Consider the following 57,671-nt stretch of genomic DNA (forward strand, 5'->3'; position numbering starts at 1 on the left):
CAGCGGAGCGACGAGGATCTCGTCTTCCTGTAACTCGCTGATGTCTTTCGAGTCGGTAACGACGCGGGCTCTACCTTCGACCTGTCCGGACGAGGAGCCGAAGCCGTCGAGTTGGTCGCTCGATCCGTCCTCGGATTCGACATCGAGCCAGTTGTTGACCTTTTCGGTCGTGATGCCCCACAGCATCTGCATGAGCGGATCGGTCACGGTCTCGGGCGGCTCCCCGAGCGCGGGTGACGGATCCCAGTCGCGAGCCGCTTCGAACATCGCGCGGCGCTCGTCAGCCTTGTCGTGCCACCGTTCCGTAACGAAGGCGTCGCGGCCGAGCGCCCACGTGTTACACGTCTCCTCGAGGAGCTGTGCGACTTCGAAGCGGTCGAAGAGGAAGATGTCTTCGGGATCGTCGAGCAGGCCGTGGTTGACGACGAGCTGGCCGAACTCGCGCATCTTGTTGAAGACGATCGTGTGGAGCCAGTTTTCGATCCAGAACTGGTGGTTCTCGGCGTACTCGTAGATCTCCATGCAGGTCTCGTAGGCGTGGTCGAACTGCTCGCGTTCGCCTTCGTCGAGGTACCGGCGGTACTCGTCGACGATCTCGTCGCGCTCCGCCTGCAGTTTGTCGAAGTCGCGGCCGAGCGACTCCCCGGACTCGAGGCGGTCGACCTTCGTCTCGAGGTGGTTAAACGGCGCCTCGAGGTCGTCGATCCAGGAGCCCTTGTAGCTGTGGAAGCCGTCGCCGTAGGTCATGTAGAACCAGGGGTCTTTGGCGTCCTCGAAGTGGTCCATGAACGTCCGTCCCGCCTCGCTCTCCCGGAGGCGTTCGATCTTCTCGTCGGGATCGCCGCTCGATTTGAGGATTTCGGGAACCTCGCCGCCGAGGTCGACCGCCGTTCGGGCGAGATCGTCGAGTTCCTGATCGGGGCGGAAGACGTCGGCCTCGACCGCAGAAACCATCTTCCCGATGGCGTCGTCGGAGATGTCGGGGAAGAGTTCCCGGCTCGTCTCCGTAAACTGCATGTACGCCAGGTACGCGAGGTAGAGGAACTCGAAGTGTCGCTGCCAGCCTTCGAGTGCGAGCTCGGTGAGTCGGTTGTAGTTCTGGAGGACCTGCAGGGTCTGGGTGCTCTGTCCTTTCGCCTCGGTGATCACGTCCTCGGGGACGTACTCGGGCAGCGTTTCGGGCACCTCGAGCGACTGGATTCCGTTCCCGATGTCTTTGACCGCCGGGAGCCACGTCCCGTTGTAGAGCGCCTCGTAGTTCTCGTAGTAGTACTCGCTTCGTTCCGCGAAGACTTCGGCCCGTTCCTGCAGGAGTTCCTCGTCGTCGACCTGCAGGCCCGTGAAGTAGACGTAGCCGGCGACCACGCGGATGTCGACCGCCATCGACGGCGGAATCGCGAACACGCGACTCGTGTTCTGTGCCATCGCGATCTGCCACGCCTGCGCGCTGATCGTCATGTCCCACGGCCGTATCGGCTCCGTCGAGTCCTTCTTGTCCCAGAACCAGAACCGACCGCGCTCGTAGTCCGTCCGGTCGTCGGTCAGTTCGAAGCGGAAGTACTCCGGGTACATCTCCTCCCAGCCGTCCAGTGCGGCCGGTAACTCGAGTTCGCCCGCGTGTGGAAATCGCTCGCGCGTGCTGCGTGAACCGGTTAGCTGACCAGTGTCGTCTGTTGACGAGGCGCTATCATCCGTGCCCATGGTAACACCCTTCGTACTACGGGTTATTATAACTACCGGTGTGTAGAGTTATTCGTAAGAATTTGCAGCCACTTCATAGTATAGTGTAGCCTCGAGTCAGCAATCCATAGTACAAAATACTATGTCGAGAGTAACCTTGAAAACGGTACACGTCGAACGAAGCGTATGAGAGTCGGACTCATCAGTGACGTACACGGTAACATGCCAGCGCTCGCGGCCGTTCTCGAGGAGATACCAGACGTCGACGAGTACGTCCACGCGGGGGACCTCGTCGGTTACGGGCCGGACCCCGAAGCGGTCATCGAGACCTTCCGCGACCGCGATATTACGTCGATCCAGGGGAATCACGATCGAGCGGTCCTCGGCGACTTCCACGAGAACTTCCACGACATTCCGAAGAGCGCCGCGCAGTGGACGACCGAGCGACTCGACGACGAGGACCTGGCCTACCTCGAGGAGTTGCCGGTCGAACTCGAGTTGTACGACGGACGCGTCCGCGTCGCACACGGCGCCCCGGAGAAACCGAATACGTACACGTACCCGGAGGACTTCTCGGAATCGCTCCTCTCGGACGAATCGATCCTGGTGCTCGGCCACACACACATGCAGGCGAAGTCGAAGTTCGACGACGGCGTCGTCGTCAATCCGGGCAGCGTCGGCCTCCCGCGGGACGGCGACTGGCGGGCCGGCTACGCCGTCCTCGATCTGGACGCCGAGCGCGTCGACTGTCACCGCGTCGAGTATCCCAGAGCGGAGGTACAGGCTCGCATCGAGGAGTACGGTCTTCCATCAGAACTCGTCGGCGGGCTCGAGCACGGGGAACTGGTCTTCGGCCGAACGAAACGGTCCATGCAGGACTCGGTCGAGTAACGAGCGACACTCGAGCGGCCGCTTTTCGTACTCCCAGACGTCGATTACTGCACCGTCGGTCGCGAATTCTCGATCTCGGCCGTCAGGGAGGACGGTCGAAGCGGAACGATCGACCGTCGAATCGTTCCGTCGGCGGCGTCAGAACGAGTACTCTCTGGGCTCGTGCTGGATCGAAGTCCACTTCGGTTCGGTGAACTCGTCGATGATCCACTCGCCGTTGTACCGCCCCATGCCGGAGGCTTTGGTCCCGCCGAACGGAACGTGGGGCTCGTTGTTGATCGGCTGATCGTTGATGTGGACCATGCCGGCTTCGATCTCGTCGGCGACGTCCCGCGCTCGCGCGACGTCGCTCGAGTGGACCGAGCCCGCCAGCCCGTACTCGGTCGCATTCGCCAGTTCGACGGCTTCGGCGTCGGTTTCGAACGGGATGATCGGCGCGACCGGGCCGAAGTGCTCGTTACACGCCGCGGCCATGTCGTTTCGCATGTCCGAGAGTACGGTCGGCTCGACGAGCAGGCCCTCGGCGGTGCCGCCGTGCTCGAGCGTGGCGCCCTCCGCGACCGACTGGTCGACGTACTCGAGGATCGTATCCCGCTCCGATTCGCTGATGATCGGTCCGACGACCGTCTCCTCCTCGAGCGGATCGCCGACCGGGAGTTGCGCGGCTCGCTCGACGAATCGGTCGACGTACTCGTCGTAGATCGACTCGTGGACGAGGTGGCGGTTGATCGAGATGCAGATTTGGCCCTGGTGCATGAACGAGCCGAAGATGCCGGCGTCGACGGCCGCCTCGACGTCGGCGTCGTCCAGGACGACGTGGGGGTTGTTGCCGCCGAGTTCCATCGCCGGCAACGCGAGTTGTTCGGCCGCGTTCTTCGCGACGCGCTGTCCGACGTGCGTCGACCCGGTGAACGCGACGGCCGACAGGTCGGAATGCGAGGCGACGTGATCGCCGATCTCCGACCCGTGGCCGGTGACGACGTTCAGAACGCCGTCGGGCAGGCCGGCCTTCTCGAACAGGCGCGCGATGAGCAGGCCGCCGCTGATCGGCGTCTCGCTCGCGGGCTTGAGCACGACCGCGTTACCGAGCGCGATCGCCGGCGCGACCGCGCGCAGGGAGAGCTGGAACGGGAAGTTCCACGGCGAGATGACGGTCACCACGCCGATCGGCTCGCGCTTGACGATGTTTTCTTTGTGCGCGATCTTCGACTGACTGTGATCGCCCGTCATCCGAAACGGGTAGGTCACGACGTCGCGCATCATCTCGCCCGTCGACGTGAACTCGCGGGACGCCTTCGGACGGGCGCTGCCGGACTCGATCGCCAGCAACTCCGTTAGCTCCTCGTGGTTGTCCTCGATGAGTCGCTGGACGGTCTCGATGACGTCGCCGCGTTCCTGTGGCAGTTCCTCCTGCCAGTTCTCCTGGGCGGCGACCGCCGCCGCGTACGCGTCGTCGACGTCGTCGACGGTCGCGGCCGGCACCTCGCTGACGACGTCTCGAGTGGCCGGATTCGTCACCTCGATGGTCTCGCTGTCGCTCGAGGCGCGCCAGTCGCCGTCGATGTACAGGCCGTTCCAGTCCGCGTCGATCGTGAACTCGGGCTCCGATTCGGTACGGGCGTCGGTGTCAGGGTCGTGTTCTAGACTCATGTGTGCTGTCGTCTGATCTGTGTTGATCGTGGGAAACGTGGGTCTCTCGTCGCGCTGTTCGTGTTCAGTGTGCGTGTCCGTCCGGACCGTGTGGCGTCTCCAGAAACGCCGAGAAGATGGTGCTGTCTTGCTCGGCCAGCGCGTCGAGACACGTCGGGTCCGCCTGGAGACTGTACTGTTTCTTGGGCGCCTCGAGGACGAGTCGATCGCCCTCGGCCGTCTCGAGAACGCGGACGGCGACGTCGGCGTACTCGTTGCTGATGACGAACTCGGTGATGGTCTCGGTCGCCGCGTCGCTCTCGGAAGCGATCGGAAACTCGTACTCGCGATCGAGGAACTCGCCGAACACGTCCTGGTCCTGCCAGGAGAGGCTCTCGAGTCCCATCGCGTCGATTCGGATGGCGTCGGTCGCCGAACGGACCTCGAGCCGTTCGCCTTTCGGCGTTTTGACGTGTCGAACGAGGACGTCCGTTTCGCCGTCGCTCAGCGTCGTCTCGTCGGCGATCTCGACGTACTGGCTGTCTTCGGTGGGGTCGCTCATAGGAAGATCGAGACGTTGTCCGTGCTGAGGATCGTCTGGTTGAGCAGGATCGTTCTGTCGGCGATCTCGAAAGAGTCGCCGTCGCGCCGAAGCGTGTCCTCGCGTTTGGCCGAGTAGAAGTCGTGGTCCTCGCTGTCGGCGCGACTCAGGTAGACGAGGAGGTTGCTTTCGACGTCGACTTCCTCGTCGTCGTACTCCGTGACGACGACGTTCGTCACGTAGCGCTCGGTCCGCGTCGGCGGGCGCTCCGCCCAGGCGTACTCCGAGTCGAACCGCATGACGCGGGCCTTCAGCGAGCCGTAGCTCTCGTCGAAGTAGTAGCTCTCGTCGCTGAAGACCCCCGCCGTGTTCTCGCGCATCAGCCGGCGCGGCATGTAGTAGGAGATGTCCTCGGCGATGAGGTCGAACCAGTCGTGGAGCTCCCTGGCGTCGAGGAGCTCCGCCTCGTGGTTCAGGAACTGGCGCACCTCACGTTCGACGAGGAGTTCCTCGAGTTCGTCCTCCCGATCGCTGAGTTTCATTGGTTCACCTCCAGGTCCACGTTCATCGGTGTCCCGAGTGCGTCCTCCCGGTCGTTACCGGCAACCATCTCGTACCACTGCTCGTGGAACAGGCGCATGCCGCCTTCCTCCAGATTCTCCGAGTAGGCGAAGCCGGGGCCCGCCCACTCCTCGTCGAGTTCCATCTCGCTCATCCACTCCATACCCATCTGGTAGTTCAACTGGAGATCCTGGGTCCTGGCGAACTCGCCGCCGGCCGCCTCGGTGATGCTCTTCCAGATCGGGACGTCGTCCTGTTCGAAGTTCCCGGTCGGGCCGAAGTTCGACGTGTACATCTTGTACATGCGCTCTTTGAACGACTCCGGCGCGTTTTTCGGCACCAGCCCCCAGCTCCAGAGCTCCATCTGGTCGGGGCTGATCGGCCGCCACTTGCGGATCGTGAAAAACGGCGCAACGTCCTTGTTCGGGTCGTCGGTCGTGTCTCCGAAGTGCAGGAACCCGAAGTTGGGGAAGATCGCGCCGGTGAACGAGAGCGCCTGTCGGGCGACCTGCCACTGCTCCTCGGAGAGGTCGTCGCCGGAGAACAGTTCGTCGACGATTTCGTCCGGGTACGTCAGGAAGACGTCCTCGTCTTCGAAGCCCCGAATGCTCGTCGTGTGGCCGTCGCAGTGGATGTGGTGGTCGATGCTCTCCCCGGTTCCGGCGTGGCCGACGGTCTCTTCGCCGCCGAGTTCGAGGTCGACGACCGAGCCGTGGGCCCACGCGGTGTGGTAGCTGTCGCCGTTGAAGTTGTCCGCGATGGTCTTCCAGTTGGCGTCGATGACCCAGCGGTGGGGTTCGCCGACGACCTCCATGCCGCCATCTGGAAGCTTCAACTGGATGTCGAGGTACCACTTGTACTCGCCCAGCCACTCCTCGAGCGACGGGACGTCCTCGTTGATCGACGCGAACACGAGCCCCTCGTAGGACTCGAGTCGCGGGACGTGGGCCAGCCCGTATTCCTCACGGTCGAGTTCCTGGAAGGCTTTCGTCTTCTGTGGGATGCCGGCGGCCTCGCCGTCGTTCTTGTAGGTCCAGCCGTGGTACGGACACCTGAAGTGTGACGTGTTCCCCTGTTCGGCTCGACAGACCTGCGTCCCGCGGTGGCGACAGCTGTCGAACAGGAGGTTGATCTCGCCGCTCTCATCGCGAACGAAGATGAACGGATCGTCGCCGATGTACCGGCGAGCGTAGTCACCCGGCTCCGGGATTTCGGATTCGTGACCGATGAACACCCACGACTGGCCGAAGAGTCGCTGCACTTCGAGCTCGTGGAGGTCGTCGTCCTGGAACAACTGTAGCGGGAAGAGGCCCTCGTCCAGCGCCTCTCTGGCCTCCTGGAGGACCTGCTCCGTCCCCGTCGTCGTGTTGTCTGTCACCATATACCCCGTTATTCGGGGGGGAGCTATTTAACTGTAGGGGGTTCTAAACACATTTGTAATCTATTCCATCAGAATTTAGTCCGGTGTACTATCTATAGCCAAGATATATTACACCAGGCCTGCAACCAACGATCATGAAGCACGGTACCAGTCCGAAATCGATCGCTCACGAACGCCGGCGCAACGGGTGGTAGTATATGCGCGAGATAACCGCCGCAGTGGCCCGCGAACCGGAGTCACACGCAGTCGAACGCGTTACGCTCGAGGATCCGGAGCCGGACGAAGTCCTGGTCGACGTCCGCGCGACCGGCGTCTGTCACACTGACTATCACGCGTACACGAGCGAGCGGACGTCGTTCCCCGTCGTCCTCGGCCACGAAGGCGCCGGCGTCGTCGAAGCCGTCGGAGACGCCGTGACGACGGTCGAGCCGGGCGACCACGTCGTGCTCTGGGTGCTCCCGTCGTGTGGCGACTGTCAGTACTGCCGGCGCGGCGAACCGTACCTCTGCCAGGCGCGCAAGGAGACTCGCGGCCGAATGCCGGACGGCAGCCGTCGACTGAGCCGGGCGGACGAACCGATCGACCACTTCTACGCGCAGTCGTCGTTCGCGAGCATGTCCGTCGTCCCCGAGCGACAGGTCGTCCCGGTCGACGAGAAGCTCCCGTTCGAGATCGGCGCCCTGCTCGGCTGTGGCGTCCCGACGGGGCTCGGCGCGGTCACGAACATCGCGGACGTCGAACACGGCGAAACCGTCGCCGTCTTCGGCTGCGGCGGCGTCGGCGCCGGCGCGATCCTCGCGGCGAACGCGGTGAGCGCGGGCGAGATTATCGCCGTCGACCTGGACGCCGAAACGCTGGCGACGATGGACGCGATCGGCGCGACGAAGACGATCGACGCCTCCGCGACCGATCCCGTCGCCGCGATCGACGACTCCGTCGGCGCCGTCGACTACGCGTTCGAGTGTATCGGCGCCCCGCCGACCGTGACGCAAGCGATCGAAGTACTCGGCCCCGGCGGCACGGCCGTCATCACCGGAACGAGCGACTCCGACCCGGTCGACCTCGATCTCGGCCTGTTCACCAGCGGTATCGAGGTGGTCGGAAACATCGTCGGCTTCACCCGGCCCCACGTCGATATTCCGCGATACGTGACGATGTACCAGAACGGCGATCTGGACCTCGACACGATACTCACCGGCCGATACGAACTCGAGGAACTCGACGAGGCGTTCGACGCGCTCGAGACGGGCGAGGGCATTCGAAGCGTCGTCCGATTCGATCCCGGGCCGTGACCTGCTAGCGGGACAGTAGGGAACAGTAGTCGGCCGAGAACGGCGGTCACCGCTCGTCGACGAACGCCGCGTAATACAGCACCGCGACCGCCGTCTTCATATCGGTGATCGTCCCGTCGCGCACCTGCGAGCGAAGCGACTCGAGCGACGCCGTTCGGATGCGAATGCGTTCGTCCGCGTCGGGTTCCGGCTCGCCGGCCCGCCGACAGTCCGGTGCGACGAAGAAGTGAATCGTCGAATCGAGAAGGCTGGTGAGCGGATCGAACGACTGCATCGGAACCAGTCGATCCGCCTCGTACCCCGTCTCCTCGCGGAGTTCGCGACGAGCGGCCGCCGCCGACGACTCGTCGGTCGGCTCGAGTTGGCCACCCGGGAGGCCGATATCGAATCGACCGACGCTCTGGCGCCACTCCTCGACGACGAGGATGCGATCGTCCGGCGTCGTCGCGACGACGACGACGGCATCGGCGGTCTCGAGGTACTCGACCTCGTGTCGTTCGTGATCTCCGGAGACGGTGTCTCGGCGGACGTCGAACTGCGCCCCCGCGTACGCGATCTCCGTCTCCTGGCGTTCCGGGGGTGAAATCTCGTCGCTCATATCGTGTGTCCGTTCACCGCGAGCGTACGTCGAAACCGAACAAAAGTCCTCGGTCCCGAGACGATTAGATTCCCGTCAAGAGGGGACGGTATACTAGCGACGTTTTTACCTTCCGGGCAACTACATCGAGAATAAGTATGGCCGAGAACTCCGACGACATCAAACCGCGCGATATCGCGCTCTTGCAGGCTCGCGTTGCGAACCCCACGGCGTCCAGCCGAGAACTCAGTACGCTCCTCAACGAGGAGTACGACATTCACCTCTCTCACAACCACGTCAACACGCTCCTCCGGGAGATGCAGTCCGAGGACCTGTTCCGGAAGACGGTCCTCCCGCGTCGAACGCTCTTCAACCACTACATCTTCCGCATCGGCTTTCACTACCCGAATTTCAAGGACAACTGGGAAGAGTGTCGCGAGATGCTGATCGAGGACCCACACGTGCTCATGTTCTTCAACGCCGACAGCAAGTACCGCTGGCAGCTGATCGCGCAGTTCCGGACGAACGACCAGATGGACGAGTGGGTGACGGCGTTTTTCGAAGAACACGGCGAGATGATCGACGAGTTCGAGACGACGTCCGTCCACAACCTCCACAAGTTCAATACCGACGCCGAGATCTTCGACGACATGCTCGTCGAGAGCGAAGAGGGGCGAGGATACCTCGCGAATCGGAACGATCTCGAGGTGGACGACTGATCGGCCGCGAGCGGAACGTGGCCGGTCTCGAGGCGCGAATACAGAACGGAGAGACGGTTGATCGACAGACGCGTCTCGAGAAAGCGAATCCCACGGTCCGGCCAAAAACGAGACGCCAGAGCGCCCGGACCGGAGACGGTCGCAACGGACACGGAAATACGGCAACTGCGCTACAGGCCGGTGACGAATCCGACGCCGTAGTAGACGCCCGCGGTAAGCAGGACCGTCCACAGGGCGATCGCGCCGGTCATCCAGACCGCGACGGAACGTTTCTCTGATCCGATAGCGAGGGCGAGCGCGGCGGCCAGATGGACGCCCGTCGCGACCGGCGAAACGAGCGCTAACCCGGGCAGACCGTAGCGGTTCCAGATCGCCCGTGCGCGCTCTTTTCGCTTCGAGGGCTCGGTCGTCGTCTCGGTCCGGTTCTGCCACCACGTCTTCAGTCGGTCGTAAAAGAGGATGATCCCGTAGATCGGGAGGACGTTCCCGATAAACGCGAACGCCGCTACGGCAACGGGGTTCAGTCCGATCCCGACCCCGATCGGAACGACGACGAGGATCTCGACCACCGGAATCGCCGCCAGTACGAGGATTACGGCGTACTGTACGATCCCGTCGGCTTGGCGAACGAGTTCGTTCGCATCACCGATCTCGAGCGCAGAGAGAAGGGCAAACAGATCCGTGTGTACGGCGATACCGAGACCGACGAGCAGACCGATCAAAGTCGCGAGTCCACGGGGAGACACCAACAGCGCGACGAGCCGCTCCCAAAGAGCGGTGCGTTCCTTTCGAACCATACTCTCGTCTGATAGAACACGGCCTACGCATATGTCTTCAGCCAAATACGGTCCAACTTATCCTTTGTTTATTTACTATACTTATCCCACATCTTTGAAGCGGTGTAGGCTAACAAAGCGGTTTCTACGTCGGCCATGAAACGGGTGGAAAACGAGATCTATATTTATTCGGCCACCGTTCCGTCAGTCGACATGGCGTCGTTTCGAGATCTCGGCTTATCGAGTTACGAGGAGAAGGTCTATCGGACGCTACTCGAGCGAGGGGCGGCGACGGCCGAAGAACTCTCCGCGGAGAGCGACGTCCCGATGGGCCGGATATACGACGTACTGAACGGACTCGAGTCGCGCGATCTCGTCCGGTGTAACCGGGAAAGTCACCCGCGCGTCTACGCGCCGATCGATTCCGAGACGGCGATCGATCGCCTGCTGCGCGAGCGAAAGCGGGATCTCGAGGTCGAACGAACTCGGTACGAAAACGCCGCGGCAGAACTTCGATCGCAGGTCGGCGGCCAACAACCGGTCGACGGACGGTTCTGGGAGACCAGAACGCGCGATACTGAGACGGCGTTCATCCACGGCCAGATCGAGCGATTCGCCGGCGCGACTGACGAAGTGTTGATCGTCGGCGATACGGCACTGGCGAATCAGTTCCGAAACGCGGCACCCGCAGTCCGAAACTGGATCGAATCGATCCGCGAGAGTACGGTACGCGTTCGGATCCTCCTGTCGGACGAGCTCTCGGGCGGGAGAGACCGGCTGGTCGAGTTGGTACACGGCGACGAAAAACCGACGCCGATCGAAACGCGAGTGCATCCATCCGTCGCGGCGAACTTCGATCTGATCGATCGGGACGAGTTGTATCTGTACGTCACTGATCCGTTTACGCAGCGAGGGCCGCTAGGAACGGTTCGAATAACCGAAAGCAACCTTATCGAAGCGTTAGAAGACGAATTCGACGAGCGCTGGCAGGAAGCGGAGACGATTCAGGACGGCGCGTGACTCCGGTCGACAGGCGGTTCGCGTCGAAGGCTACGACCCGACCGGCTACTCCCGCTCAGCGGCCGCTATCGTCGAGTCGCGAGCTCAGTTCGCGAACGTCGTCACGGACCGAACGAACGCTTTCCGCCTGCGCCTCGTTCGTTTCCGCGAGCGTATCGATCTCGTCGACGACATTGTGCATTTGATCGATCGCGGAGTTGAGCGTCGCGGCCACCTCTTCGGCCGTCGCAGCCTGATCGTCCGTCGCGGCCGCGATCTGGTTGATCCCGGTCGACGCCTCGTCGACGGCCTCCTCGATGTCGGACTGGTTCTCGTCGACGAGGTGTGCTTGCTCGATCGTGTCGTCGACGTGGTCGAGCGTCGTTTCGATGCTGTCGACCGTTTCGCTCGTGTTCGTCTTGACCTCGTCGACGATTTCTTCGATCGTCTCGACCTCGGCTTTCGACTCGTCGGCGAGCTCTTTCACCTCGTTGGCGACGACGTTGAACCCGTCAGCCTCGGCGCCGAATTCGGCGGCCTGGATGTTCGCGTTGACCGCGAGGATGTTCGTCTGGTCGGCGATGTTGTCGATCACGTCGACGATACGGTTGATCTCCTCGATGCGCTCCTCGAGGAGGCGACTGTTCTCGGCGACCGCTTCGGCCGATTCGCGGACGTCCACGGCCAGGGAGACGATCTGCTCGGTGGCGTCTTTTGACTCGACGGCCAACTCGGCGGCGGCGTCGCTCTGGCTGCTTACCTCCTCGGCGCTGGCGGCCACTTCTTCGACGGTCGCAGACAGCGATTCCATCTCGTTGCCGACTGACTGGAGGTTTTCGACCTGCTCGTCCGTCAGCGCCTCGAGTTCGGCGTTCGCTTCAGCGTTCGTCTCGGTCGCCTCGAGGAGGTCCTCGACGGCGCCGTTGACGGTCTCGCTGATCTCCGCCTGTACGCGCTGGAGTTCCTGGCGCTGCTCGACGAGTTCCGTAACGATAGTGATGTACTCGAACGCGCCGACGACTTCGCCGTCGGGGGCGCGCAGCGGCGTCCCGCCCGCCCGGATGTGCCATGCGTCGTCGTCGCTGCCACCGGATCGAATCTGGTCTTCACGCATGGCGGTCCCGGTTCTGGCGATTTCCTCGGCGAGCGTCTCGTCGACGCCCTCGGTTCCGATCACGTCGATCGCCTGGTTGCCGATCGCCTCGTCGTGAGAGATGCCGGAGAGATCGACGTGTGGGTCGTTCCAGTGCGTGATCGTCCCGCCGTCGTTGACGACCAGCGCGGGTTCGGGGAACTCCGCGACGAGTTGCCCGAAGAGGTGTTTCCAGAAGTCGCGTTCGGCTCGCAGCTGTGCTACCTCGTCGTTCTCGGCGCGGCCGTCGCCGTCAGCAGGAGTAGTCGCACCCTCGAACAGCCCGTTAGACATTAGCTGTTCAGTTTTAAGACGACCGTCATATAGCTACTGGCCCACACACCGACGAAGGGGGCGTTCATCGATCGATACGGGCCGTTTCGACCGTTCGCAGGGTTTCGGGACGAGTCGTCGCAGCAGTGATGAGCGAGGGCGAACGGTACTCTCGGATTAGCGACTGCTTTTCGAAGTAACCAAATTTCAGTACTATCTAGCAGCGAAGAGTGCCACTCGATACCGTCGTCAGTTACCGCTGAAAGACATCGTTGCGGCCGTATGTGGGACTCGAGTCAGATACACACAACTGGAGAATCGAATCGGAATTAGAGCTGTACGGATCGAACACTCGCTATACAGATGGTATCAACGGCATAACGGCAACAGTGGTCACTCAAAAACCATAATTTTTAGCTGTATGACGGATTTTAGATACTTATACAGATGGTACGGAGTCGCCTATCAATTGATCGTCGAGGGAATGTCTCGAGTGAGACACCAGATACTAGTGACCTGTGTGAACGACGGTCCAGTCACTGGTGCTTTACATGCATACTATCGTATATGCCGACAACCGGACCGTGATAATCACTGTGTATAATTTCGGTCTCTCCACCGTTCTCGTCGAATGTCGGGTGGAGCATTCGATTTTAGTATGGTACAAACGCCGGTCCACAGAACGTGTACCCATGTGCATAAATTATATAAGGAATAATATCGTCAATCGTGCCATGGTGACACAAAACAAGGGAATCAAAACGGCACAGAACAGTTTCGCTATTGTCGAAGCGATCGTGGAGGGGGATCAGCCAACCTGTACGGAACTTTCCGAGGAAGTCGACCTGTCCGTTAGCTCCGTTTACAACTACCTCAAAACGCTGAAAGAGGAAGGATATGTCGTCGAAAACGATGGTAGATATCGCCTCAGTTTGAAATTCCTCAAGTACGGGCGGATGATCCGGAACTCGTATCCGCTCATGCACGCGGCGATCAAACCGATCGACCTGCTGGCGAAAGCGATCGACGAGTATCTCTCCCTCTTCGTCAGGGAGAATTACAGCGCCGTCATGATTCACGAGGCGAACAGCCGCTTCGCCGTGGAGGTGCCGACGCGGTTTCTCGGCGAACCGTTTCACCTGACGAGGTCGCCACAGGGGAAAGTCATCCTAGCCCATATGCCGGACGAATTTCGGCGGGACGTCTTCGAGGCGGAGGAGTTGGGTTCCCGGCGGCGAGACGAACTCGAGGCGGAACTCGAGACGATCGCGAATCAGCGCCACCTCGTCGACGACGGACAGACACACGAGAACATCTGGGCGATTGCGGCACCCGTCCGGACCGGCGACGAACTGTACGGTTCGCTGATGATCAGTACGATCCGGCATCGGCTGGACGACCGGCGAGCGCGGACGGAACTTCCGGACCTGCTCGATCGGACCGTCCAGGAGGTCGAACACCGACTGGCGAAGTACGACTTCGACGACCTCTACTCGACGTGGTAGTCGGGGCGTCGGAGCGGCCGTTTCCCGCCGACGCGAAGATTCGATCCCACCAGTAGTTTTATCGCACAGTACGTTGACAGATGCTCTTGGACACCCATGAGTGAGAAAAACACGCATGATTCGACAGTAACGACGGAGTCAGCGACGGCGGATTACGACGCGATCGTCGTCGGCGCCGGCTTCTCCGGACTGTACCTGCTCCACCGCTTACGAGACGAGTTCGACCTCTCGGTGAAGGTGATCGAGAAGGCGGACGACGTCGGCGGCACCTGGTACTGGAACCGGTATCCCGGCGCGCGTTGTGACAGCGAGAGCCACGTCTACTGTTACTCCTTCAACGACGAGATTCTGGAGGAGTGGGACTGGAGCGAGCGCTATCCCGAACAGCCCGAGGTGCTCGAGTATCTCCGCTTCGTCGCGGACCACCTCGACCTGCGGCGGGATATCGACTTCGAGCGAGAGGTGACGTCGGCGGTCTTCGACGAAGCCGGCGGGCGCTGGGAGATCACGACCGACGACGGAACGCAGGAGACCGCCCGGTACTTCGTGTCCGCGGTCGGCTGTCTCTCCAAGCCGTTCATCCCCAACTTCGACGGCGTCGATTCCTTCGAGGGCGACTGGTATCACACCGGGAAGTGGCCCCACGAGCCGGTCGACTTCAGCGACAAGCGGGTCGCGGTGATCGGAACGGGTGCAACCGGAATCCAGGTCATCCCCGAGGTCGCGCCGGAGGCGGGCGAATTGACGGTGTTCCAGCGAACGCCGAACTACGCCGTTCCGGCACGGAATCGGCCGCTCGACGACGACGACCGCGCGGAGATCAAGCGAAACTACGACGAAATCCTCGAGCGAGCCCACAACTCCGGCTTCGGACACCCCTTCGAGGCCGCACACGAAACGGCGGACGGACTCTCGAGGGAGGAGGTCGAAGAAGTGTTGCAGCCGCGCTGGGCAGAGGGCGGCTTCCGGTACATGCTCACGTTCGAAGATCTCATCGAGAATCCGGAGACCAACGAGTACGTTTCCGAGTTCATTCGCGACAAGATCCGCGAGACGGTCGACGATCCGGCGGTCGCCGAGAAGCTGGTCCCGACGGACCACTACTACGCGACCAAACGCCCGCCGCTGCATACGAACTACTACGAGACGTTCAACCGCGACAACGTAACCCTGGTCGACGTCCGCGAAACCCCGATCGAACGGATCACGCCGGACGGCGTCCGAACGACCGACGCCGACTACGAGTTCGATCTGATCATCTACGCGACCGGGTTCGACGCGATGACCGGAACGCTGCTACAGATGGATATCCGTGGCCGGGACGGATTGACCCTAGAAGAGAAGTGGGATGACGGACCGAAAACCTACCTCGGACTGTCGGTGCACGGCTTTCCCAACATGTTCACGATCACCGGCCCGCAGAGTCCGTCGGTGCTGAGCAACATGCCGGTCTCGATCGAACACCACGTCGAGTGGGTCTCCGAGACGATCAAATCGCTCGTCGACCGGGACGTCCAGCTCATCGAGCCGACGAAACGCGCAGAAGACGCCTGGACCGAACACAACCGACAGGTCGGCGAAGCGACGTTGTACACCGAAGCCGATTCGTGGTACATGGGCGACAACGTTCCCGGTAAGCCGCGCGTCTTCACCCCGTACGTCGGTGGTGTCGACGTCTATCACGAGACGATCCTCGAGGCCGCCGAGAAGGACTACGAGGGCTTCGAGCTGACCGAGTCCGTTCAGAACCTCGGTCGGCAGGGCGAACAACCGCGGTTGAGCGTGATGGAAGGCGACTAGCCGATACCCGTCCCTTCTCCGTTTCCGTGAGCGGATCTCGACCGACGTACCGGTTCGACCCCTGATCGCCGGCGCTGTAGCTGGTACTGGCACCGATCACCGGCGTCAATGAGGCCATTCGCGTGACTGTGAACCGAACACCTAGCCACGGCAGCGTCGACAGTGGTCGGAACTCCTCGCGATGCCGAGGGACTTACACCCGGCGCAAGTTACTTCACCACAATCCGCGCATTCGAAGCCGTCGGTGGTCTCCGTAACCGAACCACCGTTTTTGAGAACGGTACTGCTACAGAGGTGGCACGATACTGCCATACATTGACATCATCGTCGCTCCACATATACCTTGTCCCGACCCGCGAGGCAGTCGGCGTCCGAACGACCATCGTAGCCGCCACACCGCCCCGCACCACCCACACGCTCGTAGTCGGCACCAGCGTCGATCGACGAGAGGAAACGAATACCGATCCTAGTTGATAGATCATCACGTTTATTGTGTGGGACGTTGACACTCGACAGTGATGTCCTCGAAGACACCGACAGACGTGACGGCTGCCGACGAACCGCATCAGGAGATTTCGGGCCTCCTCGAGCAGATGGGCGCCGCTCCGGCGCCGACGTTCCACTCGCTTTCGCCGGAAGGAGCGAGAGAGATGATCAACGCCATGTTCCCGACGCCGGAGGAACCAGAACCAGTCGCGGAGACGATGGATCTGTCGATCGGCGACGACGGAATTCCGATCCGCGTATACGTTCCGGAGGGCGAGGGCCCCTACCCGACGCTGCTGTATCTCCACGGCGGCGGCTGGGTCGTCGGCGATATCGACCTGTACGATGCGACCTGTCGGGCGATCACCAACGAGGCCGACTGCATGGTCGTCTCGGTCGGCTACCGACTCGCCCCCGAATACGAGTTCCCGACGCCGCTGGAAGACTGTTACACCGCCGCCGAGTGGGTGTTCGATACCGCCGACGCGATGCAGATCGACACGGATAACGTCGCGATCGGCGGCGATAGCGCCGGCGGAAATCTGGCGACGGCCGTCACGCTGCTCGCCCGCGAGCGCGACGGACCGACGTTCGACCACCAGGTGCTCCTCTACCCCGTTACCGACCACGAGTTCGATACCACGTCCTACGAGGAGAACGCGGAGGGATACCTCCTCACGAAAGCCGACATGGAGTGGTTCTGGGACCACTACCTCAGGGACGACCTCGACGCGATGAGCCCGTACGCGTCGCCCCTGAAAGCCGAGCGCCTCGAGGGACTTCCCTCCGCGACCGTCGCCACCTGCGGGTTCGATCCCCTCTGTGACGAAGGCGCCGCCTACGCCGCCCGCCTCGAAGACGCCGGCGTCGACGTCACTCACCACCACTACGACGACGCGATTCACGGGATCGCCCAGATGCTGGTCGAACCGATGGATCTGACTCGAGGGCGTGACCTCATCGACGACGTCGCAACTGATCTGCAGCGAGTGTTCGACTGAGCGATATAACTACAAAATGTCACTGCACACATGGTCGCGGGATGACGTCGTGATCAGTGTGTAACTCATTTCAGTAGCTCCAATCGAACGGGAAAGCGGTACGGCAGATCATACGAGCATCGTCGACAGCAGATAGATTCCGGCTGTTCGATAGTTCCGATAACTGAACAATTGGTACGAATCGAACTGGGTACTCTCGAAAATCTGAACCAGGTTGTTTTGCACCAGTCACACAATACCTGGTAGAAAATGGCAGTTTTAGAGGTGAGAAGCCACACATTCCAGAGTTATTTCCACTGGTGTTTTTGTTATTTAGGCTTCAGAGTTAGAGTTGGGAATTATAGGTGGATGTGTGCCAAAACTACCCAATAGCTACATTCCCATGAATTTCTGCAATATTGTATATTGGATACATAAGATCAACTGCAACGGAGACAGTGAAAGCGATAGTATTCACGGATTGGAATCCTCGAGTCGCCGGTACATCGATCGCTTTACCACGAGCGGTGGGACTTATCGAAACGATGCTTTCGGTCTCCCTCGAGTTGCTGGTCGTCCTGATCGTGATCTCGTTCGTTTCCGGCGTCGGCTGTACGGCTATCGGCGCCGGCGGAATCTTCGTCACCATCGCGCTCTACGCGTTGACGCCGCTCTCGTCCGCCGAGGTCGCCGGCACCGCACACGTCATCTTCATCCTCGTCGGCGCGATCGGCGCCGTCGGCTACGCGCGTTCGGGAGAGTTACTCGACACCGCGGGACGGACGCTGGCGGTCATCTTGAGCGCGACGAGTATCGTCGGTGCGGTCGTCGGAGCGTACCTGAACGCGTTCGTGTCGCGCGAACTGTTCAGCATCCTGCTCGGCGTGCTGGTCGCACTGACCGGCGTGTTGCTCCTGTACGGCCAGTTGCGCGGGCTCTCGTCGTACGTGACGCTCGACGCTGAGACGACCGGCGGACGGGTCGCGTTCGCGGTCGTCGGGTTCGCCCTCGGCGCGACTTCCGGGCTGGTCGGGATCGGCGGCCCCGTCATCGGCGTTCCGGCGCTGGTCATGCTCGGCGTCCCGATGTTGCTCTCGCTGGGCGTCGCGCAGGTCCAGGCGATCTTCATCTCCGGGTTCGCGGCCGGCAGCTACGCGTACCAGGACGCGATTTCGCTCGAGTTCGCGTCGATTATCGGTCTCCCGCTCGTTCTCGGCGCCGCTGGCGGGTGGGCTATCGCCCACCGAATCGATCCGACGCGACTGGAGATGCTGTTGGGGCTGCTCCTGATTCCGACGGGGTTCTACCTCATCGTGTAGCCACCAGCGGGCGATCCTCGCCGTTTCCCAAGAGCGAAACTGACCGGTAAATTTCTCGTCCGATAGGCAGGTAATGCGACGGAATACTTTATACCGCCGCCACAAACGTACGGAGTATGGAAACAGAAGGTAACGGCGGACGATCGGTCAAGTCGAACGAGACGCTGTTCTCTATCATCGAATCACTGAAAGAGCGGGACGTCGCGGGCGTCACCGAACTCGCGGATCAACTCGGACTGGCCAAGAGCACCGTCCACAAACACCTCGTAAGCCTCGAGCAACACCGATACGTCGTCAACGAGGGAGGGCAGTACCGACTCGGCCTCGAGTTCTTCAACACGGGCATTCACGTCCGCAACCAGTACGAGGTCTACCACGCCGCGAAAGAGCGCATCGACAGGCTGGCCAGAGAAACCGACGAGGCGGCGTGGCTCATCGTCCACGAAAACGGACTCGGAATGTTCGTCTACGGCGTCCCGCGAAACGAGTCGTTCTCGTTCGACTCGACGATCGGGACCTGGGTCTACCTGCACGCGAACTCCGCCGGAAAGGCGATCCTGGCCCACCTCCCCGACGAGGAGGTCGCCGCCGTCCTGGACCGCCACGGACTGCCGGCACAGACGGAGAACACGATCACCGACGAGGACGAACTGTTCGACGAACTCGAGGCGACGCGCGAGCGCGGGTACGCGATGAACTTTCAGGAGGACCTGCGCGGTCTCCACGCCATCGCGACGCCGATTATCAGGGACGGCCGGCCCGTCGCGGCCGTCACGGTCGCCGGCGCCGCGAACCGACTCACCGAAGAGCGCATCGAATCGGACGTGTACGAATCGCTGCTCGAGGCCGTCGACGACATCGAACTGCGACTCGTCTACGGGTGACCGTCGCTCCGTTGACGCCGACGGGAGACGGGCGGTCGGCTCTCGAGGCGTCGGCGGAAGAGCGACGTCTCGGCCGGTGATCTCTCAGCGCCGTGGGCGGGAGGCGCCGCAGCGAGAGCCGGTGGCCGCGTTCGATCGGTTCCCGGACGACCGAACGCCGAAGCGACGGGCAGCGTCGCCCCAAAGCGACTCGCGGTCGAAGCTCCGGGCGCCGTTCACAGGAGGCCCGCGAACGACACGAGATGCGTCAGCGCCGCGCCGATGGGGATCAACACGAGCGTTCGAACGACGAAGATCGCCGTGATATCCCGGAGCCGCACCGGAATGTCGTCGAACATGTCCATCATCATCGGACCGGAGGCGGCGAGGAACAGAATCTGGCCGCTCACGACCAGGATCACGAAGAACTGCGCCGCGGGCGCGATGCCGACCGCCGCGAGGGCGCCGATGAACACGTCGGCGAAGCCGAGGATCAGCGCCGCCGCCACGACGTCGGCGTCCGGGATCCCGAGCAGTTCGATCACCGGAACGAGCGGGGCGGAGATGAGCTGGAACAGTTGCGTGTTCTCGTAGGTGACGAGCACGAGCGTCCCGATAGCGACGACGGTCCCGATGAGACTCGCGGTGAGGACGATGCCGTCGACGAGCCCCTTCCAGCCCGCGCGCACGGACGACGTTCCTTTCGACTCCTCCATCGCTTCGCTGAGTCCGAGTCGAACGTAGTCGCCGACCGAGCCGGTGAGCTTCGGCTCGACGTTCGGTTCGGCGATGTACTCTTCGGGCACTCGAGAGAGCGGCGGGATCCGGATCGTCACGATCGCCGTGGCGACGATCGCGACGAGGTAGGCGAGCAAGATGACGGGGAAGAGATAGAGCAGTTCGAACGCGGCGGCGAAGACGCCGATCGTCCCGATACTCGCCGTCCCGAAGCACGAGCAGATGATGAAGACCTCGCGTTTGTTGTAGCCGCCTCGATCGAACACCGTTCGCGTGACGTAGAAACCGATCGCGAACGAACCAGCCCACGATGCGGCGCTGTCGAGCGCGGAGCGTCCGGGAAGCCCGAACAGCGGCTGCATGACGGGCCGAGCGAGCGTCCCGACGAACTCGAGGGCGCCGCACTCGATGAGCATGTTGACGAAGACCGAGCCGAGGGGAATGATGATGACGACGCTGAGGATCAGCGTCTCCCAGATCACGCCGGAGACGCCGGGGTTCTGGATCAGCGTCGGGCCGACGTCGAACAGGTAGGCGGTCGCGAGCACCGTCCCGACGAGACGGAGGACCCAGAACGCCGCGTTCGTCTCCCAGACCTGGAAGGTAAACCGGTCCGCGGTCTTCTCGTCGAGGCGGACGATATCGCGACGGTGGACCTCCGCGAGCGTCGTCATCACGGCTGCGCCGAGGATCATGAGCCACGCCATGCCCAGCACGTACTGCGCGGCGTTGTTCTCGATGAACGTAACGAAGATATCGAACGGGACCGTCAGAGCACCTTCCCACGGGACCGGAAGCACGAAGAAGGCGACCCCGATGATGAACACGGCGGCGAACCGTGCGAACGGAATCCGCTCGGTCTCGGTCAACGTTTCGTCGGCGATCGTTTTCCTCTCGGGTTCGACCCCTTCCCACGTCTCCTCGTCGCTGCGCCACTCGTCTTGTCGAAGCATATCACGTTATGTACTCACAACCCACCATAACTGTGTTGGTATAGATCGTTATAATATTGGAGTTCTGTATTGTAATATATGATCATTGCGTGTGTGTATCGCGCTGCTGGGCCAGGGCCTGCTCGAGATGGTTACCTGATCGAGGATGAAGGCTAACCACTGGACCCTCGACGAGTGGATCGGCTCCGCAAACGGCCAGTGGTAACGCCCGTTCGCCATAGAACGTCCAAAGATATATGTGATGGAATCACAGAGAACTTCGTGATGACAGTCGACAGCGTACAGCGTGTAGCAGTCCTCGGAGCCGGAAGTATGGGCCACGGTATCGCGGAGGTCGCCGCGATCGGTGGCTACGACGTGACGATGCGCGACATCGAGGAGGAGTTCGTCCAGGACGGCTACGACGACATCGAATGGAGCGTCGAAAAACTCGCTGAAAAAGGCCAGATCGACGAGTCCGCGGAAGCCGTTCTCGAGCGAGTCGAGACGACGACGGATCTCGCCGAGGCCGTCTCCGACGCGGACCTGGTTATCGAGGCCGTCCCGGAACAGATCGAGATCAAGGAAGACACCTTCAGCACGGTCGACGAGCACGCCCCCGACCACGCCATTTTGGCGTCGAACACCTCGAGTCTCTCGATTTCGGACATCGCGTCGGCGACCGATCGACCGGACCAGGTCGTCGGCCTGCACTTTTTCAACCCGCCGGTGAAGATGGACCTCGTCGAGGTCACCTACGGCGAGGCGACGAGTGACGAGACGGCCGAAACCGCCTACGAGTGGGTCCAGTCCGTCGATAAAACGCCGATCTACGTCCGCAAGGACGTTCACGGCTTCGTCGTCAACACCGTCCTCGTTCCGTTCATGGAGGAAGCGGCGTGGATGCTCTCGAACGACGAGACCACCGTTCAGGAAGCCGACGCGTCGATGGTCTACGAACGAGGCTACCCGATGGGGCCGTTCGAACTCAACGACTTCGGCGGCATCGACATCGGCTATCACTTCCGTGCCGAGTCCAACCAGCCGGTCCCACCGGTCGTCGAGGAGAAGGTCGAAAACGACAACCTCGGCAAGAAAAGCGGCAAGGGCTTCTACGACTACGAGGACGGAGACGGCGTCGACTACGAACCCGAAGACGCCGGCAACTACGATGCCCTCCGTACGGAAGCGGTGATGATCAACAAGGCCGCCTGGCTCGTCGGCAACGACGTCGCCACGCCCGAGGAGATCGACATCGGACTCCGTCTCGGCGGCAGCTTCCCCGAAGGGATGTGCCGGCGCGGCGACCGCCTCGGCCTCGATATCGTCCTCGAGAAACTCGAGTCGCTGTACGAGGAGTACGACGCGGAACGATACGAGCCAGCCGACTACCTCGTCGAACTCGTCGAGGAGGGCTGGACCGGCGAAGACGCCGGCAAGGGGTTCTACGACTACCGCGTCGACCCGCCCTACCATTACATCAACTGGGAGATCGACGACGACAGCGTCCTCGAGATCGAACTCGACCGACAGGAGCGGATGAACTCGATGTCCGACGATATGTTCATGGAGATCGACCGACTCCTGACGGACGTCGACGTCGACGAGGTCGCCTGCGTCGTCTTCACCGGCGCCGGCGACAAAGCGTTCAGTTCCGGCGCGGACATCACCGGCTTCACCGCCAACGATCCCGCCGAGATCGCGGACGTCGACGAGATGTTCCAGACCGTCTACGAGTTCCCACGACCGACGGTCGCGAAGATCGACGGCTTCTGTCTCGGCGCCGGCATCGAACTCGCCCTGGCCTGCGACATCCGCGTCGCCACCGAGAACTCCACGATCGGCACCCCCGAGACCAACCTCGGCGTGATCCCCGGCGGCGGCGCCACCCAGCGTCTCGTCCGTCTCGTCGGCGAGGCCAAGACCAAGGAGATGGTCTACCGCGGCCTCCAGTTCGACGCGAACAAGGCTGAGGAGTGGGGCATCGTCAACCACGCCGTCCCCGACGACGAGTTCGAGGACCTCGTCGGCGACATCGTCGACGACCTCGTCTCCGGCCCGCCGGTCGCACTCAAGGCCGCCAAACAGGTCATCCAGGACGGCCAGGANGACCTCGTCGGCGACATCGTCGACGACCTCGTCTCCGGCCCGCCGGTCGCACTCAAGGCCGCCAAACAGGTCATCCAGGACGGCCAGGAAGCCAGCCTCGAGGCCGCTCTCGGGATGGAGAAACAGGCTTTCGCCGTGCTCGCGACCACCGACGACATGCTCGAGGGCGTCACGGCGTTCAGACAGAACCGCGAACCCGACTTTCAGGGTGAGTAATCGTGCCAGCTACGACGCGTAACGTCGCCATCGTCGGCGGCGGCACCTCGGAGTGGGGCGAGCGGGATGCAACCTGGAAGGACCTTGCACAAGAGGGCGGGAAGGCAACGTTCGACGCCGTCCCCGGCGTCGGGCCCGACGATATCGAAGGGCTGTTCGTCGGCGCAGTTCAGCCGGAACGCTTCTCCTACCAGTCACACGTCGCCCCGATGGTCGCGGAGCTACTCGGTATCGAAGTCACCGAAATGACCGCCCGGACCGAACTGGCCTGCGCCAGCGGCCAGGCCGCGCTGCGATACGCCTGGCTGGCCATCGCCGCCGGACAGCTCGACACCGCGCTCGTCCTCGGTGTCGAGAAGATGAACCTCGGGCGCGAACACATGCCCGAGATGCAGTCCTCGATGGCGAACGTCTTGGACCGCGAGTTCGACGGTGTCAACGGCCTCTCCGCGCCACCCTTCTTCGCGTGGTACGCCCAGCGACACATGCACGAACACGGTACGACCCGCGAACAGCTCTCGCTGGTCGCCGCCAAAAACAAGAGTCACGCCGCGAAAACCGACTTCGCGCAGTACCGCTCGGAGATCGACCCCGAGGACGTCACGGAGTCGCCGAAGATCGCCCCGCCGCTCCATCTCTACGACTGCAGCGGGATCACCGACGGCGCGACGGGCGTGATCCTCATGAGCGAGGAGAAAGCCCGCGAGGTCACCGACACCGCCGCCTGGATCACCGGCAGCGGCCAGTCCTCGATGGCGGGCAACTCGATCAACAACCTGCCGTCGTTCTCGGGCTGGCCGCAGGCGCGGAAAGCATCACAGAACGCCTACGAGCAGGCCGGCATCGAGGACCCCCTCGAGGAGATCGATATCGCCGAGACCCACGACTGTTTCTCGATCAGCGAGATCATCGAGTACGAAGAGCTCGGATTCTGCGAACGCGGCGAAGGCGGTCAGTTCATCGAGGACGGTCGCAGCCACATCGACGGCGACGTCGCCGTCAACACCCGCGGCGGTCTGTTGGGCTGTGGCCACCCGCTCGGCGCCACCGGCGTCTCCCAGGCCCTCGAGGTCACCCGCCAGTTCCAGGGCGACGTCGAGCGCGATCGGCAGGGAGACGACCCCACGACCGGCCTCATCCACAATTTGAGCGGCAGCGGCTCGGTCCACAGCGTGATGGTCTTAGACCGTGATCCACNGACGACCCCACGACCGGCCTCATCCACAATTTGAGCGGCAGCGGCTCGGTCCACAGCGTGATGGTCTTAGACCGTGATCCACAATGACTGATTCAGACACTAACGACGGCGACGCCGAACGCGAGCGCGTCTCGGTGCCCAACGAGGTCGAGTTCCCCCGAATGCTCGACTTCTACGAACTCCAGACCGAAGACCAGACCCAGATCCACGAGTTCTACGACAACCTTCGGGACGGACAGTTGACGACGACACAGTGTCGGGACTGCGACGAGATCCACTTCCCGCCGCGGATCGTCTGTCCCGAGTGTACCGGCGACGACCTCGAGTACGTCGACCTCCCCCACGAGGGCGAACTGTTCGCCTTCTCTGAAGTCCGGGGCGGACTGCCCATCGGCCTCAGCGAACACGAAGTACCGTACGTCGTCGCCGTCGTCGACCTCGGCCCCGTGCGACTGTCGGGCCGGGTCGACGGTGCGGCCTACAGCGACCTCGAGATCGGCGATTCCGTCTCGCTGAAGATCGTCGAGATCGACGGCCCGACCGACGAGGAACGCGTCTTCTACCGATTCGAAGCGACCGACACTACGACCGACGGTGATTCCCAATGAAAGATTACGAACTCACGCTACAGATCATGCTCGAGCGGGCCACTGATCTGTTCGGACACAAGGAGATCGTCTCGGAACTGCCCGACGGAACGACCCACCGGTACACCTACGACGAGGCGTACGACCGCATCTGCCAGCTGGCCAACGCCTTAGACGAGCTCGGCGTCGACGACGGCTCGCGCGTGTCGGTGATGGCGATCAACCACTACCGCCACTACGAGCTGTACTTCGGCCCCTCGTGCAGCGGCCGGAGCATCCACATGACGAACCACATGCTCCCCGAGGAGCACCTCATCGAGATCGTCAACGAGGCCGAGGACGAGGTCGTCTTCGTCGATCCGCAGTTCGTCGACACCGTCGAGAGCGTCGCCGACGAGTTCGAGACGGTCGAACACTACGTCGTCCTCGACGACGAGGTGCCCGAGACGGACCTCGAGCCGGTCGTCGCCTACGAGGACCTCCTCGAGGGCCAGGACACCGACTACGACTGGCCGACGCTCGACGAGGACGACGAGGCGGGGATCTGTTACACCTCCGGGACGACCGGGCTGCCGAAAGGGGCCGCCTACACCCACCGGGATCTCTACCTCCACACCCTCACCCACGGCCACGTCGACGTCTTCGAGATCGGCGAGAACGACGCCGTGATGCCCGTCGTGCCGATGTACCACGTCAACGGCTGGGGACTCCCCTACTCGGCGACGCTCTCGGGGTCGAAGCTCGTCCTGCCCGGCGAGAACACCCACGCCGAGGGGATCGCCCACCTCATCGACCGCGAGGAGGTGACCGTCACCGCCGCCGTGACGACGGTCTGGCTGGACATGGCCCAGTACTACGACGAGAACGAGGAGATCGAACTCGAGTCGCTCGACCGCGTCCTCATCGGCGGCACCTCGCCGCCGGAGTGGCTCATGGAGAAGTTCGACAAGGAAATCGACGCGCCGATCCACCAGGGCTACGGGATGACCGAGGCGGCGCCCCACCTCGTCAACACGATGACGACCACGGAGGTCGCGGAACTCCCCGAGAGCGAGCGCTACCAACAGCAGATGAAACCCGGGATCCCCGCTCCCGGCGTGCAGATTCGACTGCGGACCCCCGACGGCGAGCCGGTCCCTCACGACGGCGAGTCGACCGGCGAGATCCAGGCCCGGTCCCCGTGGCTCATCGACGAGTACTTCGCCCGCCCCGAGGAGACCGAGGCCTCCTTTACCGAGGACAACTGGTTCAAGACCGGCGACGTCGGCGTCATCGACGAGTACGGCTACCTCGAGGTCGTCGACCGGCTGGACGACGTGATCAAAAGCGGCGGGGAGTGGATCTCCTCGCTCGAACTCGAAAACGAACTGATGTCCCACGACGCCGTCGAGGAGGCGACGGTGATCAACATGGAACACGAGAAGTGGGACGAACGGCCGGTCGCCTACGTCGTCAAACGCGGCGACACGACCGAGGACGAACTGAAAGCCCTCCTCCTCGAGCGGTTCCCGAAGTGGTGGCTCCCGGACGAAATCGTCTTCGTCGAGTCGATTCCGAAGACGACGACCGGCAAGTTCGACAAGAAGGTGCTTCGCGACGAGTTCAAGTCCGAACACGGAATCCTGCCGGTCGACGAGTAGCGGTACCGACAACGAGGCTAGCTTGACGCGTCTCGTTTTTGGCTATCGGTGTTTCTAGATACAAACGAGTCGGCCGACCGACGGAAGGAGCAAGCCAAGTGCCTCGAGATCGTACGGAAATCTTCGAATTCCGTGATGACAGGAGTCTCGAACCATTTGACTCTGAGGCGGTTCACGATAGACTGCAGCGAACCGGCGGTCAGCGTCGCAGGGTACGCCAGAAGAACGTCGTCGTGAACTCGTATGCCAACTGCACCCGTCTAAACATGATAGACGATTCGAGCAAAAGACAGAGAGAAAATGTCTGTAACACTCACTACGGTATTCTCGGGCGTGTGTAGCACTATAATGGTCACCGAAACGACCTCCAGTGATCAGGTCTGCAGTGACGGTCAGCGACTACACTATTCGATAAGACAGTCAGATGACAGCGTCCACTGTCACATCCAATACTGATCACAGAGGCTGATTCGGCTGGCTCCAAATAATCATCCAAGAGTAATAGACGGAAAGCGATCAGCGAGGAGGTTTCACCGATCGATAACCATCCATTACATGAATACGGTTGTAAACACCAAGGGCGCAGAAGTGACGGCCTAATCGTGTTCTGTTGGCAGACGCGATTATCGAGTACTAGCAATCCTCACCGATATCGACGTCTGATATAATCGGACGATTTAAGACCACGGGCGTCGATCATCGAGTATGAGCGATGCCACGCCACCGATGTCCTCCGTTCTCAACGCCTTCGACGTGTTGACCGTCCTCTGGGAAGTAAACGGCGCCGGCCCCTCCGCCGTCGCGAGACGGATGGATATGCCAAAGAGCACGGCACACGTTTACCTCCGGACGCTCGAGGAGACGGGCTACGTCGTCAACGAGGACGGGGAGTACCGACTCAGCCACCAGTTTCTCTCGACCGGCTCGCGGATCAAACACCGGAATAGTCTCTTTCAAGCCTCCGAGGCGAAGCTTCGAGACCTCGCGATGGAGACCGGCGAGCTCGTGACCCTGGTCATTGAAGAAGCCGGGCAGTCGGTCATCCTCCACAAGGATACCGGCGACCGCTCCCTCGAGCTCGGGATCTACTCCGGGATGATCACCCCGCTTCACTCGAACGCGACCGGGAAAGCGATCCTCGCCAACCTCCCGCCGGAGCGGGTGGACGAGATTCTCGAAACTCAGGGGCTCACCGCGCTGACGTCGGCGACGATCACCGACGAAGCACAACTGCGCGCGGAACTCGAGGTCGTCCGCGAGCGCGGCTACGCCGTCGACTGGGACCAGCAGGTTCAGGGAATGGGCCTGATCGGCGCACCGATCGAAATCGACGGGCGACTCGAGGGAGCAGTCGGTATCGCGGGGCCGACGGGGCGCATCCAGGACGAGGCCTATCAGACCGAACTCTTACAGGAACTGCGAGGGACGATCGATTCGATCACGATCAAGTATCGGTACGGGACGTGAAAACGGGATCCGATCGTACTACAGCGGCGAACCCGCCGTGAGTACGGCGACAGGACACGAGGCGCCGACAACCGTATCCGACCGCGGCCGCGCTGTCGACAGGAGACGAATACCGGACGAACAGTCGGAGTTAGTTTCGGAGAAAGGATTGGTTCGCCAGGGCGAAACAAGAGATTGTATGTTCCAGACTGTGTTGGATTTTAATCGCAGATCCGAATCAACATTCGAATGGAACTCGTCTCGAGAGAGCTATCTAAATATCGGTATTCGGTATTACTGATTTGTGTGAAAGTTGTCGCAGAGATACTGGATTCGTACGAACTGCGTTCGCCAATGGAGAACGGCATGCTGCTGTTCGAGGTAGACGATACCTCACTGCTCGAGATGAACCGATCGCGTCGACGGCGAGGATAACCCGGGGCCCGCGAGCAGCAACCGAATCGTCGGCGCTCGATTCGGCGCGACGGCCGACCGATCTGCGGTGACGCCGGCAGGTCGGTACAGCAGGCCCATCAGCCGACGATGCGAATCGAGAGAAACAAAATCGCGCCGAAGAGGTACGTCGCGCCGATGAACAGCCCCACGAGGCGCTCGGGATCCGGCGGCCGAACGAGACTACCGATCGAAACCGCGGCGGGGACGACTCCCGCGAGCACCGCACTCGAGGGGAGGACGCCGATCGCACTCGAGAACACCAGAAGACCGAGACTGATCGAGACGAGTGTCCAGGCGACGCGAAGGGCTCGAGCGGGGCCGAGCGCGACCGGGAGCGTCCGCTTTGGGACGCGACGGTCGTGGTCGTAATCGGTCCGATCGAGCATGACGTTGATCGCAGCGAGGAGGAACCCGAACACGAGGCAGACGGCGACGATCGTGGCACCGACGGTTCCCGTCTGTGCGGCGTAGCCGCCGGCCGTCGCGAGAGCGATTCCGATCGGATAGTCGGCGGTTCCGGTGACGGGGTGGGTATCCAGTTGCGGTGCGTGAAAGTAGCCGAACGCGAGCAGCGGTGCCGTGAGGGCGACGGCTATCGGCCCGGAGACGAACCACAGCGCCAGAAGACAGAGACCGAACACCGCCGCCGAGACGCCCATCGCAGTCCGGATCTCCGCCGGCTCGAGCGGATTCGTCTCGTCTTCGCCGCGGACGTAGTAGTCGACGTAGCCGTCTTTCAGGTGCGCGACGTAGACCGCGAGACAGACCGCGAACGCGTGGACGGCCGCCGGCCCGAGCGCGAACGCCGCGGCGAGTCCGGCCCCGAATACGGACATCGCCGCCCCCGGGAGTAAAAAGACGGGCTGAACGTGGGTCCAGAGTCCGCGGACCCGCCGTTCAGTCCGCGCTCGAGGCGACAACGACCGTTCGTGCACGCGGGTTCGTACCGTCCCGCGGCATATCAATGTGCCCGTCGACGACGCTCGAGTCTCGAGTATCGATGCCCGAAGAGCGTCGGGACTCGGGACCGACCCACGGCTGATGTGACTCGTAAACGCCCGCCGAATGAGGGTGTGTTCCACAATCGTTATTACCCTCGCTAACGGCCACCACACATAGTCTGTATGAATTTCGTCGATACCTTCACTCGAACCGTTCGACGGCACGGGTCGGACACGGCGATCGTCTCCGACGACGGACGGTCGATGACATACGAGGATCTTGACGATCGCACTACTCGACTCGCGAATGCCATAGACGAGCGCGTGCCGGAGCAGCGGGTGGCCACGCTCGCTATCAACGGGCCGGCCGCGATCGAGACGATGATCGCGAGTCAGAAACGCGGGATCGGCAACGTACAGCTTCCGTTCCGCGACAGTCCGGGCGGGCTGGTCGCGATGCTCGAGCCGACCGATGCGTCCCTCCTCGTCTTCGACGACGCGAACGCGGAGAAGGCCCTCGAGGTCCTCGATCGAACGGAGATCGACGTGGGGATCCACGCTGGGGAGCGGTCGATCGAACACGACGCCGTCGAACCCTACGACGTCGTTCTCTCGGACGCCTCGACAGACGCCGTCGAGACTCATCCCGACCACGAACACGGCGTCTTCTACACCAGCGGCACGACGAGTACGCCGAAGGCCGTGCTCTTCGATCAGGAACAGCTCTGGCACGGGAGCACCCAGGTCATCATGGAGATGGGGATCGACGAGACGGATACGGCGCTGGTCACGACGCCGTGGTATCACATGGTGACGTGTGACGCCTGGATCCTGCCCCACATTCAGGCCGGCGCGACGCTGGTCGTCCAGTCCGATTTCGACCCCGACGAGGCGCTCCAGCTCGTCGACGAACACGACGCGACGGGCGCGCTCGCCGTCCCGACCCAGCTCCACGCGCTCGCCGACTGCCAGCGCGAAAACGAGTACGACATCGAGACGCTCTCGTATATCCGGACCGGCGGTTCGATCGTCACGGAAGCGCTCGTCGAAAAGGCCGCCGAGCACCTGACCCGCGGCGTCTACAACACCTACGGGCTGACCGAAGGCGGTCCGAACCTGACCTTCGCCCACCCGTGGGTACAGGACGAGCACACGGGTTCGATCGGCAAGGAATCGTTCGTCTCGGAGGTGCGCGTCGTCGAGGCCGCCGAGCCGGACGAAGATCCGGATCCGAACGCGACCGTCGATCCGGGGGAATCGGGCGAAATACTCGTCCGCGGACCCGGAACCTGCAACGGCTACATGGACCGCCCCGAGGAGACCGACTGGTTGCTCGTCGAAGACGAGTGGGTCCGAACCGGCGACGTCGCCGAGGTCGACGAGGACGGCTTCCTCTACATCACCGGCCGCGTCGACAATATGATCGTCAGCGGCGGCGAGAACATCTATCCCGAGGAAGTCGAGGAGGCGATCGAGACCCACGACGGCGTCGACGAAGCCGTCGTGCTCGGCCTCGAGGACGAGGAGTGGGGCCACCGCGTCGCCTGCGTCGTCTGTACCGAAGACGACGGGCTCTGCGAGGACGACCTGGATCAGTTCTGCAAGGACCACGACGAACTCGCGGACTTCAAGCGGCCGCGCGAGTACGTGGTCGTGATCGAGGGCTCGCTGCCACGAACCGATACGGGGACCATCGAACGAGAGACCGTCCACCTCGAGTACTTCGCCGAGTAGGATCGAGACCGTCCACCGTCGCGGTCAGCATCTTTATCTTCTCGCTGCTGGTAGTGTGGTACCGATGTACACCGAGATCCTACCGAGCGTGTACGACATTACGGTACAGGACGACGGGGATGCCCGGTATCGCGCCTTCTTCGTCGACGCCGACGTGCCGACGCTGGTCGACACGGGACTGCCGGACACGACGGACGCGCTGTTCGAGGCGATCGAGGCGATCGGCCTCGAGCCCGAACGCGTGATCATCACCCACGGTGACGTCGACCACGTCGGCGGCCTCGAGGCGGTTACGGAGCGATACGACGTCGAAACGTTCGTTCCGGAGGGGACGGACGACGTCGACGACGCCCTCGTCGACGAGTACTTCGGCGACGGCGACGGGATCGGGCCGTACACGGCCGCCCACGTCCCGGGCCACGCCTCCGAACACCACGTGTTGATCGACGAGGATGCCGGCTATGCCGTGCTGGGCGACGCCGTCTTCGGGTCGGACGCCCGCGGACTGCCGGCGGGGTACTTCGTGCTCCCGACGGCGTTCTTCTCCGAGGACGTCGCCGCCGCCGACGAGAATCTCGAGCGACTCCTCGAGTACGAGTTCGACGCCGGCCTGGTCTTTCACGGCTCGTCGGTGCGCTCGGGTGCGTTCGACAAGCTGGCCGACTTCGTCGACTTCGCGGGCAAGCCGTAGGGAACGATCGCCGCGGAAAGGTCGGACGATGAATCAGTTGCCACGTCGGAGAATCGATCAGTTGGGAAAACGCTTTCACCGAGTTCGAACAATACCCTCGGTATGTCAGTGAGTGACTTGTTCAACCCCGACGGTATCGCGGTCGTTGGCGCCTCCGCGACCCCGGGGAAAATCGGCTACGAAGCCATGCAGAACGTAATCGAGTTCGACGGGCCGGTGTACCCGGTCAACCCGTCCGCATCGGGGTCGGTCTTCGACCGCGAGTTCGTCTCCGCCGTGACCGAAATCGACGGTGACGTCGATCTGGCGCTGTGTTGCGTTCCGGCGCCGGTCGTCCCGGACGTGATCGAAGAGTGCGGCGAGGCGGATATTGGCGGCGCAGTCATCTTCGCCGGCGGCTTCGGCGAGGCCGGACCCGAAGGGCAAGAACTGCAGGACCGACTCGTCGACGCCGCGACCGAGGGCGACGTCGCCTTGCTCGGGCCGAACACGAGCGGCTTTCTCGTCCCCGAGGAGCAACTGTACGCGACGTTCGCAACCGACATCGACACCATTCCGTCCGGCAACGTCGCGGTCGTCGCCCAGAGCGGCGGCCTCGCTTACGCGATCGCCTTCCAGGCGGAAAACGAGGGCGTCGGCGTCTCCGCGATGGTCGGCCTCGGCAATCGCGCCAACGTCGGCTTCGAGGAGGCCATCGAGTACTTCGACACCGATCCGAAGACGGATTCGATCATCCTCCACGTCGAGGGGACCGACGACGGTCGCGGCCTCCTCGAGACCTGCCAGCGCGTCGAGACCCCGGTCGTCGCCTACAACGTCGGCGAGCAGGACGTCGGCGACTTCGCCGAATCGCACACGGGCGCGCTGACGGGCGAGTACGAACTGTACGAGGCCGGCTTCGCCCAGTACGGCGTTCCGACGGTCCGCTCGTCGACCGAACTCCTCGACGCCGGCACCGCACTGGCCTCGAGTCCGCGACCCGACGGCCCCAACGTCGGCGTCGTCACCGCACAGGCCGGCCCGGGGATCGCCATCACCGACCGCCTCAAGGCCGCGGGCGCGACCCTTCCGTCGCTCACCGAAGAGACCCAGGAGATCGTCGAGGAGATCCTCCCCGGCATCACGTTCTCGGCGAACCCGGTCGACACCGGCCGTCCCATGCCGGAGTTCGGGGAAGTCGTCGACGCCGTCGCCCGCGACGAGAACGTCGACATCGTCCTCGTCTACGAACTCTACGAAGGCGGCCTCGGCTATCCGACCGACGACCTCGAGGGACTCGTCGACGACGTCGACAAACCGATCGTCTTCGCCAGCGGCGGCCCTCGAGAGATCATCACCGAGGAGTTGGCCGAACTCGAGGCGATCGGGATTCCGACGTTCACGGCCCCCGAGCGTGCGGCCGACGCCGTCAGTGCGCTCGTCCAATACGCGAAGCGAAACGCCGAGCCAGACGCGGTCGTCGCCGGCGAGGAGGTGAGCGCCGATGACTGACATATCAGGAATCGGACGCAGCGTCCTCGAGACCGCCCGCGACGAGCAACGAACCGCGCTGACCGAAGCCGAAGCGAAGGGGCTGCTCGCCGAGCGGGGCCTGTCGGTTCCCGACCACGAGACGGTCGACTCGCCGGAGGCGGCCGTCGAGGCCGCAGAGGAGATCGGCTACCCCGTGGTCGCAAAGGTCTCCGCCCCGTCGGTCCAGCACAAAAGCGAGTGGGGCGGCGGCGTCGGCGTCGCCGTCGGCCTCGAGAACCCCGAATCAGTACGGACGGCCGCGGCGGACATCTTCGACGCCGCCAACGGTGCGGGGATCGACGCCTCGGTGCTCGTCGAGGAAGGGGCCGACCTCGAGGCCGGCCTCGAGGTCATCGTCGGCGGAACGCGCGATCCGTCGTTCGGCCCGACCGTCCTCGTCGGCCTCGGTGGGATCACCGTCGAGGTGCTCCAGGATACGAGCCACCGAATCGCGCCGGTCTCGACCGCGGAAGCCGTCGAGATGACCCGCGAACTCGAGGCGTCGCCGCTGTTCGACGGCTACCGCGGCTCCCCGGCGGTCGATCGCGAGGCGGTCGCCGAGGCGATCGTCGCCGTCGGCGACGTCCTCGACGAGCACGAGTCGATCCGCGAGATCGAGATCAATCCGCTGCTGGCAGAGTCGGATCGAGCGGTAGCGCTCGACGCGCTCGTCTCGCTCGACGACGACTGACGAACACTGCTACCATCGAGTCCGTTTCCGCGGAGCGACCGCTTGTTTACTACGAGACTCGCTCGAGAGCGGAGCGGAGGAAAAGAGAGCGACTGCCCTCGAGTTCTCGAGACCTATCGGAAAGCAAAGAGACGAGAGAGACGTGAAAAACGAGACGCGCGGGACGGTTCGCACTGCTGTGTCGCTCAGTTGGTGACCGTACTGCGAAGAAAATTCGGCGTGAACGAAGCGTGGAGCCTTACTCGTCCTTCTGGCTCTTCTCGACGTCGACGTCCTCGAAGGCGACGTCGCGCTCGGAGACCTCGACGGTCATGGCGCCGACGTCTTCGATCTCGGCCTCGATGGTGTCGCCGTCGGAAAGCGGGCTGACGCCCTCGGGCGTCCCGGTAGTGATGACGTCGCCGGCCTCGATCGTCGCGCCGATGGAGGCGTACTCGACGATGTCGGCGCAGCTGTAGATCATGCCGCCGGTGTTCTGTTGCTGTTTGGTCTCGCCGTTGAGCTGGAGTTCCATCTCGAGGTCGTGGGGGTCCTCGAACTCGTCGGCCGTCGTGACGCAGGGGCCGATAATGGTGAACGTGTCGTAGGACTTGCGGTTCGAGCGGTCCTGGTCGCCGCGGACGGAGACGTCGAGCAGGATCGTGTAGCCGAGCACGGCGTCCCAGACGTCGTCGGCGTCGATGTCTTTGACGTCTTCGCCCATGACGAAGGCGAGTTCGATCTCGTGGTCGACGCGGCGGTCGTTGAAGGGCAGTTCGATGCCGTCCTCGGGACCGGCGACGCTCGAGGGGGCCTTGAGGAAGTAACCCTTGTCCTCGATGGTGAACCACTCCTCGGTGACGATGTCCTTGTCGGCGAGGGCCTCTTCGACGTGGTTCTCGTAGTTCAGCGGCGCGGCGATGACCTTACCGGGCCGGCGGACGGGGGACTCGATGGTGACCTCCTCGCGGTCGTAGTCGGGGTCGTCGTCCGCGTACTCGCTCGCGTCGAGGTCCTTGCGAGCGTACTCCTTGAGCGGGTCGTTCGTCTCGAGACCGAGGTCGTCGGTGACGTCGACGATGCCGTCGTCGTCGGTCAAGAGCCCGAGTCGATCGTCGTTGAATCTGACGAGTCGCATGATAGCAACACCGCGATCCGACCACATAAATCATCCTCTCTCGGTCGCGGGTGTCGAAAAAATAGTGAAGGTTTCGTGCGCGGAGACGTCTCGCCGGGCCGGCAACGAGCGCCCGAGAAGCGACACGGCGGCCGCGTTCAGACGGACGGACGACTGACCTCCGTTCCGACACGACCGCGACCACCCTGGGCCGTGTAAGGTATCGGTACAGCAGCCCGTCTCAGTCGCCGGCAGCGATCTGATCATCGAAGACGTCCGCCGAGTCGAAGACGCTGCGACAGTCTTCACACACCATCTGTTTGTCGATCGCGTACTCCCAGAGTTTGCCGCCACAGTCCAGACAGTCGAAGTGTGCCCGGACGAACGGACTGTGCTCGGCGTAGGGGTTCTCGAACTCTGCCATACGCGTACGATACGGCTTCCGATCAATAAAGTATTCCCCATGTCGCCGTTCTCGCCGGTTCGGCGTGGCGACTCGAGGTCGAACCCGAACACCAAAAACGGCGACGGCGCGGTCGACCGCGAAGCGGGCGGCGACGGTCGGCGTTACTCGCTGGGCGCCGATTCGGCGTAGAAATTGAACGCCTCGAACACCGGTCGGTCGGTCATGCCGAGCAGGATCGCTTCCTCGCCGTCGGGCTCGTGGCTGTGGAGTTCGTTCGGCGGGACCACGAAGATGTCCCACTGGCTCCACTCGAGCGTTTCGTCGCCGACGTGGGTCGCGCCCTCGCCCTCGATGACGAAGTAGACCTCGGTGGCGTTGTGGAAGTGGGTCTCGGTGGCCTCCTGGAGCAACTGGGCGCGAAACGACATCGTCGGGAACAGCGGCGGCTGGCCGTTGGTCGGGTTGACGTAGGCCATGCTGTAGCCGTCGTAGGGGTCCGGCGTGTTGTTGTCCGCGCGCTGGCGCAGCGTCCGGACGGTCTCCTCCCAGCTGAAGCGGTGTGGCGGCGTCGGGTCACGGATGCCCTCGAACGGCCCCGGAATGCCGTCGTCTTTCGACTCGTCGGCCGGACGGGCCTGGCCGAACTGGGAGTCCCAGTAGCCCTGGGTCTTGGTGACGGGCTGGCGCTCGAGTTCGTGGTTCTCGAAGACGTTCGAGGAGTTCAGCGAGTCGAGCACGAGCGGCAGGTCGAGGACGTCGAGCCACATCGCCGTCTCGTCGGAGTCGTTGACGTGGTCGTGCCACTCCCACTGTGGCGTCGTGATCAGGTCGTTGTTCTCCATCGGGAACTCCTCGCCCGCGACGACGGTTTTCATGTCCTCGTGGCCGTCGATGGTAAAGCGCAGGGCGTTGGCCCCGTGGCGGTGCGAGGGGGCCGTCTCACCGGGCGAGACGGTCTGGACGCCGAGGTAGATCGTGTTCGAGATCGCGTTCTCCATCCCGGTGTTGATCGGGACGGCGACCCGGCGCTGGAATCCCGGCGGGAGCTCCTCGATCGGCATGTCCTCCTCGACGTTGTCGATCGTCTCCTTGATGTCCGCCCACTTCCAGATGTCCGGCTGCAGGTCGTCGTAGACGTTCCCCATCGTCTTCTCGACTTCCCACAGCGGCCGAAGGTCGTTCTCCTCGAGAAGGTCTCGAGTCTCCGAAGTCAGTTCTATACGCTCTTCGGGGTCCTGCTGAGCCATAGTGGTATTTTCGGCAAGAATCATCATAAGTGTGTTGGAGAGTCCCGCAGCGAAGGAGCCCGCGTCGAGATCTGCCGCGGGAAGCGAGGGCCGCTACAGGAACGTCTCAGTCCGCGTCGTCTCGTAGCCGTCCGTCATCGCGTCGAAGGCCTCGTCGACCGCGTCGACGTCCCACCCGTCTTCGGCGACGGCGGTTCGGATCTGCCGTGGCTCCGAGAGGATCCCGATCTCGTCGCCTCGCGCCGTCACGGTGACGCCGGTGACGTCGTCTGCCGCCTCGCTCAGCAGATACGCCGCGGCGGGCGCGACCTTCTCGGGAGGCATCTCCTCGCGCGTGTACGGGCGGTGTTCCTCCGGTACCGACTCGGTCATGCGCGTGTAGCCGTTGGGAACGAGCGCGTTGACGCGAACATTCTGCCGGTCCAGTTCCGACGAAGCCGCGCGGACGAACCCCAGAATCCCGGCGTTCGCGCTCGCGTAGGCGAGCTGGCCGACGTTGCCGAGCGCGCCCCTCGAGCTAACCGCCAGAAACGACCGTTCGGAGTCGTCGTCCACGTCGCGCCAGTGCGTTACGGCGCTGCGAAGCAGTGTGAAATTACTCCGAAGGTGCGTTCGAACGACGTCGTCCCACTCCTCGTCGGAGAGCGACCACGACATGCCGTCGCGCAGGATGCCCGCGAAGTTCGCGATCCCGTCGAGTCGGTCGAACGACTCGAGTGCGGTCTCGATCGCCGCCGCGGCGTCGTCGGCGTCGGCCGCGTCGCCGAAGTGGGCGACCGCGGTAGCGTCGTCGACCTCAGCGTCGATCGCTGCGGCGGTTTCCTCGGCCGCATCCGGGTCCGATCCCGAGCCGTCGACCGTCGTTCCCAGATCGGAGACGACGACGTTGGCGCCGTCTTGCGCGAGTTCGCGCGCAGTCGCCTCGCCGAGGCCGTGTGCGCCGCCGACGACGAGGTACGCCGGCGCCGTCATGGCTCACCTCCGTCCGTACTCGAGCGATTGCAGTCGGCGGTCGTCCGTTCGTCGTGCGTTTCCGCGTCGGGATGTGCGACCATGCGCCACCGTACGAGCGCGTGACTAATCACGATTTGGCTACGCGTCGTCGGATCGACGTCGAGCGACGCATCGATTCGGATTACAACGACCGGCAACAAATGGAATGGATTTACATAGACCTGGTACGAACTACGGGTATGGTACTCGAGACGGACTTAGAGGACGTCGCAGCGAAACACGACGATCTGCCGGCAGCAGATGACGTCTACGACGAAGACGAAGCGATCCCCATCGAGGAGGTCTTCGACGACGCCTTCGTCGCGGCGAAGACCGACTTCGAGAGCTTCGACGAACTGGTCGCAGCCAGCCCGAGCGAGGCCGACTCGGCCGCGGACCTCGAGAAGGTCCCCCACCGCGAGTGGAACGAGTTCATCGCCGAGAACAGCGAGTTCGATAGCGAGCGGGAGTTCGTGTTCGCCGGCCGCGACCACTGGGTCGCCAAGCAACTGGACCTGGCCTGAACAGCCGCTTTTCCTTCGGAATTCGTCGAAGTGTGCTGCGACGAGAAGCGAACGCGTCGGCGCGTCGTCTCGCCGGCGCTCGAGTGAGCGCCGTTCCGCGAGCGATAGCGACGGCTGGCCGTCGATAGCCGAATCGAAAAAGCGCGTTCGAACGGCGATCCGCCCGGTTCAGTAGTTTCCGGTCGAGACGATCGGCGGGCCCTGGTGGGGACCGTACGGCGCGTCGTCGAGCCACTCGCCGGCGACCTCGAAGTGGTCGGACATCTCCGCTGCGACTTCCTTGCGGAGCACCGTCACCGGGTCGTCGCCCTGGAGGTACTCGAGCGCCTGCCCGGCGGCGCCGATGTTGTACTCGGCAGCCGTCTCGCGGCGGGCGGCGAACAGTTCCACTTCGTCGTGAGCGACGGCTTCAGTCTGCGCGTCGAGCGCCACCGAGATGGCCGATGCGGCCTCGTCGGCGTCGGGGACGCCGGAGTTCATCCCGCGGGCGCCAAACGGCGCGAGCAGGTGGGCGGCCTCGCCGGCGAGCAGGACGCGCCGGTGTTCGTCGATGAACGTGTCGGCCTGAACCTGCAGGAAGTGGTACGTCGAGACCCACTTCAGCTTGTCCTCGTACTCCTCGCCCATGATGTCGCGGACGAACTCTCGCATCTGCTCCTCGCCGCTGAGTTCCTCGGGGTCGTCGTCGCCGATACACTGGATGTCGAGGCGCCAGCCGCCGGTGAACGGAACCAGCAGCACGTTTCGACCGTCGGCCTCGGGCGCGTCGTAGTGAAACATGCGCTCGAGGTCCGGGTGGTCGTCGTCGATCTCCTCGTCCTCGACGTCAGCGATGATGAAGGCGTTCTCGGACTGGTCGCCCTCGAAGTTCGCGCCGATCTCCTTGCGAACCTGCGAGCCGCCGCCGTCCGCGCCGATCAGGTACTCCGTCTCCCACTCGCGACCGTCGCCGGTCTCGACAGTGACGCCGTCCGGCGAGGAGTCGACGGAGACGACCTCGGACTCCCAGTGGATCTCGATGCCGGCCTCCTCGAGGGCCTCGAGCATGTACTGTTCGGTGACGACCTGCGGGACGCTGGTAAAGTGCGGAATGTCACCGGAGCCGCCGGGGGAATCGTACGTCCGGTTGAACACTTCCTTGCCCTTGTACAGCGTCCGTCGGGTCGGCCAGACGAGTCCTTCCTCGACGAGGTCCGTGCCGAGGCCGGGGTGGATGCGCTCGAACGTCCGCAGCGTCGCACCGTGGACGTAAATCGCGCGGCTCCCGTCTCGGTCCCGGTCTTCCGGTTCCGCCTCGAGGATCGCCGTGTCGATTCCGCGCGCGTTCAGTGCCAGTGCTGCGGTCATGCCGACTGGTCCTGCGCCCGCGACCAGAGCCGGCTTGTCTGTCGTGTTTCCGCTCATGGTGGGCAGTGACGGACCACGGTGTCATAGTAGTTGTGGTCGTCCACCGATGGGCGTTCTATATGTGACGTTGTTCGACTAGATTTCTCGTAGTATTACAGTGCACGTCCAGGGAGACAGCGACAGCCCCCCTGACAGTTCGAAGATAGTCGACTGCGACCGACAGACGCGCGGGGCGTTTCCCCACAGCGAACAGGTAGTGACGAGCGCCAACACGGGGAAGCCAACGGTCGGTCAGTCCCTGTCCGCTGGCGGCCGCTGGACGAGCGTAACGAGCGGTTCCTCCAGTGGGAGCGCCATCTCGAGGTCCATGACGTTCGTGCTGGTGACGTCGAATCCGACCTTCTCGTAGACGGTGATCGCCTGTTTGCGCTCTCGGGCGACGTTGAGGTGGAGTTCCTCGTGATTTCGGTCGGCAGCGTGAGCGACGACGTGCTCTAACAGTTCCGTCCCGATGCCGCGGTTCTGGTAGTCGGGGTGGACGAAAATCACGAACTCCGGTTCCGACGCGCTCGCGGGGGCGACGGCGACGTGACCCACGATTCGGTCGTCACAGATCGCGACTAGATTCCAGCCGTCGGCCGTGAGCTGTCGAAGCCACGTCTCGCGAGCGTCGGGATCGGAGGGCGGGAGCGCCATCGTCGACGTCTCGACGGCGTCGTACATCGCGAGCAGCGACTCCAGTGAATCGTCTTCGTAGGGACGGATCAGGACAGGGGTACCCGTCTTGTCGATATATCGGGGACAGCGCGGCGGACAGTGCTTCGTCCCCTCGCAGTTGGAGTTGTCCCAGCCGCGACACGCGTTCGATGCCATAGTAGCTAGTCCCTCGCGTCTCCCGCAAAATAGTCCGGCGAGAATGCCCAGTCGCTGGGAAGACCGTCGACAGTTGTCAGTCACGATCGGAGAGATCCGGTTCGTTCACGGGAAACCGCAGCGGTCAGATTCGAGGTGCGAGGACGGTCACGTTCGGCGAGAGCCCAGGTAAGACGGTTTTACGCGTCGCAACCGACGGAACGGTTTACCCGATCGATCCCGTGTCTCTGGTCAGACCATGACCGATAGCTTCCGGGTCGGCCTGATCGTCCCGAGTTCGAACGTCACCATGGAGACGGAGATTCCGGCGATGATCGACGCGCGGCCCGACCACCTCGGCGAATCGTTCACGTTCCACTCGAGTCGGATGCGGATGCAAAGCGTCACGCAGGAGGAACTCGAGCGCATGGACGCCCAGTCCGAAGAGTGTGCGACCCTGCTCTCGGACGCACACTGTGACGTGCTCGCGTACGCGTGTCTGATCGGCATCATGGCCCAGGGGCCGGGCTACCACGAAGAGAGCGAAGCGAAACTCCGCCAACGGACCGCCGAGAACGACGCCGAGGCACCCGTCGTCACCAGCGCCGGCGCGCTCGTCCGCGCGCTCGAGCGACTGGACGTCGAGGAGGTCGCCCTGATCGCCCCTTACGTCGAAGAGCTCACGCAGACGGTGATCGAGTACTTCGAGAGCGCGGGCGTCGACGTCGTCGACTACGAGACGCTCGAGTGTCCCGACAACCTCGAGGTGGCACAGCTCGATCAGCGAAACCTCGTCGAGATCGCCGACGGACTCGACACCGACGACGCCGACGCGCTAGTGCTCTCCTCGTGCGTCCAGATGCCGTCGCTGGTCTCGATTCAGGCCGCCGAGGACCGCTTCGGCCTGCCCGTCTTCTCGGCGGCGACCGCAACGACCTACGAAATATTCGACGAGCTCGGCCTCAGCACGCAGGTTCCGAGCGCGGGACGGCTCCTCGACGGGGGACTCGACTGACGGCGAAACAGTGAGGGCGAAACGCACGCCGGTCCGGACCGATAATCGGTTACAACCCGTATAGCGGATTACAACAGACGTTATTTTCCCATTATAAGTTACATCCACCCACCCAAACCCATAGTTAATTTATTATTGTAATAATTAGCCGGCATACGGGTGACTATCCCTGGTCCCCATCGACCAAGTCGCCGATGAACGTCCAATTTTTACAGTCATACACACGTATGGTCTCGACGAGAGTTCAGAAACTGTGCCGTGTAGCGTTCAGTTACCAACTAAATGAGGGTCCAATACGTTGTTACCACGAGAAACCGGGCGCATCAGTTCCGTCCCGTCGAAAATCGAACCTCAGCCGGCCGGACGCGGGCTCGAAAGCGACTGCGTAGACGGAATCGGTTGCCATCTCGTCCGTCGCTGAACGGATCGGTTCGCCCGTCGATTTGATGTGAGCAAAAGAGTATTCAGATTCGAGGCCGTCCCTCGACACATGGGTACGGATAACGAGCCGCGACGGATTCAGTCGGCCGACAGAGTCTGTGACATCCTCGAGCACTTACGCGAGACGGAGTCCGCGACGGTTTCCGAAGTGGCCGACGCCGTCGGCCTGTCGCCGGGGACCGCACACACGTACCTCTCGACGCTCGAGTCACGCGGGTTCGTCCGGAAACACGACGACGTCTATCGCCTCGGCCTCGAGTTGCTGCCCTACGGCGATCAGGTCCGGTTACAAAACGACCTCTACCGAGCGGCCACCGAAGAGATCCATCGACTGGCCCACGACAGCGACGCCTGCGCCCACCTGATGACCGAGTACGACGGGCGGCTGCTCATCTTCCAGGAGTCGTTCGGCGAGAACGCGATCGGGATGGACTTTCACCCCCGAAAGCGCGAACGACCCCAGTCGATGCTCCACTGCACCGCCGCCGGGAAGGCGATTCTCGCGCACATGCCGGACTACCGCGTCGCCCAGATCATCGAAACGCACGGCCTCGCTTCCTACACCTCCTCGACGGTCACCGACGAAGCCGAACTCGCCGCCGAACTCGAGCAGATCCGAGAACGGGGGTTCGCGCTGAACGACCAGGAGCAGATGCGCGGACTCCGGGCAGTCGGCGCGCCGATTCGCTACGACGGCGAGCACGTCGTCGGCGCCGTCAGTCTCTCGGGCGGAGCGAGCAACTGGAGCGGCGAACGCTTCCGGCAGGAACTCCCCGAAAAAGTCATGCGTGCCGCCAACGCTATCGAAGTGAATCTTCACTCGGAGCTAAGCGGGACGGAACGGCCGTTCGTTTGATCACATCAAATCCATTTGAAGCGCCGAACGCGGCTGATTCCACCGAAATCGGCACTGACGACACAAACGACGAGCGCTCGAGACCGATTTCACGCGTAGATATGACGACAGTACAGCTGTAAATTAGTCAACGGACGTGACGATTATCGTGGTTTGAAGTGATCAAATCAACGTCGAGAGAACCTGAAGCACGTATATTTAGCTGGTGGTACGGGAAATCGGTTCCCGAGACCACAGGCCTATGTATACCCCCACCCGATGTTGGGTCATGCTCGAGTCAGACGAGAGTCGACGACGAGAGGAGACCCTGGACAAATACCACGTCATCGACGGCGACTGTCACTACATGGAGTCGTTCCACGACGTCGCCGAGTACATGGAAGAGCCCTGGAAGACGAAGTTCGAAGGGAGCAACTTCGACGAGAAGGGCGCCAAGCAGAACCTCAGTTCGTTCTTCCCGTTCTCGACCGGCGACCGACAGGCCCACGGCAAGGTCACCCGCGAACACTCCTCGTACCCCGACGACCCCGAAACGCCCGAGCGCATCCGCGAGGGCATGGAAGCGATCGGCGTCGACGAGACGCTCCTGATTTCGCACCTGATTCTCGCCGGCGCGGGGACGACCGCCGACGACGACCGCCAGAGCGCGTTCGCCAAGGCGTATATCGAGTACATGCTCGAAGAGGTCCTCGACCCCGACGACGGCATTCACGGGCTCGCCCCCATCCCCTACGGCGACGTCGAAGCCTCGATGGAGATCCTCGACCGCGTCGAGGACGAGGACGCCTACGTCGGCGCCTGTTTCGTCACCGCCGGCGCGACGCCGCCACTCGGCAACCGAAAGTACGATCCGCTCTACGAGCGGTGTGAGGAACTCGGCCTCCCCGCCGTCTTCCACACCGGCGGCGCCGGCCTCGACGAGTACGTCCGCGCGGGCTACCAGGAGATGATCGAGACGCACACGCTCGGCTTCCTCGAGTCGAACATGTCCCAGATCGTCAGTCTCGTCATCCAGGGCGTGCCGGAGAAGTTCCCCGACCTCGACATCGTCTTCATGGAGTCGGGCATCACCTACATCCCGGGCCTGATGACGCGCCTCGACGAGGAGTACCTCAAGCGACCCGAAGAGGCACCGCTGCTCGAGAAAAAGCCCGGTGAGTACATCACTGACTTCTACTACGGCACCCAGCCCCTCGAGATTTCGGCCGACACGGAGTACCTCGAGAAGTGTTTCGACATGGTCGGCACCGATAGCCTCATGTACGCCTCGGACTACCCGCACTGGGACTACGACCGTCCGACGACTGTCACCGACCTCCCGTTCCTCTCGGAGGACGAAAAGAAACAGATCCTCTCCGAAAACGCCAAAGAGGTGTTCGACCTATGAGCGCCGAGGAACTCATCGAAGTGAAAGCCGCCGACGCGTTCGACGACGGCGAACGAGAGATCGTCGAGGTCAACGGTGCGGAAGTCGGCGTTCTCCGCGTCGACGGAGAATACCACGCCGTGCGAAACCGGTGTCTCCACGACTGCGGTCCCGTCGCCGAGGGCGCCGTCGGCAAGAAACTCGTCGGCGAATTCGTCGAACCCGGGAAACGCGTCGAGAAGGACTACGACGGCGACCAACCGATCATCTCCTGTCCGTGGCACGGCTGGTCCTACGACCTCGAGACCGGTGAACAGCTCGCGGACGACGACATCGTCCTCCCAACCTACGACGTCGTCGTCGAAGACGGGATCGTCTACGTCGCAAACGAGTAACTCACCGGCCCACTCCGACTGTCGAACTGCGTTCGCGGCGCTGTAGCGCGCACGCGTTACAGCATTTACGGTCACCGTGTAGTTCCCACTCACTTCCTACTCGCGGATCACTCCATTCCCCGCTCGCCTCGCGGTTCTCACTCACTTCCCACTCGCGGGTCACTCCGTTCCCCGCTTGCCTCGCGGTTCTCACTCACTTCCCACTCGCGGGTCACTCCGTTCCCCGCTCGCCTCGCGGTTCTCACTCACTTCCCACTCGCGGGTCACTCCGTTCCCCGCTCGCCTCGCGGTTCTCACTCACTTCCCACTCACGGGTCACTCCGTTCCCCGCTCGCCTCGCGGTTCTCACTCACTTCGTTCGCTCCGAACCGCGCTCGCTCCGAACCGCGCTCGCTCCGAACCGCGCTCGCTCCGAACCGCGCTCGCTCCGAACCGCGTCTTCCCCAATCCATCGGTATTCGAGTGGTTGTGGCAACGAGATAACCGACATGCGACGACAGGGGAAATATATTAAAATTTTCAGCAAGAAGACAACCACTATCTAAAATTGCGATGTGTTCATCGAGATGGAGGTCAAAGAACGATAGGTAGAAGCCATTGTGGAGTAAAAGCTTACAAAGACCAGTGTCCAGCACAAGAGCATAGGGTTGTGCAAATATAGACGAGTTATTATTTCCCGTCCTCTGTTGGATGAACATACATGGAGAGATTTCTTTGGCAGATATTATGTGCTATATACGTTACAAACCACGAGTGTAAGAGTTCTGTCGTACTACTCGCTGCGATGTGACGAAGCATTCATGAGATTACACCTTCCCGGCGTCACGTGAGTACGTCCCGGATCTCCGTTATCAGTTTCGCCGCTTTACGCCGTATAAACGACTCTCTCTGAGAAATCAGTAGTAATCCAATGGATCCCCGATTGGACTATTAATCTATATTCTGACTTTTTAACCAATATAATAAGTATGATGTGATAGTTAGCATAATATAAACTCCGACATATGATCGGTGTTTTTATGACCCATGGGACGATTTGTCGAGCTATGTTCGGCAGTCAGAGCTGGGAGGATGACGATCACATATCCGGTGAGTCAGTCACACCGGACGAGAAAGAAATCGATGACGTCGATTTCGTCGAGAAGGGGTGGAAACCGACGCTAAAGTTCATCGCCGCGTTCACAATCGGCGCGTTCGTCTTCCTGCTTCCCGTTCAGTACGAGGGGCAGACGACGATTCCGCTGGACGTAATGATGAACGAAATTCAGGCGTTCTCGATGACCGCCGTCGAGATCTTCGCGTTCGCGCTGATCGCCGGCGGTGCAGTCCTGACGACGGTCTCGGAACTGCATTACCGCGGCGTCATCAACGTCAGCGAGAACACCGAGCAAACGCTTCAGCTCGATTACTGGCAGACTACGGCGCCGTTCTGGCTCTTTCGAGTCGCGGGGCTCTTCCTCGCCTCGGCGATCCTTCTCGGCGCCGGACCGGAGTGGTTGATCGGTGATGCGGTCACCAATACTGCCTGGAGCGCGCTCGTGATCACCGTCGCGCTCGTGATTCCGCTCGGCGCGATTTTCGTGAACCTGCTCGCCGAACTGGGCGGTCTCCAGTTCGTCGGGACGCTCGCCCAGCCGATCATGCGCCCGCTGTTTAACCTTCCCGGACGATCGGCACTCGACAGTGCAGCGTCCTGGCTCGGTTCGTTCAGTATCGGGTACTACCTCACGCGCAACGTCTTCGACCGCGGTGGCTACAACAAGCGGGAAGTGTTCGTAATCTGTACGTGCTTCGCGACGGCGAACCTGGGGACTGTGGGGGCGGTCGCAGCCATCCTCGACATCCTTCACATCTTCCCGCTCGTCGTCTTGCTGTACGTTATCGCGACACTCACCGTCGCCGCGATCCTCGTTCGCATCCCGCCGCTTTCGACCATCCCCGAGGAGTACATCGCTGAGCCAAGCCCGGAGCCGCAGTTCACCGGCACCGTCGGCGACTACTTCCGCTTCGCGTTCAACGAAGGCGTGCGTACGGCAAAGGAAGGCGATTCGATCCTCCGATCAGCCGTCGTCGGCTTCATCGACGGCGTCAAGCTGTCCGGAATGATCATCGGTACGGTGCTCACGATCGCGATGGCCGTTCTCATCATCGAAGAGAACTCCGCAGCCTTCGAGTACCTCGCCGCACCGTTCGTTCCACTGATGACCATTCTCGGGATTCCTGACCCAGAAGCGGCCGCAGTCGGTATCATCCTCGGCGGCGCGGAGTACTTCATCGGAGCAATCTACGTCGTGGAAGCCGACCTCATGACGAAGGTCTTCGTCGTGATCGTCACCAGTGCGCAGGCGATTTTCTTCGCCGCGTCCGCACCGATGATGGTCGACATGTTCGACGACATCCCGATGCGATTCCGTGACCTGCTGCTCCTGTTGATCCTCCGGACCGCACTCCTCATCCCTATCGCCGCGGTTCTGACCCACGCTGTGGCATACCTGGGACTCATCTAACCGGAGTTCGCTTCCCGACCGAAACCGATTCGACCGAACCGATCGGAACAACAGCGTCACGATATCACGTATCGAGCGAAACGCTTGCCCGGTGAATCACCTCGGGATCAAGTGGTTCGAGACGCCTTCGGCGTCTCGCCATCGAGCGAAACCGAAGGTCTCGCAGACTTCGCGAATTCTGGCGGGACGACGTCCCGTTGAGTTCGCGGGAGCTTCGCTCCCGCTTAGCTCCGATTCGCTCAGTCACAGATATCTTCGATTTCCGTACGACCCCGAGGCACTCGGCCTGTCTTTTCTGTAGAGAAGCTGTGTGTCCGGGGCTATAGTAGCCACTGACCGTCACGGCCCACCTGCACAGGTTGGCGTCGCGAGCAGTGTGGCACTCGGTTCAGTAGCTACGATAGCAAGTTACCGGCTACTCGACGGGATTCCTCGTCGAAGTCGGCAACGGTTCGGCAGTTCGTTACAACGAGGGCGAATGCCAGATTCGAGGCCCCCGAGAGAGTCAATGTACTGACCGAGATCGCTTGTACCGCCAGCGAGGCGACGACACCGGTGGTCTCAACCAAGCCAGCCGGTCAGCCGTACCGTATATATTCTGACCTTCGTGAAGAAATGCTAAGTGTGTAGTGATAGTTATAATAGTATGTAGTCCGACATATGATCGGTGTTTTTATGACTCACGGAACGATCTGTCGAATTATGTTCGGCAGTGAGAGTTGGGAAGATGACGATCACATATCAGGTGAGTCGGTTTCACCCGAGAAGAAGTCCATCGACGAGGTGGATTTCGTCGACAAGGAGGTGCGGCCGACGCTGAAATTCATCGTCGCCTTCCTGGTCGGGGGGTTCGTCTTCTTACTTCCTGTTCAGTGGGAGGGGCAAACGACGATTCCGCTCGACGTGATGATGACGCTGATTCAGGACTGGTCGATGACCGCCGTGAACCTGTTCGCGTTCGGAATCATCGCAGGGGGTGGCATCCTCACGACGATCTCGGAGTTGCACTATCGAGACGTGATCACCGTTAGCGACCGGACCGAAAAGCTGTTGCAACTGGATTACTGGCAGACCTCGATCGCCTTCTGGGTGCTCCGCGTGGTGGCGATTTTCATCGCAGCGGGGATGCTCCTCGAGGTCGGTCCCGGCTGGATGCTCGCAGAGCCGGTGACCAACACCGCGTGGGGTGCGCTCGTCGTTACGGTCGCGCTGGTGATCCCGCTCGGAGCAATCTTCGTCAACTTACTCGCGGAACTCGGCGGCCTTCAGTTCGTCGGGACGTTAGCACAGCCGCTCATGCGACCGGCGTTCAACCTCCCCGGACGGTCGGCACTCGACGGCGCGGCGTCGTGGCTCGGCTCGTTCAGCATCGGCTACTACCTCACGCGCAACGTCTTCGACCGCGGTGGCTACAACAAGCGCGAGGTGTTCGTGATCTGTACCTGCTTCGCGACGGCGAACCTCGGGACCGTTGGAGCAGTCGCAGCCGTACTGGATATCCTCCACCTCTTTCCCGTAATCGTCTTGCTGTACGTCATCGCAACGGTCGTCGTCGCGGCGATTCTGGTTCGCATCCCGCCGCTCTCGACGATTCCCCAGGAGTACATCGCGGAACCCGACCCGGAGCCGCAGTTCACCGGCACCGTCGGCGACTACCTCCGCTTCGCGTTCAACGAAGGTGTGCGAACTGCAAAGGAAGGCGATTCGATCGTCCGTTCGGCCGTCATCGGCTTCGTCGACGGCGTCAAACTCGCGGGGATGATCGTCGGCACCGTTCTGGCGGTCGCGACGCTGGTCCTCGTCATCGAAGAACAGAGCGCGTTCTTCGAGTACATCGCGATGCCGTTCGTTCCGCTCATGACCATCCTCGGCATTCCGGATCCCGAACTCGCCGCGATCGGGATCATCCTCGGCGGTGCGGAGTACTTTATCGGTGCCGCGTACGTCGTCGAGGCCAGCCTCCTCACGAAGGTGTTCGTCGTGGTCGTCACGAGCGGACAGGCGATCTTCATCGCCGCATCGGCCCCGATGATGGTCGACATGTTCGACGACGTTCCGATGCGGTTCCGTGACCTCCTCCTCCTGTTGGTGATGCGAACCGCGCTTCTCGTCCCCGTCGCCGCGGTACTCGTCCACGGCGCCGCGGCGCTTGGCCTGCTATAGGCAGTACCCACCGTCGATCGCCGAATTCGATTCATCGCAGATCGCCCGCTCCTCTCGTGAGACGTCTTCGTATTCACGGCGTCCGAACTGCTCGAGCACCCACTTTGCGAAAGATAACCGCCGCAAAATCGATCGTAGTCGTTCGGCTCGATCGGAAACGCGAAAGTTCGAGCCCTAACTTTCGGTCGTCTCGAGCAGGACCGTTCGCTCGGACTTCAGGACGACGTCCTGCGTGACGCTTCCGAACAGCGCCTTTCCGGTCGGCGACCGCTTCCGTCCGGCGAGGCTGATGATGTCGGCGTCGATTTCCTCAGCTTTGCTGAGAATGCTGCGGACCGCGTCGCCGTGTGACTGATCGACCACGACGTCGTAGCCGGCTTCCTCGAGGCGCTCCGCCGCTGCGGAAACCGACTTGAGGTCGTTCGCGTCGGCCTCCCCGTCGTCGCCGCGGAAGACGTGGTAGAGGACGACCGTCGTTTTGCTCGCATCGAGTGGAAGCGTAGTGATCGACTCGACCTGTTCGTTCGCCCGATCGACCTTCGTGTCGACGCTGAGTAGTATCGTTGTCATAGGTTGTCGTGTAGACGGGATCACGACACCGAACCGAACGATCGGCTGTCATGGCCCCTGTCCACAGGTGGTGTGGTACACTATTCGCTCCCGCTTATATATGCCTTTTTATAGTAACAACAGTGACTGATCGTACATCGGGCGGACAGCGGTCGGACACTCGAGTGAGTACGCCGGCCTGAAAGTTACTCCGTTACACCGAGCAGGTCAAAAGCCGGTAGACGTGGATTTTTGTACGATGACGTCCCACGGGTGTGTATGACAGACACAGCCGGCGACGACGACGGCGACTCGCTCGAGCAACTGGTCGACGACCTCCTCGTTCGAGACGCGGAGAGCCACGCCGACGCGCTCGAGGCGATTGCAGACGCGGACGATCCGCGCGCGATTCCACACCTGATCGAGGCCCTGATGATCCACGAAATCGGCTCGAACTGGTCGAAGTTCGGCTTTCCCGAGGTGCTCCGCGAACACAGTCCGCCGCGGTATCTCGAGCTCCCCGAGGCACGTTGGCCGGGCGTCCGCGAGGCGCTCCAGACGGTCGCCGAACCGGACTACGACTCAGAGTACGCCTGGGTCGAGTGGGAGAGCTGGTACTCCCAGCAGGATCTCGAACCGCTCGAGGGATTCGACGAGTGGAAGCTCCAGCTCTACCGATCGTACCTGCCGCCCGTCGGTCGGCTGCTCGACGCCGAGCCCCGGGCGTTCGACCTCCAGGACGTCCGCTGGGGCAACTGCGATCCGTCGTTTCTCGCGGCGTGTAACGAACCGGACTTCGTGCCGGGCGACGCCGTCGCGAAAGGCGGTGAGAGCGGTGGATCCGACGGATCCGACAGCGACGACGAGTACGAACGCTACCTCGCCGACGGCGACACCGTCTTCGGTTTCACGATCGACGGAACCGCCTACGCCGTCCCGCGGTGGGTACTGTTCCCCCACGAACTCGCGAACCTCACCGTCGAAGGGACGCCGCTGACGCTGTCGTACTGTACGCTCTGTAACGCGCCGATCATGTACGACCGGCGCGTCGACGACCGCACGTTGACGTTCAACAACACCGGGATGCTCCTCGAGGGGAACAAGATCATGTTCGACGAGGAAACCGAGAGCCTCTGGAGCCAACACCGGGGCGTCCCGATCGCCGGCGACTACCTCGAGTCCGATCCCGACCTGCGACTCGAGATTCGGCCGGTCACGCAGACGACGTGGGGCGAGTGGCGCGACTCCCACCCCGAGAGCCTCGCGCTCGATATCGAGACCGGCTACGACTTCGACTACGAGTTCTACGAGGACAACATCGGTTTCTTCCGCCACTACTGGAACGACGAGAGCGCGATACAACCGGGACTCGAGACCGACGAGGGGGCGCTTCCGGAGAAGACGGATGTCTACGGCGTCACGGCGGCCGACGGATCGACCATCCACGTCTACCCGACCGACGAACTCGAGTCGGAGAGCGTCGAAACCGACGAAATCGACGGCCAGACCGTGGTCGTGCTTCGTGACGCGACGGACGATATCGCGGTCTACGAGGCCCCGTCGACGCCGATCGACCGCGACGGCGACTCGCTCGTCGACGACGATGACACTCGCTGGGAGATCACTCACGACGGACTGGTCAGCGAAGACGGTACTCGAGAACTCCCGCGGCGCTCCGGTCGCCACGGACTCTTCTTCGCGTTCAGGTCGCAGTACGACGACGTCGTGGTCGGTTTATAACGGATCTACTCGTCGGAATCCGTCTCAGGCGCTCTCGAGGGCCGCTCGGAGGTCTTCGGGCACTTCGACGCCGCTGTCGCCGTCGAGGGGAACGCAGACTCGAAACTCGGTGCCCTCGAAAACCGTTTCGCCGTCGTGAGTCGCGTGGTACTCGAACTGGACGCTCGAGCCGCCGACGGTGGCGTCCAGTTCGATCTCGACCTCGTCCCCGCCGTTGACCTGCCCCGTGAAATCGAAGTCCATCGAGACGAGCGGCAGGCCGAGCCCGTGTTCTTCGTTGAGTTCCCAGTAGGGCCAGCCGATCTCCTCCATGAACATGTCGGAGGTTTCGTGAACCGCGTCGATCATCCGCGGGTAGTGGGCGATGCCGAACGGGTCCGTATCCGAGAATCTGACGCTCCAAGTGCGTGTGAAACTCATACGTTGGTATCCGAAAGGGTGTCCGCAGGTGTAATAAAGCTACTGCCGAGTCGACGGCGAGACGTGTCGCAGACCTGATCGCCAGAGGGTGTTGCGATCAGCGTGTAACTTGTTTCGACGACTACTATATGCGAACCGTACGGTGACAGTAGGGAGAGTTATACCGCCGGCCGTACAAGCGGAACGTCACGAACGCGACCGACGCGGAAGGCGGTCGGGGCAGTGTCTCCGACCGGCGCCGCACCACAATCAAAAACGTCAACGTTACCTGCGCCGTGCGTGAAAGCGTACCTGTGACACGACACCGACGGATCGGATCGACACGCGACCGACCGCGCGCCCGCCGCGACGACCGCGGGAATCCGTCCGTCACCCCCAACTAACCGAGTTATGACTGCGAGCCCCACCACTTCGCTCGACGACACCGACGCCGAGCCAACGGCCGACGAACGCGCCGACTACGACTACGTGTCCGACGACGTCGAACGTCCCGATCTGGTCGCCGACCTCCGCGACCGGATCGACGGCGACGTCCGGTTCGACACCTACTCCCGCGAGCTGTACGCGACCGACGCGAGCGCCTACAAGGCGACGCCGATCGGCGTCGTCTTTCCGACGTCGACCGAGGACGTCGCGAGCGTCGTCTCCTACTGTGCCGACCGCGAGATTCCGGTCCTGCCACGCGGCGGCGGGACGAGCCTCGCCGGGCAGGCGGTCAACGAGGCCGTCGTCCTCGATTTCACGCGGTACATGGACGAGATACGCTCGATCGACGCGGACGACCAGCGCGTCCGCGTCCAGTCCGGCGTCATCCTGGAGGAACTCAACGATTCGCTCGCCCCCCACGGGCTGAAGTTCGCCCCCGACCCGGCAGCGGGCAACCGCAGCGTCATGGGCGGCGCGATCGGCAACAACTCGACGGGAGCCCACTCCCTTGTCTACGGGAAGACCGACGCCTACGTCGAGGAGTGTGAAGTCGTCCTCGCCGACGGCACAGTCACGACGTTCGGCGAGACCGACGTCGACGACCTGCGCGAACGGGCCGATCCCGACGGCGACCTCGAGGCCCGCATCGCCGCCGCGGTCGTCCACATCATCGACGAGAAAGACGGCGCGGTTCGCGACCGGTTCCCGAACCTGAAGCGCAACGTCTCGGGGTACAACCTCGACGTGCTGATCGAGGAAGCGGAGAGCGGCTCCGTCAACCTCGCGCGCCTGCTCGCCGGCAGCGAGGGGACGCTGGCGACGATCACGGAGGCCGAAGTCTCCCTCGAGCCGGTTCCCGAGACGAAAGCCGTCTCCCTGCTGTTCTACGAGAGCGTCCTCGAGGCCGTCACCGACGTCCAGCACGTCCTCGAGCACGACCCCGCGGCGGTCGAGCTCATCGACGACGTCCTGATCGGCCTCGCGCGTGAGACCGCCGAGTTCGAGGAGATCGCCGCGCTCGTCCCCGACGACGCCCAGGCGGCGCTGCTGGTCGAGTTCTACGCCGAGGACGACGACCACGGCCGCGAACAGACCGCCGGACTGCTCGCCGACCGCATTCCAAAAAGCGAGAGCGCAGTCGAGGCTCCCGACGATCACCCCGAAATCGACGAAACGCTCGGCTTCGAGGGACTCGAGGCCCACGCCGAGGCAGACCGCGAGCAGTTCTGGAAGCTGCGCAAGGCGGGGCTGCCGATCCTCCTCTCGCGGACCTCGAACGAGAAGCACATCTCCTTCATCGAGGACTGTGCGATCCCGCCGGAGCACCTGCCGGAGTTCGTCGATCGGTTCCAGGAACTGCTCGCCGACCTCGACCGGGACGTCGACGCGGCCTTCTACGCCCACGCGGGCCCCGGCGTGCTCCACGTCCGCCCGCTCGTGAACACGAAGGCGGCCGAGGACCGCGACGACATGGTCACGATCGCCGACGAGGTGACCGACATGGTCGTCGAGTTCGGCGGCAGCGTCTCCGGCGAGCACGGCGACGGCCGCGCCCGAACCCAGTGGAACCGCAAGCTCTACGGCGAGGATCTCTGGCAGACGTTCCGCGACCTGAAGACGGCGTTCGACCCGGACTGGCTGCTCAACCCGGGGAACGTCTGTGGCGACCACGACATGACGGAGCACCTCCGGTACGACGAACTGTACGACCACGACGCCGGCTTCGACTCCGAGCTCAACTGGCGCAACGAGAACGGCATGCAGGGGATGGTCGAACTCTGTCACGGCTGCGGCGGCTGTCGCGGCGAACAGGAGACCACCGGCGGCGTGATGTGTCCGACCTACCGCGCCGCCGAGGAGGAGATCACGAGCACCCGCGGCCGCGCGAACCTGCTGCGAAACGCGATGAGCGGCGACCTCCCCGACGATCCCACCGACGACGAGTTCGTCGACGAGGTGCTCGACCTCTGTATCGGCTGTAAGGGCTGCGCTCGAGACTGCCCGAGCGAGGTCGACATGGCCAAGCTCAAAACCGAGGTCATGCACGAGCGCCACCAGCAACACGGCTCGAGCCTCCGGGACAAACTCTTCGCGAACTTCGACCGGCTCGCGCCGATCGGCAGCGCGTTCGCCCCGCTCTCGAACATCGCGACCTCGCTGCCCGGCGCCGGCACCATCGCCGAAAAGACCGTCGGCGTCGCCCGCGAGCGCTCGCTACCGGAGTTCCACCGCGAGACGTTCCAGGACTGGTTCGAGGCTCGCGGCGGCTCCCGAATCCTCGAGACCGAGGCCGAGCGAAAGGCCGTCGTCTTCGCGGACACCTACACCAACTACAGCCACCCCGAGGTCGGGAAGGCCGCGGTCCGCGTCCTCGAGGCCGCCGGCGTCCACGTCGACGTCTCGCGGCGGACCGACAGCGGTCGGCCGCCGCTCTCGAAGGGCTTCATCGACAAGGCCCGTGACGCGATGCGCGCGAACGTCGCCGAACTCGCGCCCCGCGTCGACGACGGCTGGGACGTCGTCGTCGCCGAACCCTCCGACGCGGTGATGTTCCAGTCGGACTCGCTCGACCTGCTGGGCGGGGTCGGCGTCGAATCCGTCGCCGCCAACTCCTACGGCGTCTGCGAGTACCTCGATACGTTCCGCCTCGACGAGAACGTCGACTGGGCCGCTCCCGAGGACTCGGTCGCCTACCACGGCCACTGCCACCAGAAGGCCACGAAGAAAGACCACCACGCCGTCGGCGTCCTCCGGCGGGCCGGCTACGCCGTCGACCCGCTCGACTCCGGCTGCTGTGGGATGGCCGGCAGTTTCGGCTACGAAGCCGAACACTACTCGCTGAGCCAGTCGATCGGCGACATCCTCGTCGACCAGATCGAAGACAGCGCCGCGACCGTCGTCACCGCACCCGGCAACTCCTGTCGGACCCAGCTCGGCGACAAGCGCCTCGAGCCCGTCCCGACGGGCAGTTCGCTCGCCGGCAGCGACCTCGACCGCGACGACCCGCCGACGCCGATCGAACTGCTGGCGTACGCGCTGTAATCGCGTCGCCGGGTCCGAATTCGCGACGGTATCCGCCGAACCCTCGACTCGAATCGACGCTGTTCTGACTGCGTTTTCGATTCTCCTCGATCGGGCGCCGCCTAGCGTTTCGTGTGAGGAAACGAGGGACGGTCGTCGAATCGACACGGTGAGCGCCGACTCGAGTCCACGATAAACGTTAACTGAGTTCTCAATTCGTATACTAAGTCCAGTAGACTGTACGCGCTGTTCCACCCGAGATGACGTGGTGTCTCGATGTGTTGTGCAAACGCGATGGCTGGTTCGGCAAGCATCGCGAGGATTCGCTCCGAACAATTTTACACTGCATTGAACCGCCGAGGACTGGCAAATCAAACTGCTACGGCACGTCGCGTCGGCACCAGGGCACGACGTATGGAAACTCGTCCGCTGTTTGTAGGTGCGCTGAATAATAGCGGTGGCAAGCGTCGACCGAACGTCAGATGCGAACGAGGATATCGTCGCCGTCGACGACGCAGTCAAACGTCCCGATGCGCTGACCGGAGGCCTCGTGCTCGCCGGTCTCGAGGTCCCACTCCCAGAGGTGCCAGGGGCAGGAAACCGTACACGCCTCCGCGTTGAGGCCGCCGCGTTCGCCGGTCCAGGTGTCCTCGGCGTTGATCTTCTCGTCGCCGGCCTTGCACAGCGGGGCCCGCTGGTGCGAACAGCGGTTGCTGATCGCGTAGTAGTCGTCGCCCGTGTTGAAGACGGCGATCTCGATACCGTTGACGTCGTAGCCTTCGCCTTCGCCCTCGGGGATGTCCCCGACCTCTGCGACTTTCGTGAAGTTGTCCGTGTCGACCATTGTTAGATGTCGAGGATCTCCGTGGCGTTCCCGTTGAGGATCTGTTCGCGCGTGTTGTCGTCGAACGCTCGAGACGTGTAGAACCACGTCGCCGGGTCGAGCGTCTGGTGGGGCCAGTCGCTCGAGTAGATGAACATATCCTCGGCCATCGAGAGGTCGAGGAGGTTCTCGGCGTCGCCGGCGTTACGCGGCAGTGCAAACGGCTGGGTGCACAGGTAGATGTTCTCCCGCAGGTACTCGCTCGGGGCTTTCTCGAGGTACCGGTCGCCGGATTCCATCTTCCGGGGCGTGATCTGGACGTCCTCGGGGTGCATCTCGTAGAACTCGTCCATCCGGTAGCGCAGGAACGGCACCCACCAGTGGCCACCCTCCTGGATGACGACGTCCAGGTCGGGGTACTTGTCGAAGACGCCGCGCATGATCATGTTGACGACCGTGACCATCGCGTGGATCGGCCAGTCGAAGCCGAGCACTTCCGTCCAGGTCAGCATGTCGTCGCCGATGTAGGAGTGCTGTGGCCAGTAGGCCAGCGAGCCGTGGAGCAACAGCGGCATGTCGTTCTCGACCAGCGCTTCGAAGACCTGGTCGAATCGTTCGTTCCCCCACGGAACCTTCGGATCGAACCACGAGTACGCCGCGACGATGTTGTTCTCGTTTGCCACCCGTTCGATCTCCGCGACGGCGTAGTCGGGATCCCACTTCGGGATCATCATCGAGGTGTACATGCCCTCGTCCGCGAAGTGATCGAGCATGTAGTCGTTGGCCGCCTGGCAGACGGCGTTTTTCAAAACGGGGTGGTGTTGCAGGTTGAGGTTGTTGATTCCCGGATTGACGATCGGTTCGTCGATGGCGAGTGGCTCGCAGGCCTCCTCGACGTCCTCGGCGTACTTCGCGCGGCCCTGCGTGAACAGGCCCTCCTGGCCCTCCTTGATCCCGTAGGCCGCGTCCCACTTGCCCATGACCGGCGTCGCGCCGAACTCCGTGGTCAGCTTGTCGTAGGCGCGCTCGTCGTCGACGTACTCGAGGAGTTCGTCCTCGAGCGGGTTGACGTGGAAGTCGAGGTCGACGATGTAGTCGTCGAACGCCTCCGGCGGTACTTCCGCATCACTGTCCAGCCGCTTGACTGATGACTCCATACGAGTCGTTATAGTGAATCGGTCGTATTCAA

The 57,671-nt window shown here is 62.7% G+C and carries 47 protein-coding genes; 27 read left to right on the plus strand and 20 right to left on the minus strand.

Annotated elements, in window-relative coordinates:
* On the minus strand, nucleotides 1-1,701 hold a 1,701-nt coding region (locus C493_RS17585), incomplete at its 3' end, for a hypothetical protein (protein ID WP_007260837.1).
* A gap of 165 nt (nucleotides 1,702-1,866) precedes the next feature.
* Here C493_RS17585 and C493_RS17590 point away from each other — a divergent pair.
* Complete coding sequence (locus C493_RS17590) at nucleotides 1,867-2,571, plus strand: metallophosphoesterase family protein (RefSeq protein WP_007260838.1); 705 nt, start codon at nucleotides 1,867-1,869, stop codon at nucleotides 2,569-2,571.
* A 138-nt stretch (nucleotides 2,572-2,709) separates the two neighbouring features.
* On the opposite strand, the gene C493_RS17595 is transcribed toward C493_RS17590, so the two are convergent.
* The 4 genes from C493_RS17595 to C493_RS17610 form a co-directional block, all read right to left on the minus strand.
* Nucleotides 2,710-4,221: an aldehyde dehydrogenase family protein gene (locus C493_RS17595; RefSeq protein WP_007260839.1), complete on the minus strand. Its 1,512-nt coding sequence runs from the start codon at nucleotides 4,219-4,221 to the stop codon at nucleotides 2,710-2,712.
* A gap of 64 nt (nucleotides 4,222-4,285) precedes the next feature.
* Nucleotides 4,286-4,762, minus strand: a complete 477-nt coding sequence (locus C493_RS17600) for a hypothetical protein (protein ID WP_007260840.1) — start codon at nucleotides 4,760-4,762, stop codon at nucleotides 4,286-4,288.
* Nucleotides 4,759-5,283, minus strand: coding sequence for an aromatic-ring-hydroxylating dioxygenase subunit beta (locus C493_RS17605; protein ID WP_007260841.1), 525 nt, complete (start codon nucleotides 5,281-5,283; stop codon nucleotides 4,759-4,761). Before C493_RS17605 ends, C493_RS17600 begins: the two co-directional genes overlap by 4 nt.
* Nucleotides 5,280-6,683: an aromatic ring-hydroxylating oxygenase subunit alpha gene (locus C493_RS17610; protein ID WP_007260842.1), complete on the minus strand. Its 1,404-nt coding sequence runs from the start codon at nucleotides 6,681-6,683 to the stop codon at nucleotides 5,280-5,282. The genes C493_RS17605 and C493_RS17610 overlap by 4 nt, the downstream gene beginning before the upstream one ends.
* Nucleotides 6,684-6,880: 197 nt before the next feature.
* Here C493_RS17610 and C493_RS17615 point away from each other — a divergent pair, with 197 nt between their 5' ends.
* Nucleotides 6,881-7,975 (plus strand): alcohol dehydrogenase catalytic domain-containing protein, encoded by a 1,095-nt coding sequence (locus C493_RS17615; protein ID WP_007260843.1) that lies wholly within the window; start codon nucleotides 6,881-6,883, stop codon nucleotides 7,973-7,975.
* Nucleotides 7,976-8,021: 46 nt separating this feature from the next.
* On the opposite strand, the gene C493_RS17620 is transcribed toward C493_RS17615, so the two are convergent.
* Complete coding sequence (locus tag C493_RS17620) at nucleotides 8,022-8,573, minus strand: NUDIX hydrolase (protein ID WP_007260844.1); 552 nt, start codon at nucleotides 8,571-8,573, stop codon at nucleotides 8,022-8,024.
* 137 nt (nucleotides 8,574-8,710) lie between these two features.
* Here C493_RS17620 and C493_RS17625 point away from each other — a divergent pair, with 137 nt between their 5' ends.
* Entirely contained in the window at nucleotides 8,711-9,271 is a 561-nt protein-coding gene (locus C493_RS17625; protein ID WP_007260845.1) for a hypothetical protein, read from the plus strand.
* Nucleotides 9,272-9,441: 170 nt separating this feature from the next.
* Here C493_RS17625 and C493_RS17630 read toward each other — a convergent pair whose 3' ends face one another.
* The gene (locus C493_RS17630) at nucleotides 9,442-10,068 is read right to left on the minus strand and encodes a small multi-drug export protein (RefSeq protein ID WP_007260846.1); all 627 of its coding nucleotides are present in this window, start codon (nucleotides 10,066-10,068) and stop codon (nucleotides 9,442-9,444) included.
* Nucleotides 10,069-10,260: 192 nt separating this feature from the next.
* Here C493_RS17630 and C493_RS17635 point away from each other — a divergent pair, with 192 nt between their 5' ends.
* The gene (locus tag C493_RS17635; protein WP_152421195.1) at nucleotides 10,261-11,067 is read left to right on the plus strand and encodes a TrmB family transcriptional regulator; all 807 of its coding nucleotides are present in this window, start codon (nucleotides 10,261-10,263) and stop codon (nucleotides 11,065-11,067) included.
* Nucleotides 11,068-11,122: 55 nt separating this feature from the next.
* Here the strand turns inward: C493_RS17635 and C493_RS17640 are convergent, their stop codons facing one another.
* Nucleotides 11,123-12,472, minus strand: coding sequence for a methyl-accepting chemotaxis protein (locus C493_RS17640; RefSeq protein ID WP_007260848.1), 1,350 nt, complete (start codon nucleotides 12,470-12,472; stop codon nucleotides 11,123-11,125).
* A 713-nt stretch (nucleotides 12,473-13,185) separates the two neighbouring features.
* On the opposite strand from C493_RS17640, the gene C493_RS17645 reads away from it, so the two are divergent.
* The 5 genes from C493_RS17645 (at nucleotide 13,186) to C493_RS17665 (ending at nucleotide 19,425) form a co-directional block, all read left to right on the plus strand.
* Complete coding sequence (locus C493_RS17645) at nucleotides 13,186-13,956, plus strand: IclR family transcriptional regulator (protein WP_007260849.1); 771 nt, start codon at nucleotides 13,186-13,188, stop codon at nucleotides 13,954-13,956.
* Nucleotides 13,957-14,052: 96 nt separating this feature from the next.
* Nucleotides 14,053-15,756 (plus strand): flavin-containing monooxygenase, encoded by a 1,704-nt coding sequence (locus C493_RS17650; RefSeq protein ID WP_007260850.1) that lies wholly within the window; start codon nucleotides 14,053-14,055, stop codon nucleotides 15,754-15,756.
* A gap of 518 nt (nucleotides 15,757-16,274) precedes the next feature.
* Nucleotides 16,275-17,243: an alpha/beta hydrolase gene (locus C493_RS17655; RefSeq protein WP_007260851.1), complete on the plus strand. Its 969-nt coding sequence runs from the start codon at nucleotides 16,275-16,277 to the stop codon at nucleotides 17,241-17,243.
* Between the two features lie 524 nt (nucleotides 17,244-17,767).
* On the plus strand, nucleotides 17,768-18,541 hold the full coding sequence (locus C493_RS17660; RefSeq protein ID WP_049889479.1) for a sulfite exporter TauE/SafE family protein: 774 nt from the start codon (nucleotides 17,768-17,770) through the stop codon (nucleotides 18,539-18,541).
* A gap of 116 nt (nucleotides 18,542-18,657) precedes the next feature.
* Nucleotides 18,658-19,425: an IclR family transcriptional regulator gene (locus tag C493_RS17665; protein WP_007260853.1), complete on the plus strand. Its 768-nt coding sequence runs from the start codon at nucleotides 18,658-18,660 to the stop codon at nucleotides 19,423-19,425.
* Between the two features lie 215 nt (nucleotides 19,426-19,640).
* On the opposite strand, the gene C493_RS17670 is transcribed toward C493_RS17665, so the two are convergent.
* Nucleotides 19,641-21,095, minus strand: coding sequence for a YjiH family protein (locus C493_RS17670; protein ID WP_007260854.1), 1,455 nt, complete (start codon nucleotides 21,093-21,095; stop codon nucleotides 19,641-19,643).
* A gap of 264 nt (nucleotides 21,096-21,359) precedes the next feature.
* Here C493_RS17670 and C493_RS17675 point away from each other — a divergent pair, with 264 nt between their 5' ends.
* The 5 genes from C493_RS17675 (at nucleotide 21,360) to C493_RS17695 (ending at nucleotide 28,291) form a co-directional block, all read left to right on the plus strand.
* A complete protein-coding gene (locus C493_RS17675; RefSeq protein WP_049889458.1) occupies nucleotides 21,360-23,399 on the plus strand; it encodes a 3-hydroxyacyl-CoA dehydrogenase/enoyl-CoA hydratase family protein in 2,040 nt (679 codons plus the stop codon).
* Nucleotides 23,400-23,401: 2 nt separating this feature from the next.
* A complete protein-coding gene (locus C493_RS17680; RefSeq protein WP_007260856.1) occupies nucleotides 23,402-24,631 on the plus strand; it encodes a thiolase C-terminal domain-containing protein in 1,230 nt (409 codons plus the stop codon).
* A gap of 49 nt (nucleotides 24,632-24,680) precedes the next feature.
* Complete coding sequence (locus C493_RS17685; protein ID WP_007260857.1) at nucleotides 24,681-25,205, plus strand: Zn-ribbon domain-containing OB-fold protein; 525 nt, start codon at nucleotides 24,681-24,683, stop codon at nucleotides 25,203-25,205.
* A complete protein-coding gene (locus C493_RS17690) occupies nucleotides 25,202-26,824 on the plus strand; it encodes a long-chain-fatty-acid--CoA ligase (RefSeq protein ID WP_007260858.1) in 1,623 nt (540 codons plus the stop codon). The genes C493_RS17685 and C493_RS17690 overlap by 4 nt, the downstream gene beginning before the upstream one ends.
* Nucleotides 26,825-27,529: 705 nt before the next feature.
* Nucleotides 27,530-28,291, plus strand: coding sequence for an IclR family transcriptional regulator (locus C493_RS17695; RefSeq protein WP_007260859.1), 762 nt, complete (start codon nucleotides 27,530-27,532; stop codon nucleotides 28,289-28,291).
* A 512-nt stretch (nucleotides 28,292-28,803) separates the two neighbouring features.
* On the opposite strand, the gene C493_RS17700 is transcribed toward C493_RS17695, so the two are convergent.
* Entirely contained in the window at nucleotides 28,804-29,562 is a 759-nt protein-coding gene (locus C493_RS17700) for a UbiA family prenyltransferase (RefSeq protein ID WP_241430915.1), read from the minus strand.
* 288 nt (nucleotides 29,563-29,850) lie between these two features.
* On the opposite strand from C493_RS17700, the gene C493_RS17705 reads away from it, so the two are divergent.
* From C493_RS17705 to C493_RS17720, 4 genes are all read left to right on the plus strand, one after another.
* Nucleotides 29,851-31,401 (plus strand): class I adenylate-forming enzyme family protein, encoded by a 1,551-nt coding sequence (locus C493_RS17705; RefSeq protein ID WP_007260861.1) that lies wholly within the window; start codon nucleotides 29,851-29,853, stop codon nucleotides 31,399-31,401.
* 64 nt (nucleotides 31,402-31,465) lie between these two features.
* Nucleotides 31,466-32,092, plus strand: a complete 627-nt coding sequence (locus tag C493_RS17710) for an MBL fold metallo-hydrolase (protein WP_007260862.1) — start codon at nucleotides 31,466-31,468, stop codon at nucleotides 32,090-32,092.
* Nucleotides 32,093-32,194: 102 nt separating this feature from the next.
* Complete coding sequence (locus tag C493_RS17715; RefSeq protein WP_049889459.1) at nucleotides 32,195-33,583, plus strand: acetate--CoA ligase family protein; 1,389 nt, start codon at nucleotides 32,195-32,197, stop codon at nucleotides 33,581-33,583.
* Nucleotides 33,576-34,295, plus strand: coding sequence for an acetate--CoA ligase family protein (locus tag C493_RS17720; RefSeq protein ID WP_007260864.1), 720 nt, complete (start codon nucleotides 33,576-33,578; stop codon nucleotides 34,293-34,295). Before C493_RS17715 ends, C493_RS17720 begins: the two co-directional genes overlap by 8 nt.
* 238 nt (nucleotides 34,296-34,533) lie before the next feature.
* Here the strand turns inward: C493_RS17720 and C493_RS17725 are convergent, their stop codons facing one another.
* The 4 genes from C493_RS17725 to C493_RS17740 all read right to left on the minus strand — a co-directional run bounded on the left by C493_RS17725 (nucleotide 34,534) and on the right by C493_RS17740 (nucleotide 38,016).
* Entirely contained in the window at nucleotides 34,534-35,412 is an 879-nt protein-coding gene (locus tag C493_RS17725) for a fumarylacetoacetate hydrolase family protein (RefSeq protein ID WP_007260865.1), read from the minus strand.
* Between the two features lie 220 nt (nucleotides 35,413-35,632).
* Nucleotides 35,633-35,815: a hypothetical protein gene (locus tag C493_RS17730; protein ID WP_007260866.1), complete on the minus strand. Its 183-nt coding sequence runs from the start codon at nucleotides 35,813-35,815 to the stop codon at nucleotides 35,633-35,635.
* 143 nt (nucleotides 35,816-35,958) lie between these two features.
* Nucleotides 35,959-37,044: a cupin domain-containing protein gene (locus C493_RS17735; protein WP_007260867.1), complete on the minus strand. Its 1,086-nt coding sequence runs from the start codon at nucleotides 37,042-37,044 to the stop codon at nucleotides 35,959-35,961.
* 93 nt (nucleotides 37,045-37,137) lie between these two features.
* The gene (locus tag C493_RS17740; protein WP_007260868.1) at nucleotides 37,138-38,016 is read right to left on the minus strand and encodes an SDR family oxidoreductase; all 879 of its coding nucleotides are present in this window, start codon (nucleotides 38,014-38,016) and stop codon (nucleotides 37,138-37,140) included.
* A gap of 221 nt (nucleotides 38,017-38,237) precedes the next feature.
* On the opposite strand from C493_RS17740, the gene C493_RS17750 reads away from it, so the two are divergent.
* Nucleotides 38,238-38,561, plus strand: a complete 324-nt coding sequence (locus tag C493_RS17750; RefSeq protein ID WP_007260870.1) for a hypothetical protein — start codon at nucleotides 38,238-38,240, stop codon at nucleotides 38,559-38,561.
* A 168-nt stretch (nucleotides 38,562-38,729) separates the two neighbouring features.
* On the opposite strand, the gene C493_RS17755 is transcribed toward C493_RS17750, so the two are convergent.
* Together C493_RS17755 and C493_RS17760 are read right to left on the minus strand one after the other, a co-directional pair.
* Nucleotides 38,730-39,965, minus strand: coding sequence for an FAD-dependent monooxygenase (locus C493_RS17755; RefSeq protein WP_083912438.1), 1,236 nt, complete (start codon nucleotides 39,963-39,965; stop codon nucleotides 38,730-38,732).
* Between the two features lie 234 nt (nucleotides 39,966-40,199).
* The gene (locus C493_RS17760; RefSeq protein WP_007260872.1) at nucleotides 40,200-40,781 is read right to left on the minus strand and encodes a GNAT family N-acetyltransferase; all 582 of its coding nucleotides are present in this window, start codon (nucleotides 40,779-40,781) and stop codon (nucleotides 40,200-40,202) included.
* Between the two features lie 238 nt (nucleotides 40,782-41,019).
* Between C493_RS17760 and C493_RS17765 the strand changes: the two genes are divergently transcribed.
* The 6 genes from C493_RS17765 to C493_RS17790 all read left to right on the plus strand — a co-directional run bounded on the left by C493_RS17765 (nucleotide 41,020) and on the right by C493_RS17790 (nucleotide 49,503).
* Nucleotides 41,020-41,775: a maleate cis-trans isomerase family protein gene (locus C493_RS17765; protein ID WP_007260873.1), complete on the plus strand. Its 756-nt coding sequence runs from the start codon at nucleotides 41,020-41,022 to the stop codon at nucleotides 41,773-41,775.
* Nucleotides 41,776-42,265: 490 nt separating this feature from the next.
* Complete coding sequence (locus C493_RS17770; RefSeq protein WP_007260874.1) at nucleotides 42,266-43,072, plus strand: IclR family transcriptional regulator; 807 nt, start codon at nucleotides 42,266-42,268, stop codon at nucleotides 43,070-43,072.
* A gap of 268 nt (nucleotides 43,073-43,340) precedes the next feature.
* The gene (locus C493_RS17775) at nucleotides 43,341-44,459 is read left to right on the plus strand and encodes an amidohydrolase family protein (protein WP_007260875.1); all 1,119 of its coding nucleotides are present in this window, start codon (nucleotides 43,341-43,343) and stop codon (nucleotides 44,457-44,459) included.
* The gene (locus tag C493_RS17780) at nucleotides 44,456-44,833 is read left to right on the plus strand and encodes a Rieske (2Fe-2S) protein (protein WP_007260876.1); all 378 of its coding nucleotides are present in this window, start codon (nucleotides 44,456-44,458) and stop codon (nucleotides 44,831-44,833) included. Before C493_RS17775 ends, C493_RS17780 begins: the two co-directional genes overlap by 4 nt.
* A gap of 1,046 nt (nucleotides 44,834-45,879) precedes the next feature.
* Complete coding sequence (locus C493_RS17785) at nucleotides 45,880-47,340, plus strand: YjiH family protein (protein WP_007260877.1); 1,461 nt, start codon at nucleotides 45,880-45,882, stop codon at nucleotides 47,338-47,340.
* A gap of 702 nt (nucleotides 47,341-48,042) precedes the next feature.
* Nucleotides 48,043-49,503: a YjiH family protein gene (locus tag C493_RS17790; RefSeq protein WP_049889480.1), complete on the plus strand. Its 1,461-nt coding sequence runs from the start codon at nucleotides 48,043-48,045 to the stop codon at nucleotides 49,501-49,503.
* A gap of 174 nt (nucleotides 49,504-49,677) precedes the next feature.
* Here C493_RS17790 and C493_RS17795 read toward each other — a convergent pair whose 3' ends face one another.
* A complete protein-coding gene (locus tag C493_RS17795; protein ID WP_007260879.1) occupies nucleotides 49,678-50,073 on the minus strand; it encodes a universal stress protein in 396 nt (131 codons plus the stop codon).
* Between the two features lie 258 nt (nucleotides 50,074-50,331).
* Here C493_RS17795 and C493_RS17800 point away from each other — a divergent pair, with 258 nt between their 5' ends.
* Nucleotides 50,332-51,792 carry a DUF3179 domain-containing (seleno)protein gene (locus C493_RS17800; protein WP_007260880.1) on the plus strand — a complete coding sequence of 487 codons (1,461 nt, stop codon included), beginning with the start codon at nucleotides 50,332-50,334 and terminating at the stop codon, nucleotides 51,790-51,792.
* Between the two features lie 24 nt (nucleotides 51,793-51,816).
* Here the strand turns inward: C493_RS17800 and C493_RS17805 are convergent, their stop codons facing one another.
* The gene (locus tag C493_RS17805; protein ID WP_049889460.1) at nucleotides 51,817-52,212 is read right to left on the minus strand and encodes an acyl-CoA thioesterase; all 396 of its coding nucleotides are present in this window, start codon (nucleotides 52,210-52,212) and stop codon (nucleotides 51,817-51,819) included.
* Nucleotides 52,213-52,602: 390 nt separating this feature from the next.
* Here C493_RS17805 and C493_RS17810 point away from each other — a divergent pair, with 390 nt between their 5' ends.
* A complete protein-coding gene (locus C493_RS17810) occupies nucleotides 52,603-55,680 on the plus strand; it encodes an FAD-binding and (Fe-S)-binding domain-containing protein (protein ID WP_007260882.1) in 3,078 nt (1,025 codons plus the stop codon).
* 457 nt (nucleotides 55,681-56,137) lie between these two features.
* Here C493_RS17810 and C493_RS17815 read toward each other — a convergent pair whose 3' ends face one another.
* Both C493_RS17815 and C493_RS17820 read right to left on the minus strand, forming a co-directional pair.
* Nucleotides 56,138-56,503, minus strand: a complete 366-nt coding sequence (locus tag C493_RS17815; RefSeq protein WP_007260883.1) for a Rieske (2Fe-2S) protein — start codon at nucleotides 56,501-56,503, stop codon at nucleotides 56,138-56,140.
* Between the two features lie 2 nt (nucleotides 56,504-56,505).
* A complete protein-coding gene (locus C493_RS17820; RefSeq protein ID WP_007260884.1) occupies nucleotides 56,506-57,639 on the minus strand; it encodes an amidohydrolase family protein in 1,134 nt (377 codons plus the stop codon).
* Between the last annotated feature and the right edge of the window lie 32 nt (nucleotides 57,640-57,671).

It is taken from the genome of Natronolimnohabitans innermongolicus JCM 12255 (assembly GCF_000337215.1).
In the GTDB taxonomy this organism is placed as follows: Archaea; Halobacteriota; Halobacteria; order Halobacteriales; family Natrialbaceae; genus Natronolimnohabitans; species Natronolimnohabitans innermongolicus.

Excerpts from the sequence above, each read along its gene's own strand:
- C493_RS17590 (WP_007260838.1), top strand. The coding sequence starts at position 1,867 with ATGAGAGTCGGACTCATCAGTGACGTACACGGTAACATGCCAGCGCTC.
- C493_RS17595 (WP_007260839.1), bottom strand. The coding sequence starts at position 4,221 with ATGAGTCTAGAACACGACCCTGACACCGACGCCCGTACCGAATCGGAG.
- C493_RS17600 (WP_007260840.1), bottom strand. The coding sequence starts at position 4,762 with ATGAGCGACCCCACCGAAGACAGCCAGTACGTCGAGATCGCCGACGAG.
- C493_RS17605 (WP_007260841.1), bottom strand. The coding sequence starts at position 5,283 with ATGAAACTCAGCGATCGGGAGGACGAACTCGAGGAACTCCTCGTCGAA.
- C493_RS17610 (WP_007260842.1), bottom strand. The coding sequence starts at position 6,683 with ATGGTGACAGACAACACGACGACGGGGACGGAGCAGGTCCTCCAGGAG.
- C493_RS17615 (WP_007260843.1), top strand. The coding sequence starts at position 6,881 with ATGCGCGAGATAACCGCCGCAGTGGCCCGCGAACCGGAGTCACACGCA.
- C493_RS17620 (WP_007260844.1), bottom strand. The coding sequence starts at position 8,573 with ATGAGCGACGAGATTTCACCCCCGGAACGCCAGGAGACGGAGATCGCG.
- C493_RS17625 (WP_007260845.1), top strand. The coding sequence starts at position 8,711 with ATGGCCGAGAACTCCGACGACATCAAACCGCGCGATATCGCGCTCTTG.
- C493_RS17630 (WP_007260846.1), bottom strand. The coding sequence starts at position 10,068 with ATGGTTCGAAAGGAACGCACCGCTCTTTGGGAGCGGCTCGTCGCGCTG.
- C493_RS17635 (WP_152421195.1), top strand. The coding sequence starts at position 10,261 with ATGGCGTCGTTTCGAGATCTCGGCTTATCGAGTTACGAGGAGAAGGTC.
- C493_RS17640 (WP_007260848.1), bottom strand. The coding sequence starts at position 12,472 with ATGTCTAACGGGCTGTTCGAGGGTGCGACTACTCCTGCTGACGGCGAC.
- C493_RS17645 (WP_007260849.1), top strand. The coding sequence starts at position 13,186 with ATGGTGACACAAAACAAGGGAATCAAAACGGCACAGAACAGTTTCGCT.
- C493_RS17650 (WP_007260850.1), top strand. The coding sequence starts at position 14,053 with ATGAGTGAGAAAAACACGCATGATTCGACAGTAACGACGGAGTCAGCG.
- C493_RS17655 (WP_007260851.1), top strand. The coding sequence starts at position 16,275 with ATGTCCTCGAAGACACCGACAGACGTGACGGCTGCCGACGAACCGCAT.
- C493_RS17660 (WP_049889479.1), top strand. The coding sequence starts at position 17,768 with ATGCTTTCGGTCTCCCTCGAGTTGCTGGTCGTCCTGATCGTGATCTCG.
- C493_RS17665 (WP_007260853.1), top strand. The coding sequence starts at position 18,658 with ATGGAAACAGAAGGTAACGGCGGACGATCGGTCAAGTCGAACGAGACG.
- C493_RS17670 (WP_007260854.1), bottom strand. The coding sequence starts at position 21,095 with ATGCTTCGACAAGACGAGTGGCGCAGCGACGAGGAGACGTGGGAAGGG.
- C493_RS17685 (WP_007260857.1), top strand. The coding sequence starts at position 24,681 with ATGACTGATTCAGACACTAACGACGGCGACGCCGAACGCGAGCGCGTC.
- C493_RS17690 (WP_007260858.1), top strand. The coding sequence starts at position 25,202 with ATGAAAGATTACGAACTCACGCTACAGATCATGCTCGAGCGGGCCACT.
- C493_RS17695 (WP_007260859.1), top strand. The coding sequence starts at position 27,530 with ATGAGCGATGCCACGCCACCGATGTCCTCCGTTCTCAACGCCTTCGAC.
- C493_RS17700 (WP_241430915.1), bottom strand. The coding sequence starts at position 29,562 with ATGTCCGTATTCGGGGCCGGACTCGCCGCGGCGTTCGCGCTCGGGCCG.
- C493_RS17705 (WP_007260861.1), top strand. The coding sequence starts at position 29,851 with ATGAATTTCGTCGATACCTTCACTCGAACCGTTCGACGGCACGGGTCG.
- C493_RS17710 (WP_007260862.1), top strand. The coding sequence starts at position 31,466 with ATGTACACCGAGATCCTACCGAGCGTGTACGACATTACGGTACAGGAC.
- C493_RS17715 (WP_049889459.1), top strand. The coding sequence starts at position 32,195 with ATGTCAGTGAGTGACTTGTTCAACCCCGACGGTATCGCGGTCGTTGGC.
- C493_RS17720 (WP_007260864.1), top strand. The coding sequence starts at position 33,576 with ATGACTGACATATCAGGAATCGGACGCAGCGTCCTCGAGACCGCCCGC.
- C493_RS17725 (WP_007260865.1), bottom strand. The coding sequence starts at position 35,412 with ATGCGACTCGTCAGATTCAACGACGATCGACTCGGGCTCTTGACCGAC.
- C493_RS17730 (WP_007260866.1), bottom strand. The coding sequence starts at position 35,815 with ATGGCAGAGTTCGAGAACCCCTACGCCGAGCACAGTCCGTTCGTCCGG.
- C493_RS17735 (WP_007260867.1), bottom strand. The coding sequence starts at position 37,044 with ATGGCTCAGCAGGACCCCGAAGAGCGTATAGAACTGACTTCGGAGACT.
- C493_RS17740 (WP_007260868.1), bottom strand. The coding sequence starts at position 38,016 with ATGACGGCGCCGGCGTACCTCGTCGTCGGCGGCGCACACGGCCTCGGC.
- C493_RS17750 (WP_007260870.1), top strand. The coding sequence starts at position 38,238 with ATGGTACTCGAGACGGACTTAGAGGACGTCGCAGCGAAACACGACGAT.
- C493_RS17755 (WP_083912438.1), bottom strand. The coding sequence starts at position 39,965 with ATGAGCGGAAACACGACAGACAAGCCGGCTCTGGTCGCGGGCGCAGGA.
- C493_RS17760 (WP_007260872.1), bottom strand. The coding sequence starts at position 40,781 with ATGGCATCGAACGCGTGTCGCGGCTGGGACAACTCCAACTGCGAGGGG.
- C493_RS17765 (WP_007260873.1), top strand. The coding sequence starts at position 41,020 with ATGACCGATAGCTTCCGGGTCGGCCTGATCGTCCCGAGTTCGAACGTC.
- C493_RS17770 (WP_007260874.1), top strand. The coding sequence starts at position 42,266 with ATGGGTACGGATAACGAGCCGCGACGGATTCAGTCGGCCGACAGAGTC.
- C493_RS17775 (WP_007260875.1), top strand. The coding sequence starts at position 43,341 with ATGCTCGAGTCAGACGAGAGTCGACGACGAGAGGAGACCCTGGACAAA.
- C493_RS17780 (WP_007260876.1), top strand. The coding sequence starts at position 44,456 with ATGAGCGCCGAGGAACTCATCGAAGTGAAAGCCGCCGACGCGTTCGAC.
- C493_RS17785 (WP_007260877.1), top strand. The coding sequence starts at position 45,880 with ATGTTCGGCAGTCAGAGCTGGGAGGATGACGATCACATATCCGGTGAG.
- C493_RS17790 (WP_049889480.1), top strand. The coding sequence starts at position 48,043 with ATGTTCGGCAGTGAGAGTTGGGAAGATGACGATCACATATCAGGTGAG.
- C493_RS17795 (WP_007260879.1), bottom strand. The coding sequence starts at position 50,073 with ATGACAACGATACTACTCAGCGTCGACACGAAGGTCGATCGGGCGAAC.
- C493_RS17800 (WP_007260880.1), top strand. The coding sequence starts at position 50,332 with ATGACAGACACAGCCGGCGACGACGACGGCGACTCGCTCGAGCAACTG.
- C493_RS17805 (WP_049889460.1), bottom strand. The coding sequence starts at position 52,212 with ATGAGTTTCACACGCACTTGGAGCGTCAGATTCTCGGATACGGACCCG.
- C493_RS17810 (WP_007260882.1), top strand. The coding sequence starts at position 52,603 with ATGACTGCGAGCCCCACCACTTCGCTCGACGACACCGACGCCGAGCCA.
- C493_RS17815 (WP_007260883.1), bottom strand. The coding sequence starts at position 56,503 with ATGGTCGACACGGACAACTTCACGAAAGTCGCAGAGGTCGGGGACATC.
- C493_RS17820 (WP_007260884.1), bottom strand. The coding sequence starts at position 57,639 with ATGGAGTCATCAGTCAAGCGGCTGGACAGTGATGCGGAAGTACCGCCG.